Consider the following 57,671-nt stretch of genomic DNA (forward strand, 5'->3'; position numbering starts at 1 on the left):
GATTGAGCACGGCGGCCGACACCCCGGACTCCTCGATCACGCCGTTGCGGTAGAGCACCGCAGGCACCTTGCGCAGGTCGATCTCGGTCGGCCGCACGGCACGACCGCCCATGACCACGCCAGCGTTGGCGGCGTTGTCGGAAATGGTGTCGAACACCTTGCGTGTCGCCTTGGTCTGCGGGTCGATTTGCTGAATTCGCGCATCGATGATTTCCAGCGCCGGGATCACCCATTCAGTGGCGTCGAGCACGTCGAAGATCGTGCAGTTCGGACCTTTGAGCGGCTTGCCAAGGATGAACGCCAGCTCCACTTCCACCCGCGGCACGATGAAGCGCTCGAACGGAATGTCCGTGCCCTCGTCGAAGAACATGTCATCGAGCAAGGCACCAAAGTCCGGCTCGGTGATGTTCGAGGACACTTGCATGGCCCGCGAGGTCAGACCGATCTTGTGCCCGACCAGTTTGCGCCCGTCCTTGATTTTCTGGGCGACCCAGGCGCGCTGGATGGCATACGCGTCTTCGATGGTGATAGCCGGGTGATCGAGGGAAAATTGCCGGACCTGCTCCCTGGAGCGTTCAGCCCGATCCAGTTGTGCGGCGGCGTGAAGGATTTGCTGTTGATCGAGCATGACGAAGATCTCTTATTGTGGATTGACGATGGCCGCATTGGTGCGCAGCACCAGGAAGCCGCCGAGAGCGATTAACAGCGCCAGGACATACAGGGCCAGGCTGGCGCTCTGAGTGGTGTCGCGCATCCAGCCGATCAGGTAAGGCGCGAGGAACGAGGCGATGCTGCCGAACGAGCTGATCAGGGCAATGCCGGCGGCTTGTGTGCAGTTGGAGAGAAAGGCCGGAGGCAGTTGCCAGAACATCGGCAACGCGGCGCTGGCACCCATGCCAGCGACGGTCAAGCCGCCCATCACCAACAGCGGGTTGCCCGGCGCCAGGCCCGCCACTGCGATACCGGCGGCGGCCATCAGTAGCGGCACACACAGGTGCCAGCGGCGTTCGCGGTTACGGTCCGACGAGCGTCCGCAGCCGATCATGAAGAAACACCCGGCCAGATAGGGCACTGCACTGAGCAGGCCTACCTTGCCGTCGCTGCCAATTCCCGCGCCGTGGATCAGTGTTGGCATCCAGAAGGCCAGGGTGTTGACCGCCAGCATCACCGCAAAATAGATCGCCACCAGCAGCCAGACCTGTGGGTCGCGCACAATCCCACCGAAGGAGGTGATGGATTTACGCTGTTCTTCGCTGCTCAGTTGCGCGCGCAGTTGCTGTTTCTGCGCCGGGTTCAGCCACTTCACGACTTCGAAGTTATCCGGCAAACACTTGAGCACCACCAGGCCCAGCAAGACCACCGGCGCCCCTTCGATCAGGAACATCCACTGCCAGCCGCGCAGTCCACCGAAGTCATGGAGGTTTTCCAGAATCGCCCCGGACAGCGGTCCGCCGATGACTCCGGCCATCGGCACGGCAATGGCAAACAGCGCGGTGACTTGAGCCCGGCGCCGGGCCGGGTACCAGCGATTGAGGAACACCAGGATCCCGGGAAAGAAGCCGGCTTCGGCTACGCCCAGCAAAAAGCGCAGGACATAGAAACCGCTGGAGCTTTCGACCCACAACATGCTGGCAGAAAGTACGCCCCAGACCACCATCAGGCTGGCGATCCAACGCCGTGGTCCGACCCGGTCAAGGGCCATGTTGCTCGGTACCCCGAACAGCGCGTAGGCAATGAAGAACAGTCCGGCTCCGAAGCCGTAGACGGTGTCGCTGAAGTGCAGGTCGGTACTCATCTGCATCTTGGCGAAGCCGATGTTGATCCGGTCCAGATGGGCGAACAGGTAACAGATCAACAGCAATGGCATCAGGCGCCAGGTAACGGTGCTGTGGGTTCGATCGTGCTCGGCAAGGGTGATGCTGTCAGCGGTATTGGCTGTGCTCATGATGTTGTACTTTTTGTTTGAGTGGCCGTTGGCGGAAGGAGGGCGTGAATCAGCCCGCCTGGTTCTTCAAGAAGGCATGCACGTTGTTCTGCTTGAAATTCAGTTCGGGGTGCAGCTCGATCATCTCGAACGACAGCGCCAGCAAGCGTTGCGACTGCAGCTCGGCGAAGTGCTCGGTGATTACGTTGAACAGTGTTTGTGCGACTGTCTGCCGGGTCGGCAGATCTCGTCCGTGACCGACCTTGAGGGTCATATGGACGAAAGCGTAATCGTGCTTGCCATCCGCCATGCGCCAGGTGTCCAGGCGCACGCCACGACTGCGGATGCCGCCCAGGGGGAACACGCCGCTGTCTCCCAGGACGGCGTGGACCTTTTCGAATAGCGCGGGCAAGTCCGCCTGCTGTTCGATGTTGTCGGTGTATTCGGCGATGAAATGCGGCATGTGAGTCTCCGGGGCGCGGGCAACCTTCAGGCTGCCCGCGAGCGAGTGTCAGAGGGGGAAAATGGCGTTGATCTGGCCGGTGCCGGAACTGCCGAACGGCGGGGTGATGATCTCGGCTGGCTTGTTGTATTCAGGCCCGCCCAGCAGTCCAAGGAGCATCGCGGTGTCGTGCATCTTGCCTTCGCCGAAGCAATGCTCGGCGTAGTCCGGGAGCATTGCGCAGAACTCCTTGAAGCGACCTTGCTTCCACATCTCGACCACGTGCAGGTCCATCTGCTTGTCGAATTCACGGGTCCAGTTGTGAATGTTGGCTTCGGCTTCGCGGTCGTCGGAGAAACGGTGGGACAGCGAGCCGGAGGCCAGTACCAGCACCTTGCGGTCGCTCTTCTCGATGGCCCGGCGCACGGCGGCGCCGAAGGCGAAGCTGTCTTCCAGGCGATGCCAGGCGCACCAGGCGGCGATGGAGATCACGTCAAACTTCTGCTCGTCCGGGACGCCCATGTGCATGTAGCGCATAGGTACCAGAGTGCCGTATTCCAACTCCAGGCTCGGGATGTTATGGGCCATGGTGCGCACTCCGGCCTGATTGGCCTCGGTGGCGATCAGCTCGCCCAACGCTGGGCAACCCGGGTACTCGTACTCCATGTTCTTGATGAAGTGCGGCAGTTCGTTGCTGGTGTAGATGCCCTTGAAATGCTCGCCGCAGTTGACGTGATAGCCGCTGTTGACCAACCAGTGCACGTCGAACACCACGGCGGTGTCGGCACCGAGCTCGCGGGCGCGACGGCCGATTTCCTTGTGTCCGGCAATTGCCGCCTCGCGACAACCGTGATGCTTGCCGGGCAGTTCCGACAGGTACATCGAGGGTACATGGCAGATTTTCGCGGCCAGGACGACTTCGCCCATGATGATTCTCCTGAAATTGTTGTTATTCGATTCAATCTGGTGGCCAGTGAAGGCTGCGATGAGCCGATGCGCGGCCCATCGCTGCCTTCAGCAGCGACCATCGGCTGTTCAGAGACCCCAACGCGGGATGTGATGACTGCCCATGGAAATGCAGATGTTCTTGATTTCGGCGAACACCTCAAAGCTGTACTGGCCGCCTTCGCGTCCGGTACCGGAACCTTTCACACCACCGAACGGCTGACGCAAGTCCCGCACGTTCTGACTGTTGATGAATACCATGCCGGCTTCGATGCCGTAGGCCAGGCGATGGGCCTTGCCGATGTCCTGGGTCCAGATGTAAGACGCCAGGCCATACTCGGTATCGTTGGCCAGTTGCAGGGCCTCGGCTTCGTCCTTGAACGGAATCAGGCACACCACCGGACCGAAGATCTCTTCCTGGGCGATACGCATCTTGTTGTTCACGTCGGCGAACACCGTCGGCTGAATGAACTGGCCTTTACTCAGGTGCGCCGGCAAGTTGGCCGGACGTTCCAGACCACCGGCGAGGAGGGTGGCGCCTTCCTCGATGCCGATCTTGATGTAGCCAGTGACCTTGTCGTAGTGGGCCTGAGTGATCATCGAGCCGACCTGAGTCTTCGGGTCCTGTGGATCGCCGACGATCAAGCGTTTGGCGCGGGCAGCAAACTCGGCGACGAACTGAGGGTAAACGCTTTCCTGAATGAAGATCCGGCTACCAGCGGTGCAGCGTTCGCCGTTCAGCGAGAAGATGGTGAACAGTGCGGCGTCGAGGGCGCGCTCCAGGTCCGCATCTTCAAAGATCAGCACCGGTGACTTGCCGCCGAGTTCCATGGAGTATTTTTTGAGGCCGGCGGTCTGCATGATTTTCTTGCCGGTGGCGGTACCTCCGGTGAACGAAATTGCGCGCACATCCGGGTGCCGAACCAGTGCGTCACCGGCGGTGGCGCCGTAACCCTGGATGACGTTGAGCACGCCATAGGGAATGCCAGCCTCAACAGCCAGACGACCGAGTTCGTTGGCTGTCAGCGGGGACAGCTCGGACATCTTCAGCACCGCAGTATTGCCCAGTGCCAGGCACGGCGCGGTTTTCCAGGTGGCAGTCATGAACGGCACGTTCCACGGTGACACCAGACCGCAAACACCCACCGGCTGATACAGGGTGTAGTTGAGCATCTGGTCGTCGACGGGGTAAGAGTGACCGTCCATGCGGGTGCAGACTTCGGCGAAGAAATCGAAGTTGTGCGAAGCGCGGGGGATCAACACATTTTTGGTCTGATGGATCGGAAGGCCCGTGTCCAGCGTTTCCAGTTCGGCCAGACGCGGGACATTCTGCTCGATCAGCTCACCGAGCTTGCGCATCAGTCGGGCACGTTCCTTGGCTGGCGTATTAGCCCACTTGGGGAAGGCTTCCTTGGCCGCGGCTACGGCCTGAGCGACTTCTTCGGCGCCGCCGCTGGCGATTTCACCGATGGCTTCGCCGGTGGCCGGGTTGTAGTTGACGAAAACGTCTTTGCTTTCGACCTCACGGCCGTTGATCCAGTGTTTGATCATGCTGCTCAAGCCTCTTTACGGGCGGAGAAAAATTCCGCTTCGCTAACAATTCGATTAACCAGGCGACCCACGCCTTCCACTTCCACAATCACTTCATCGCCGGGAACCACATCGGCCAGACCTTCCGGCGTGCCCGTAGCGATCATGTCGCCGGGCTGCAAGGTCATGAAGCTGGACAGGTATTCGATCAGGTAAGGGATGTCGAAAATCATGTCGGAGGTCGAGCCTTCCTGACGTAACTCACCGTTGATCCAGGTGCGCAGTTTCAGGTTGCTCGGGTCCGGCACGTCGGCGACGTCGACGATCCACGGACCGACCGGCGTCGTGGCATCGCGGTTCTTCACCCGCAGGTTGGGCCGGTAGTAATTTTCCAGGTAGTCACGGATCGCGTAGTCGTTGCACACCGTGTAGCCGGCCAGGTACTGGAGGGCGTCTTCACGCTTGACGTTACGCGCGGGCTTGCCGATGACGGCGACCAGTTCGCACTCGTAGTGCATATAGGCGACGTTGTCCGGGCGCCATGTAGCCTGGTTATGGCCGGTGTAGGTGCCCGGGGACTTGATGAACGCCAGGGGCTCGGTGGGCGGCTTGAAGGCCAACTCGGCGGCGTGGTCGGCGTAGTTCAGGCCCAGGGCGAACATGCTGCCGGTGGCCGGTGGCAGCCATTGCACTTGTTCTTCGGCCAGCAGGCGGCCGTCGGCCAGGCGCACGGCGTTGTGCTCTTCGACATGGACGAGGTGGACTTCACCTTCAAAGCGGATACGGGCGTGTTTCATGGAAGCTCCTGTTACTCGGCCACGATGTGGTTGACGAGGCGGCCCACGCCGCTGATTTCGACTTCGACGGTGTCACCGGGCTGGACATCGACACGGCCTTCAGGGGTGCCTGTGATCAGCACATCGCCTTCGTGGAGGGTCATGAATTCGCTGATTTCGGCGATCAACTGGGGAATGCTGCGGACAAAGTTGGCCGTGGAGTTTTCCTGGCGCAGTTCACCGTTGACGAACAGTTTCAGACTCAACTGATGCGGATCGGCGAGCTGGTCAAGGCCCACCAATTCCGGGCCCAGCGAGCAGAAGCCGTCACGACACTTGGCTTTCACCGCCGGGCGGTAGTAGCTGTCTTCCGGCAGGCTGAACTCGTTGACGATGGTGTAGCCGGCCACATGTTCCAGCGCATTCTCGATGCTGACCCGGCTGGCGCTTTTACCGATCACCACACCCAGTGCAGGCCCCGGTTGCAGGCGTTCACCTTGCGGATGAATCACCGCGCGGTCATGGCCATTGCGGGTGTTGGGCGTCTTGATGAACAGCACCGGTTTAACCGGCGGTTTCTGGTAAGGCGCTTGCCCGAATTCGGCGATACGTTGGTTCAGCAACCCTTGATAGTTCAGCGCAACGCCGAACAGGGTGCCGTTCGCAACATCATGCAGGGCACGGCTCATGCTTTTCTCCTGGCAGTGGCGGAGCAATGACTGCTTCGCGAAATATTCGTTAACCTGTTAACGTTATAATTAATATGTTAACAATCGTCAAGCGTGGCAAAATGCGCTGGCAGTGGTTAGCCGCCGCAAACCGGCGCAGGATGAAAGTCCTTGCACTGCCAACACGCAAACAAGAAAGAGAACCGAGCGATGATCGATCGTCAGCCGATCCCCAATATCAACATCGGTCAGGTCTACGACCAGCGTTACAGCGATGCCGAAGTGCACTACGACAAACTCGGCAATCTGGCTGAGTTCTTCGGCCGCAATATGCCCGTGCACCGACACGACCGGTTCTTCCAGGTGCATTACGTGAAGAGCGGTGCGGTGCGGGTCTATCTGGATGACCAGCAATACCTCGAGTCGGGACCGATGTTTTTCCTCACGCCACCGACGGTGGCCCATTCCTTCGTCACCGAAGCGGACGCCGACGGGCATGTGTTGACGGTGCGCCAGCAACTGGTCTGGCAGTTGATCGATGCCGATCCGAGTCTGGCGCCGGGCTCGCAGTTGCCAGCGGCTTGCGTGGCATTGGCGGGGCTGGCACCACAGTTCCAGCCCGAGGTCAGGAGACTGGAGTTTCTGTTCGAGGAACTGTGCAACGAGATCAACGGCGACAAGCCAGGGCGGGGGGCGGCCTTGGAGAGCCTGACGCGATTGATCGTGATCAGCCTGCTCAGGCTGTGCGCCAATTCCCTGGAAGCCCGCCCGGCACGCCATGAAGACTTGCGGATCTTCCACCGCTTCAACGAATTGATCGAAGACCATTACCTGCAGCACTGGCCGCTGTCGCGCTATGCCGATGGCATTGGTGTTACCGAGGCACGGCTCAACGATGTCTGCCGGCGCATTGCCGACCTGCCGTCCAAACGTTTGATCCTTGAACGGCTGATGCAGGAGGCCAAGCGTCTGTTGTTGTTCACTGGCAGTTCGGCCAATGAAATCTGCTACCAGCTGGGCTTCAAGGACCCGGCCTATTTCAGTCGGTTTTTCCAGCGTTATGCGCTGGTGACTCCTGGGGAGTACCGCCTGCGGCAGTCGGGTTTGCGCTGAGGTAGCCATGTTTGCTTCTCGATAGGCGTCGAGTGTCTGTCGAGCAATCATGGTCGCAGCCGGTGCCCTGAAAAATGGCTTTTACAGGGAACCGATTGCACTTTTCATGGGCGGCTCACCACAAGGCCAGGCTGTAGCCGATGATGATCCGGTTTTCGTCTATATCGCTGGTCAGGCCGTTGCTTGAGCGAAGAGTGGCGTTGCGTAGCCGCACATTGACGTTCTTCAGCGGACCACTCTGCACCGTGTAAACCAGGTCGGTGTCACGCTCCCATTCCCGACCGTTACGCACGGTGGAGGTTTGCACATGAGAGCCGTCGACATAGCGAGTCATGAAGGTCAGCCCAGGCAGGCCCAGGGCCGCGAAGTTGTAGTCGTAACGCGCCTGCCAGGCGTCGGTCTCGGCCTTGGTGAAGACGTTGATGGTCACCAGGTTTACTGAATATGGGTCCAGGCCCGGAAAGGCGAAGTCGCCGTCTCCGGAGAGATTCTGGTACCCCAGGCCGAATTTATGGGCACCCATCGACAGGCTTACCATGCCGTTGAAAAAACGGTTGTCGATCTTGCCGCCATCGACCCTGGATGGACTGCGCAATTCATGGTTGCCTTGTTCGCGAGTATCGAAATAGCGCAAATCGCTGCGCAGATTCACACCTTCTGCCAAGGGCAATTCATGCACCAGACCGATGAAGTGCTGGCTGTAGATGTCCTGCATCCGGGCGTAATAATAGGTCGCTGCCAGGTGTGGATTGATCGCGTAGGTGCCACCGGCCAGATCGAGATGGCTGCTTTACACACCGGCGTAACTCATCTCGTCATTGCTGGAGGAGTCTCGTAGGTTCTGCTTTTCCAGGCGGCCCAGATTCAGGGTCAGGCCGTCGACTTCCTGGGAGGTGACCAGCTCACCGCTGTAGGTTGAGGGCAGCAGTCGGGTGTCGTTATAGGCGGCCACGGGCAGTTGCGGCTGTAGGGTGCCGAGTTTGAGCACGGTCTTCGATGTTCGCAGCTTGGCGGTCAGGCCCAATTCGCTGTAGCTGTCCTCTGGTTGCTGGCTGGCGCCAAAGGGCAGCAAGCCGGTGCCTCGACGATCGCGACTGGAGTCAAGTTTCACCCCGAGTTCGCCCAAGGCATCGACCCCGAAACCGACCATGCCGTCGGTGTAGCCCGACTCCAGGCGTAATACAAAACCCTGGGCCCACTCTTCGGCCTTGTTCTGTGGTGCATTGCTCTGACGAAAGTCTCGGTTCATGTAGAAATTGCGCAGGTCCAAACTGGCTTTACTGTCCTGGACAAAAGCAGCGTGAGCGCTAAACGGGCTAAACGCGGCGCACAGGGCAACGCTTGCCGCCGTGCGAAGGAGGCACGAATGCATGAGGGGGGTCCTTTTGTTGTTTTTGTAGGTATCACCCCCTATTCGGTAAGGGGTGTCATATAGTTAACATCTTATCTATTATTTTCGTAGCGTTTTTTTCAGTTTTTTCATAAGAAATAGGGGTGGTGGCGATTATTTTTTATCTGAGATCATTGATTTGTTTATAAGTTAATGATGTGCTGCAGAGGGGATGTTGCATGCACTCTGTGCCGACTCTAAGCTTTGACGCTTCGACCTCTTTTTCCGCGTGAACCATGCCGACCCCCAGACCGTCCCTTACGCTCACCTTGTTGCAGGCCCGCGAAGCAGCCATGGCATTTTTCCGGCCGTTGCTCAACGAACATGATCTGACTGAACAGCAATGGCGGGTGATCCGTATCTTGCGTCAGCACGGCGAACTGGAAAGCCATCAACTGGCCAATCTGGCATGCATCCTCAAACCGAGCATGACCGGCGTGCTGTCCCGGCTGGAGCGCGACGGTATCGTCCGGCGCAGGAAGTCGTCCGAAGATCAGCGCCGGGTATTCATCGCCCTGACCGAGCAGGGGCAGCAGTGTTTCGTCGACATGAGTGCGGGGATGGAAAGCAACTACTTGAAGATTCAGGAGCAGTTCGGCGCGGAGTCGCTTGAGCAGTTGCTGGAACTGCTCAATAAATTGAAGAACATCAAGCCCTGATTGACGCAATGTCCTGTATTTGACATCCCCTCCGAGCAAGTCAAAAAAGTCCATTGCCACCATCCGATCACCAGGAAATTGAGCGCACGCTAAGATTGCCTGCAAACGTTTCGATACCAATGAGGCAACCTCACGGGGCTCCGTAGTGAACATCGACACCCGCATCAAATTCCGTCACCTCGTGTGCTTTCTCGAAATGGCTCGTCAGGGCAGTCTGGCGCGGGCGGCGGATGTGTTGGCGGTGAGTCAGCCAGCGATGTCGAAGACGCTCAAGGAGCTGGAGGAACTGCTGGCGGCAAGTCTGTTTATACGCAGTAAAAGTGGTGTGAACCTGACCGAAGCCGGGGTTGCCTTTTTGCGTTATGCCGGGCCCTCGGTGCAGGCGCTGCGTGATGGGGTGAATACCTTGCGCGGTGGCGAATATGCGGCAGGCACGGTTCGACTCGGCGTGTTGTCGACAGTGGAAAGTTTGCTGGTGCCTGAGGTTGTACGGCGCTTGCACGAGCGCCATTCGGCGCTGGTGGTGAGTGTGGTGACCGGGCCAAGCGCCTATTTGTTGTCGCAGTTGCGGGTGGGCGATGTGGACCTAGTGGTCGGCCGTATGACCGATAGCCCGGAGATTCAGGGGCTGACCTTCGAGCATCTGTACAGTGAGTCCATGACACTGGTGGTGCGTCCCGATCATCCCTTGCTGGCCGAGCCACTGGAGCGTAGCGCCCTGGAAGATTTCCCGCTGGTGCTGCCGCTGGCAGGAACGACGATTCGCAAATATGCCGATAGCCTGTTCGTGCAATGCGGCATCAGCCAGTCGCGGCAGCGTCTGGAAACCTTGTCCGTGACCCTGAGCCGTCGTTATGTGTTGTCCAGCGAGGCGATCTGGATCGCGCCTCTGGATGCCGTGCGCCTGGATCTGGCAAGCGGCGAACTGCTTGAGATCAACCTGGGGCAGCGCGAGCCGGGTGGTTCGGTGGGGATTTCCAGTAACGCCAGCTTGCCGTTGTCACTGGCGGCCCAGTGGTGCGTCGAGGTGCTGCGCGAGGTAGGGCAGGCGTATCGCGAAGGGTCTTATCCATAACCATTTGGTTATGTGTTGAGGGTGGCTTTTCAATATTCCCCAGCCTTCTGTTGTTTGAAACTGCGCAGGTAGTGCTCCATAAATCAAACAACAGGAGATCGACATGTCTGATGCAGACAGCAGTCGTTTCGTTATTCGTGACCGTAATTGGCACCCCAAAGCCCTGACCCCTGATTACAAAACCTCTGTCGCCCGTTCTCCACGCCAAGCCTTGGTGAGCATCCCCCAGTCGGCCAGCGAAACCAGCGGCCCGGATTTCTCTCACCTGAAGATGGGGCGGTTCGATAACGACCTGCTACTCAACTTCAATAATGGTGGGCTGCCGGTGGGCGAGAGGATCATCGTTTCCGGCCGGGTCTGTGATCAATATGGCAAGCCCATCCCGCATACCCTGGTGGAGATGTGGCAGGCCAACGCCGGTGGTCGCTACCGGCACAAAAATGATCGCTACCTGGCACCACTGGACCCGAATTTCGGCGGTGTCGGCCGGGCTCTGACCGACCGTGACGGCTGCTACAGCTTTCGCACCGTGAAACCCGGTCCGTATCCTTGGCGCAACGGTCCGAATGACTGGCGCCCGGCGCACATCCATTTCTCCATCAGCGGGCCATCGATCGCCACGCGCCTGATCACCCAGCTGTATTTCGAAGGCGATCCACTGATCCCGATGTGCCCGATCGTTAAGTCGATCGCCAATCCAGAGGCGGTACAGAGCCTGATCGCCCGGCTCGACATGGGGAATGCCAACCCGATGGATTGCCTGGCCTATCGCTTCGACATCGTGCTGCGCGGCCAGCGCAAGACCCACTTCGAAAACTGCTGAGGAGTCCGTCCATGCCTATCGAACTGCTACCCGAAACCCCTTCGCAAACGGCCGGCCCTTATGTGCATATCGGTCTGGCCCTGGCGGCTGCCGGCAACCCGACACGGTCGGAAGAAATCTGGAATCAGATGGCCAAGCCGGGTGCCGAGGGCGAACAGATTCTGCTGATCGGTCATGTCTATGACGGCAACGGTCACCTGGTGCGAGACTCGTTTCTGGAGTTTTGGCAGGCCAATCATGAAGGGGTTTACGACCCGGTCTTCGACTCGGAAAAAACCTTCAACAGTTTCGGCCGAACCGCCACCACCTTCGATGCAGGGGAGTGGACACTCAACACCATCAAGCCTGGCGTGGTGAACAATGCCGCCGGGGTGCCGATGGCGCCGCACATCAATGTGTCGCTGTTTGCCCGCGGGATCAATATTCACCTGCAAACCCGGCTGTACTTTGCCGATGAGCCACAAGCCAACGCGACGTGCCCGGTGCTTAATCTGATCGAGCAACCGCAGCGTCGCGAAACGCTGATAGCGCAGCGTTGCGAGGTGGATGGCAAGGCGGCTTATCGTTTCGACATACGTATTCAGGGGGAGGGTGAAACGGTGTTCTTCGATTTTTAAAACCCGCTTCGCGCCGAGCCAGCGAGTTCAACGGGCCAAGCGTGCAGACAACAAAAAGCCGCTGCCACCCTCACAGGGCGGCAGCGGCTTTTTGTTGTTACAGGTTACTTGCTATCAGGCAGCGCGTAAGCGATCACATAATCGCCGCGATCGGGCGACTGACGCGCACCACCCGCGGTGATGACAATGTACTGCTTGCCTGTTTTCGGCGACACATACGTCATCGGGCCACCCTGGCTGCCCACGGGTAGCCGGGCTTTCCAGGCCTCTTCTCCGTTGGCGGAATTGAAGGCGCGCAGGTAGTAGTCCTGTGTACCGGCAATGAACACCAGGCCGCCCTGGGTGGAGAGCGTACCACCCAGCGTCGGCATGCCGATCGGCAACGGCAGATGCATCTTGATACCCAATGGGCCAGTGTCCTGGACGGTGCCGACCGGCACTTGCCACGCGACTTTCTGGGTTTTCATGTCGATCGCGGTCAGTGTGCCAAAAGGCGGTGCCTGGCAAGGGATGCCGGCAACCGACAGGAAGCGGTTCTTGTTCACTGCATACGGGGTGCCTTTGAGCGGTACTGCGCCCATGCCGGTGTTCAGTGCTTCACCACCGGAAGAGGTCTTGGCATCTTTCTGCGCCGCAATCATCTGGATCCACAGGCCCAGACGCATGTCGTTGACGAAGATAAAACCGTGTACCGGGTCAGTCGAGATACCACCCCAGTTCATCCCTCCCAGCGAGCCCGGGAAGCTCAGCGAGATATCGGTGCCTGGTGCGGTGTACAGCCCGTCGTAACGCATTTTCTTGAACGAGATACGGCAGAGCAGTTGATCGAACGGCGTTGCCCCCCACATGTCCGACTCGGTCAGCGTTTGCGCGCCGATCGCTGGCATGCCCACCGATTTCGGCTGAGTCAGCGAGTAAGGCTCGTTCGGGATGTTCGAGGTTTTGACCGGAACCTCTTCAACCTTGGTCAGCGGCTTGCCGGTGGCGCGGTCAAGCACGAAGATCTGGCCGGCTTTGGTGCCGATCACTACGGCGGGCACCTTGCTGCCGTCGGCTTTGGTGAAGTCGATCAGGCTTGGCTGCATGGGCAGGTCGAAGTCCCACAGGTCGTTGTGGACGGTTTGGTAGACCCACTTTTCTTCGCCGGTTGTTGCGTTCAGTGCAAGAACGGAAGCGCCGTACTTGTGGTTCAGTGCCGTACGTTCCACACCGTAGATATCGGTGGACGAACTGCCCATCGGCAAGAACACGGTGTTCATCGCCGGGTCGTAGGACATCGGTGCCCAGCTGTTGGGCGTGCTGCGCACGTAGGTGCTGCCGGCCGCCGGAGCCTGCTTGTCTTCGGGGTTGCCCGGGTCGAATGCCCAGCGCATCTCGCCGGTGACGACGTCGAAACCACGGATCACGCCACCTGGCATGTCGGTCTGGACGTTGTCGGCGACACGGCCGCCGACGACCACGGTGGTCCCGGCCATCAGCGGTGCCGATGACAGCTGGTAATAGGAATCAGGGACGTCACCAAGACCTGCTTTCAGATCAACCTGGCCGTTGTTACCGAAGCCCTGGCAGAACTCCCCTGTATCGGCGTCCACTGCAATCAGGCGCGCATCGATGGTGTTGGTCAGCAGACGGCGCTGGCAGTTGGCGCCGGCCGGTATCGACACGGGTTTGACAGGTGTGCTGCCGTCAGCAGGCTGGGCGAGCGCAGCGGTAGCGTCGAAGTAGGCGATACCGCGGCAACGTTGCCAAACACGGGTCTTGGCGTTGATCTCGTTCTTCCACAGCTGTTTACCGGTATCGGCATCCAGTGCGATGAGGTTGTTGTGCGGGGTGCAGATGAACACCTTGTCGCCAACCTGCAACGGTGTCATCTGATCTTCGGCGCCATTGCCGTCGCTGATCGCGATGTCCCCGGTATTGTAGGTCCATGCCGGCACCAGCTTCGAGACGTTGCTACGGTTGATCTGGTCCAGAGCGGCGAAGCGGCCGCCACCTTCGTCGTTACCGTAGTGTTCCCAGTTTTTCTGGGCCTTGGCAGGTTCGACCTTGGTCAGCCCTGGGCCGTCACCGGTCGGCGAAACAGGGGCATGGGGAACGAACATACCGGCACCACCTGCAACGATGGCGACTGCCAGCACACCGCTCAGAGCGTAGCCACTGCGACCGCTGGCCAGGCTATTGGCCTTGCGCAGATGGGGGTAGACCAATGCCACCAACAGGCTCAGCACGCCCAGGGCGAACAAGCGAGAGATCAGTGGCCAGAAGTTCAGTCCGACATCCGCCAGCGCCCAAATCACGGTCAGCACCATCACCGCCGCGAACAGCCAGGCACCCTGCAGACGCTGCTTGAAGAGCAGTACGGCAGAGACGATCAAACCGAAACCGGCGAGCAGGAAGTACCAGCTGCCACCCAGCGTGGCGAGGTAGCCACCACCGGTTGCGAAGAATAATCCAAATACCAGCACACCGAAGGCGACGACCCAGATGGGCCAGCGGCTGACGGATGCCGAAGGTCGAGACTTAGTCATGTTGCATGATCCTACTGACGCATGAACGTTTGTGGGGAGGGTTAAGAGCAGTGAAGGCAAGTCTGAAAATAGTTGTTAACTATTTGGTTAATTGCGCAAAGATATCAAAAAAAGCGAGTCCTGCGACAAATTGTCATTTGCCGGAAAGGAGAAACACTGTTGCGAAGATGGTAACAATCGAGAGAAATGCCCCTGAACACACGGGGCGAGCTGGCGAAGATTGCCTTCAGCCGGATGTCATTGGCCTACCGCAACGAGCGATAGGCAATGGGGTCGACGTACGCCGATTGCAGGTCCCGCTCCGGGATTTCCCAGATGATTTGCTTTGGCGGCGTTTCTTTGGAAGCCGGGTTGTTGAGGTAGCTGTTTGCAGCGCCAGAGAACGCTCCACCGTCTTTGGCGAAGTTACCCACGGGGGCGCCCAGTGCCTGCTGCAGAAACCCTGCGAAGTTGGAGTTGCGTGAGAATGAAGTGCCGATGAGCGCGGTGTTGGGGAGGTCGGCATCGCCAAAAAGGTCTGCCTCAGTGTCAGGGTTGGCGGCCGACGTAACGGGAAGTTCGTGGGTGCTGGTTTGGGCGACCATGTCAGGTGCGGGTTGCCATTTGAGCGGCAGCCAGTCGATGCCCGCCAGATGGACCAGATCGCCAGGTCGAACCGCGAGCGGGGCATGACGTTCATTGAACGACCTGCTTGGCGTGGCGCTGATGCCCAGGGTCTTCAGGCGCTGTGTGATGGCATCGGCCGCCGTTTTCGCGCCGGATTCGCTCCAGTGCGTATCGGTGCGCAACCAGGCACTGGCCCCCAGTGGCGTCAGCGCCGCGGTGAGGTCCAAATTCGACACGCCGCCCGCATCCAGCTTTGAGGTCCAGGCCTGGATGCGTCCTTCGAGAGCGGCTGGGCGGTGCAGTGTGCAACGCTGCTCGGAAGCGATGCGGCTCTTGTCTGGAACGATGACCACCAGCAGGCTGATACCACGCTGGGAGAGCTGCTGCTTTAGATCAATCACGGCCTGGGCTTTGGCATCGGCATTGCGCTGCGCTTGATGATTAACCTTGAGCTCATCGGCCAAAAACAACCAGCCAGGACAACCTGAGCGAACCCTCGGCCCGGTGTCACTGAGGAGCAGCCAACTGACTCCGCGCTCCAGCTTGGCGAAGGTCGTGGGGAGGTGAGCGTTCGACAGTTCCTTGGCGAGTCGATGAGTGATATCGCCGTCAAGAATCTGCGAGGTCTGCACTTCACCGGGTAACAGTGAGATCTGCCCTGAAACGATCAGACGGCCAGAAGACAGCAGTCCGACGAACAGGAATATCAGCAGCGCCACGCCTGCCAACCGACTGCTGCGAATCGCCAAATCATCTGGCTGAGTAGGGAGCGGGGGACGCTTTAGGGTTGTCATCAGAATTGGAAGTACAGGAAGGGTACGGTTTCGCGACTGGCGATCAGTGCGAACGACAGCATGAAACCGGCGATGGGCCAAAGGGCGGTGGTGTGGAGCAATAGGCCGCCCATTCGTTTCTCACAGTAAGGGTGCAACAACGGTGCAACGACACCGAACACCCCCAGCAAACCCGCAAGGCCGTGTACCGGGCGTAGGGTCGCGGACAGTTCGTCACCGAGGGCAATGCCCTGCAAGCCGAACTGTCCGGCATACAGGCTCAGCGCGCTATGAAAGTCGGGGGCGCGGAACAGTGTCCAGGCCAGGCAGACGAACAGCAGGGTCAGCCCATGGGAAAACACTGGCTGTAACGGGGGCAGGGTAGAGCTGTTCCAGACACGATTCACACACAACGCAATGCCATGGGCGCTGCCCCACAGCAGATAATTCCAGCTATCGCCACCGTGCCAGAGGCCGGCGATGGCCATGATCAGGAACAGGTTGCGATAGGTTTTCCAGGTGCCGTTGCGATTACCACCCAGCGAAATATACAGATAGTCACGCAGCCAGCTGGACAGCGACAAATGCCAGCGGCGCCAGAAGTCCTGGATGCTGTTGGCCAGATAGGGACGGTTGAAGTTCTCGGGAAAGTGGAAGCCCAGCATCAATCCAAGACCAATGGCCATGGCGCTGTAGCCGGCGAAGTCGAAGAACAGTTGCAAGGAGTAGGCAAGGCAGCCGATCCAGGCGTCAGAGAAACTTGGGTTCTGCACATTGAACGCCACATCGACCACCGGCGACAGGGTGTCGGCCACCAGGACCTTCATGCTCATCCCGACCATGAACCGGCGTGCGCCCAGCGAGAAATTCTGCCAGTTGAAGTGACGCTGATTCAGCTCACGCCGAACCCAGTCATAGCGAATGATGGGACCGGCGACCGAATGGCCGAACATCGAAATATAGGTGGCGTAATTAATGAAGCTGCGTTCGGCCGGCACGGTGCGGCGGTGTACATCCACCAGATAGGAAATCGCCTGCAAGACGATAAACGATAGCCCGGCCGGCATGATGACTCGCTGCCAGTCCAGCGGCATGGCGCCAGACCAGGCAAGGGCATCGATCAACGTACCGGCGACGATGTTGGCGTACTTGTACCAGCACAGCACCGCTGTGTTGAGCACGATCAGTGTCACGAGTAGCCGCACGCGACCCTTGTCTTTTTCCCGCAAGGCGTCAATCAGCAAGCCGCCGGCCCACGCCGTGATCGTCAGCACCACATGCACTGCGAGGAACCGAGGGCTCAACCAGCCATAGAACAGCCAGCTGCCGATCAGTAACGTGACGTTGCGCCAGGCGGCTGGGCACACTGCATAGCTGCACAAGAACAGCGGCAGGAACAACGTCAGAAACTCGAGAGAGGCAAAAACCATGGTGGTGGCGCGATCCGATCAGTGGGCCAGGACGTCAGTCGCGAGCAACAGGTGCGGGCCATTTGCACCAGGCAGCAGCACAACGCTGTAGCGCTCGCCGGCCTTGAGCTGGCCGAGGTCGAGTGGCGCACCGACATTGGTTTGGGCGCAGACCAATTGAACCGACAGGCTGACCGGGTTGATCGCTCGGCGTTGCACGCTGCCGTCGGCCACCTCCTTGAACAGGTCGGTGTTTTTCCCCGCAGCACGCAAACCGGCCTGGGTGCACGCTGGATCGGCACTGATAAACGCCAGCGAGGCTCTCAGGCTATTGAAATCGTCGGGTTGCTCACGGATGACGACCTGACGGATACCTTGAGCGCTATCTGGCAAAGCGATCACACTGGCGAATTCGCCTGCTGCTACCTGGATGTCCAGCGGCTGGCTTTTGCCGTTGCGTTCCAGGGTGCCCTTGATCGGCTGGTTGGCGGGCACGGGCAGGTAGTCGGACACGGCATTCGAACCCTCGAGCCTGAGGCTGGCCCGCGAGCCTTCGGCCAGCAGCTGCAAGGGGCGGTCGGCGGCGTTGATAAAGCGCAAGAAGGCCGAGTCCTGATCCGGGCCCGTCGGGTACAGGGCAATGTCGGCGGCCTGGGCGTGCAGGCTCAGCATCAAGGGCGCGAACAGCGCCCAGCCACATGCGGATCGAGTCATTTGCCGGCTCCTGTGCTGCTGACGGTGTCGGCGGGCAACTTGGCCAACGCACCACCAATCGCAGTGCCCCAGGCTTGATAACCGGCAACGGTAAAGTGCTGCCCATCGGTGGTGATCCACTGCCCGGGTTTGGAGAACGTCAGCGAATCGATGTAGGTGCAAGGCGCCACGTTCGCGGCTAAAAACTGCGACATCAACTGGGTGCGGGCATCATTCTTCTGGTACATGCCACCGGCTTTGCCCCAGGCCGGGCCCACCCAGGCGCAACGGGTCCCGGTGGCCGCGATGGCCTTGGCCAGGCCGGTGACGCTTTGCCATGCCCAGGCCTTCGGAAACACGGGCTTGTCGTAGGACGCCATGGTGTCGCCGATGACCAGTACCACCAGGTCGGGCTTGTCGGCGGCGATCAGGTCCTGGATCGGTGTGGTGGTGGCGTCACGACCCTTGATCACCATCTTGTCGTTGCCTTTGCGCTCGGCACCGCAGTCGACCTTTTTACTGATCAGCCAGTCGCCGGCGCTGGCGCCACAGGCACCGATGGAGTGAACCAGGGCGCCTTGACGAGTCAGGTTGTCGTGCAGCGGCTCCAGCAAATGGTCCGCGAGGCTCATATGGCTCTCCCCAAGAACAAGGAGCGTCAGGCCGGCAAGGGCAGAAGTGGGCATCGAAAACTCCAGAATGATCAGTTGGAATAAGGCGAGGTGTACGGGCTGACCGGCAGGCTCATGGGGCCGCTGATGTCCTCGAACAGGTAACGCAAAGACAGGGCGCCGCTGAATTGTTGGTAGTCGTGGGCGTTGTCCAGGCCCAGATTGGCGCCCAGCAGGAAGTTCGAAGCGACCTTGTATTCAGCCGCTGCGGCGACGCTGTAGCCGATCCCGGTTTTGTTTTGCCCGGCGTAACGCAGGCCCGAGGCCGCCTGCAGGGCTTTGTCGGTCGGGAAATAGTCGACACTGTCTTGCTCGAAATGCTGCACGCCGACCGAGCCCTTGACTTGATACGTCAAGCGCCCGGTGCGTTGTGCCCAGGTCACCGGTACGCCCAGGGCGAAGAACGTCTGCGGACTGAAATAGCCGCCGTGGCCATAGGTGAAATAGTCCTGATTGTTCGCGTAGCTGATGCCGGTCATGCTCAGGCCGACGGTCAGCTTGCTGTCCGTTGCATTTTGCAGGTACCAGTAGATGCCGCTGCCCAGTTCACTGCGGCTGTTGGATTCGACATGGTTGCCCAATAGCTGGTGCCAGGAGGCGTAGCCATAGGCGCCGACTTCACTGTCGTCATAGCTCAACTGGCCGCGCCCGCCGTTGGCGGTCACACCGCCCCAGGACTGCCCGCTGCGTTTGTCCGTGGTGCCGGCAAACGAGGTGACGCTGTCAGTCACCGGACGCCGGGAAACGCTCACCCCGTAGCGGACATTAGAGGAGTCGCTTATGGGGCGATCAACGCTGATGCCGCCCGTGGCGGTGGAGTATTTGAAGCCGAGCGGGGTGGTGCCGAGATCGGCCTTGAGCCCATCCGCGGGCCGTTGGATAGCGATGGAAAGACCGACACCCTCGGTTTTTTGCGAGCCGGCGCCTTCGCTCTGCGCACCGCTACCGAAGCGCTGCAGTGCTTCGCCGCTGGCACTGCCGGCGTTCAGCGAGACCGGTGTCACGCGCAGGGCGACGCGGCTTTCATCCAGCGGGATATTGATTTCCAGCGGCGTTTCAATATCGGTCAGTTTGCTCAACCCCGACTCACTGTTGTTGCTGCGAATGCTCACGCCCTGGGTGACGTAGGCACTGCGCTCCTGAAGGATTTTATTCAGCGCCAGTTGTGCGGGGCTGATGTCTTCACTCACCAGTGCAGCGCGCGGTAGCTGCGACTCGAATGGATTGCTCGCCTGCTGGGGCCTTGGCAGGACGTCGATGCCAAAAGGGGTGTTAGACCTCACGCTGCCCGGCATTTCCTGAGCCGGTGGCGGGATCGCTGCCAGCAAGGTGTCGCGACTGACCTCGCTGCGTGGCCCCGACACCCCCGCAAAAGGGTTGGGTGCCACCGTCGACCCGGCCAGTTGGCCGCTCTGGCTTCTGCGTTTCTCGCTCTGCTCGATGGCCACTGCCTTGCGCAGCAGATCGGTCGCCGTGCCGGTCTTGCCCATGTTCTGGTAAAGGCGGGCGGCCTCGGTCAGCGTTTGAGGGTTGCCGGATTCGGTCTTGAGCAGCTGTTGCAGTGCCTGTTCGGCAAAACCTGTGTCATGTGCCAGCACCGCCGCGTCGGCGGCACCCAACAGCAGTTGTGGGTCGTTTGGCTGACGTTGTAACAGCGGCTTGTAGAGTTCGAGGGCTTTTGCCGTGTCGCCGTTGGCCGAATACATTCGCGCCAGCGCCGCGACGGCGGCGCTGTCACCGGGACGCTGCGCCAGTGCGGGCGCCAGCGTGTCATACGCGCTGGCCAGATTGCCTTGTTCACGCAGATGGTCAGCCTGGCGGATGCGATAGAGATGGAGCAGGTCGTCGAAACGCTTGCGAGTCGGTGCGTTCAAGGGCTTGTTCTGAAGGTCGCGCAGAATCTCGTTGACCTGCGCGTCTTCCCCGGACTCAAGCAGGACCGAGGCGTATTGCAGGATGAAGTCCGCCGAGGGCGCAGCGGTGTGTTGCAACTGGCCGCGCATGAGGGCCAGCGCTCGGGTCGGCTCGCCGATCTCGACATAGGCCGAGGCCAGGCTCGCCGTGCGATCTGGACTGTTGTTGGCCATCGGCTGAGTACGATCGAGCAAGGTCAGGGCTTCCTGGCGCTGTCCGCGCTTGCCCAACCCGATCGCCTGGCTGAGTTGCAGGTTGAGGCTGACATCAGCGGCCAGTGCTTCCATGTCCGGGGTGCGCTGGTCGGGGCGCAAGCGTCCCAAGGTTGCCTGGGCGGCTTTCCACTCACCCATCTGGACCGACAGCAAGGCGCTGACGTAAAGCGCATCGGCATTGTCGGGGTGGGCCTGGAGCATGGTGTTGATCAGGTCCCGAGCCTTTTGCGGTTCGCCCATCGCTAGGTTCAGGCGGGCCAGGGCGAAACGTGTCCAGACGTTGTCCGGTTCGTAGCGCAGCGCGTCTTGCAAGGCGTTGCGCGCTGCGGGCAGGTCGTTGCGTTGTTCGGCGAGGGCGGCCAGTTGTGTCGCGCGCAAGGCTTGCAGGCGTGCGGACTGGCCGGTCTTTGCCTGTCCGGTGGCTGGCAGGCTGTTGATCAGTTGCAGGGCTTCATCGTTCTTGCCGCTCTTGAGCAGCACATTGACCAACCCTTCCTGTGCTCGAGGGTCGTCGCGGCGCAGATTCAAAATTTGCCGATAGTTGCGCTGAGCCTCATCGAACTGGCCCGCGCTGGCCTGAATATCCGCCAGGGCGAGGAGAGCATCCGCCCCGTTTGGATTCTGCCGCAGCGCCTGGTTCACCAAGGCCTGTGCCTGGGCTGTCTGGCCTTTGGCCTGGGCATCGCGGGCCTGCTGCAACGCAGACCAGTAGCGCACTTCGTTCAGCGCCACTTGCCAGCGGCTGCCGTTGTGTTGTCGCGTGGCCTGCCCCAGGAGCTTTTCCGCTTCGGCCAGTCGCTGTTGCTGCTGGCGAATAACCCCAAGGCCGCCCAGCGCGTCAGCGTCATCGGGCTGGGTTTTCAAGCGTGCTTGAAACGCCTGTTCGGCGGTGGCCTGGTCGCCTGCTTTGAGCGCCTTCAGGCCGCGCGCGACTTCGGCGGGCGGTTGCCATTCCTTGCTGGCCGTCGTTGCCGGCTGTTGCTTGCCCTTGTTCATCTGCGCGCGGATTTCCACGTCATCCGGATGCGTCTTGAGGTACGCCTCGAACAACGGTACTTGTGCCGGATTGGGCGGACCGATCCAGGTCAGTGCCAGGCGCCAGCTTTCGTCGGCATCACCGGCAATGTCGGTACGCTGGGTCAGCGCGGCCAGTGCACGAATGCCCTCGGCACGGCTGTCTTCACGACGGACCAGATGCTTGGCGTAAAACAGCGCGACGATCGAGTCGTTGGGCATCTCACGTTGCAGGCGCTGGAATCCGCTGCGTGCTTCAGCCCAGTCAGCCTGATTGAAGGCAAGGTTGTTGTAATACTCGCGGCCGATCGTACCTTGAGGTGGGCGGCCATCGAATAGCGAGCGAAACACGGCGGTCGCCTTGTCACGCTCACCGGCATCGACGAGGCGCCGAGCCTCCTCCAGGCGCTGCTGGTTCTGCGGTTGGGCCACGCCGATGTCCTGCGCCAATTGCAGAGCCTGCCGAGGCGTTGGCTGGATGGCCTGCAAGCGGGCGAGGTATTGCTGCGCCTGTTGTGGCTTGCCCTGTTGCACGCCGATCAAGCCGAGGCCATAGAGTGCGTCAACCTGGACCGGGTCCAGCAGCAGGACTTTCTGCCAGACTTCCGTAGCGCGTTGAGGGTTGTTGTGCGACTGCCAGTAATGCCCTTGCTCGACGAGTAACGTCTGTGGCGTCGGACTTTGAGCGTGTGCAGCAGCCGTCCATGCGCTCATGACGGCGATGGCTAGCGTGCGGTGGTGCGCGTGCATGCGGTCTCCCAGGAGAGTTTCAGCGTTCCGTCTTCCCGGAATCGGTAATGTTTATCTGCCCAGCCGAGCGCGAACAGGCTAAGCATGAAGTTGTAGTAACGCGGCGGACTGGCGTCGGCATCAGGCCTGGCCAGCGCCTCTTGCAAGGCGAGCTCCACGCGCTGGCGTTGTTGATCGGCCAACCGGGGATGCCCCTTGGCCTCAAGGTAGGGAATCAGTGCAGCCCAGAATCCAAACGGGCTCTGACCCTGGACACTGCCGTGGAGAATCCGGACTGTTTCCGGGGGGGAACCCGTCGCGACAGTGCTGCGAGCCATGCCGTCCAGCCGTTTGAGCAGGAGCGCTGCCAGCGGTTCGGAGGCGTCGCTCATGCCCAGCCAGAGGTACGCGCGAATGGCATCGTAGCTACCCGTGTCGCCGTTGATCGGGTCGCTGACGAAGACACCCGATTGCGCTGAAGTGCCTTGATAACCGACCCAGTCAGCGACAAAACCGTGGTGGCTTGATTGGGCAATCATCGTCGCGGTGTTGTTGGCAATCGCTTGCCAGGGGCCGTTGGGAGCTTCCTTGGCCAGCCGCCGTAACAGTGGCAGTGGCAGGTAGCTGGGGTTCAGGCGCCAGAGAGCATCCGGCAGGACGAAGCCCTGTGGTCCAGGCAATACCATCGGACCCAGCCCGGGCAGCGTGACGACCAATTGCACTTCAATCGTCGCCATCAGGTGCAGGGCATCCTGGCGATAGTCCGGCCGATGCCACAGGCGTGCGGCTTCGAGCAGGGCGTAGGCGATCCACAGGTCGGCGTCGGCAGCCGAGTTGGCGTCTTGCAGGCGCCACTGACCGTCCGTGCCTTGCCCCCATAACCAGCCTGGCAGGCGAGTGGCGGTGGCGGAGCCTGCGAGGTTGGCGGATGTCCAGCGCCAGAGTTTGTCAAAGCGTGCCTGATCGTTGCCGATCAGTGCGAAGAGCATGCCGTAGGATTGCCCTTCAGAAGTGCTGTGATTGTTCTCCAGGCTCGATTCCAGAACCCGGCCGTCGGCCTGGACGAAGCGCGTTGCGTAGGTTTGCCACAGTGGCCAGGCCGGCAACTCACAGGGAGTTGTGGCGGCTATCGCAGGCACCGGCAGGGCGAGCGCAAGCACAACGCTCAACCTGCGCACGTTACCGCGCAGGCACTGGCGAAGTGAAACCGCCCGGCTGCTCATGGACGACACAGGCATGCGCAGCTCATTGGCCAAGACGACGTTTGGCCCGTAAGCGCAGGGCCAGGTAAGTCATCGAAGCAAGCAGCAGGACCCCGAGGAGCGTGAACAGCATGAGCGCCATTATGTTTTGCGAGAGGTACCACTGCAGATAGCGCAATGGCCCCAGGCTCCCGACGTAGTAGTCCTGTTCGGCGACCAGCGATTTGACATGCTTGCCCTTGACCACCACCAGACTGCCTTGCAACTCGTGGGCGTTTTCTTCGCTGCTGAGCAGGGCGTTGGTCACGTCGGCCAGGCCGTTGGGCCTTGCGCTGGCGATAAACACCACACTGCGCCCACTCTTGAGCGGCGATTCGAATCCAGTCAGATAAGCACTGCCGTCGTCAGCGCTGAACCTGAAGCTGCTGCGCGCTTCACGCAGATTGGTTTTCGTATCCGGGCTGATCCAGTTGCGCAGACGCAAGGGCAGGTCAGACAGTTCAAAGTACTGCGCAGCAGCTTCGTCCTTGGCCGGCAGCAGGCTTTGCCATTGCTCCAGCAGCGGCTGATTGTTGCCCGAGGCGAGCACCAGCAGATCCCGGTCGCTTTGCTCGGCCACCTGGTCGGCGTGGACCACCTTTACGCCGGTGGCCGGATAACCGGTGGAGTCGCCGAAGCGGCCCAGCACGGTCAGATAGGCGCTCAGATCGGCCGGGCCTGGTTCGTTGGGCAGGATCACCGATGTTTCAGAAAGGTCGGCCATGCGGGTGAACGGGAAGCCGCTGTCCTTGAATACCCCGAGGTTGGGCATGGCCATGAAGTGTTCGTATTGGCTGAGGTCCAGGGTCGAGTCAGGGTCGATCACACCGCGCATGTTGTCGATGATGATGTCGCGGCAGTCGCCCTGTTTGATGTAGTCATACATAAAGCGAAATTGCAGGCGTGATTGCAGCGCTACGGAATTGAGCGGCAACAGCATGCGCGACGTGCGGGCCAGGCTGTCGTCGGTTTTGAGCATCGCCAGCAGGCTGTCGCTGCTGCCGAGTTTCTCGATCGAAGGCAGATCGATCGACTTGATGAAGGTATCGTTGAAGTTGACCAGCAACGAGGAATTGGTCGAGACCGGTTGCGGCGTATAGCGGTATTTCAGGTCAAGTTGTGCGCCGGGCTCACGCCAGTTGAACAGGTCGGGTGGCAAGCGCAGCGCAACCGTCATTTGTCCCGGGTTGTAACCTGACACATTGAGTTCTGCGGGCTTCGCCAGTTCACCCAGGCGAACCGGGCGGTCGGAGGGCAGCCAGTTAGGCGCGTCGTACGGTCGGCGTGGCTTGAGCGAGTCGATCCGGTCGATCACCACGCTCTGCCCGGAAAAAGCCGAGCCACCGAGGGCCAGCGCGTTCGCGGCGACTTTGAGATCGGCGCCATCGCGCCCGGAGACGATCAACAGTTTGCCCTGAGCATCATTCGGGTTGCTCACGAGTGTCAATGTCGGCCCCGTGGCCGCTTTGATCGGCAAGCCACTCAAGGCCGTCGATTCGCCACTGCTGACAAACACCACGGCGTTGCCTTTGGCCGGCAGGCTGGTGAGGCTGGCGGGGAAGGTTGCGCCGCGGTAGCTGGCCAGGGCGCCAAACCAGGACGACAGGATACCGGCGGCCTCAAGCTCAGGGCCGCCCGGGCGCGCAGTGAACACGAAGGGCAGCTTCAGGGGCGAAGCGTCTCGACGATCGAACAAGGGCAGAGGCAGAGCGGACAGGTCGTTGGGCTGTTTAATCGAGGACACCTGGAGGCTCAGCTGGCTATCGTTGCCGATCTTGGCCCACAGGCTGGAGTGCAGAGGGTCTTCACATTGCATCGTGTAGTGACCGATGAACTGCAGGCTGAGCCGGTTGAATTCGGTGATGGTCTGCGGCGGAATCTGCACGGTCCGGGTCTGCAATTTACCGGCCTCTTCCTTCGGGAGGGGCAGGCTGGCGGCCACTTGATCGTTGATCAGCACGTTGATTTGCGAAAGGTCGGCCAGCAGCGCCGGTGAATAGCTGTACTGCAGCGTGACCTGCGCAGCCGTGACGACTTCATCCGCGCGCACATTGAAGTTCACACTGTCGGTAGCCTCCACGCCTTTAAGGTTCATCGAATAGCTTTTGCCCAGCTCCTTGAGGGTGCGGGTATAGCTGTTGCTCGGGGCATCGGTCCCGGGCAGCGATGCGACTGGCATCACCGCCGGCTCTGTGGCGCTGATGGGGGTGGTAGCACTCAACGCCCAGTCGCTCCAGCCCACTAGTGAGCAGGCGAGCAGCATGAGTGAGCGACGAGGAGGAAAGGTCCGGCGAGTGGAAGGCTTCAAGATCGTTGCGTGTCCGCGGTGGGGTCGATGGGTGATGGAGTGGCCGGGCGTTTGCGCAGCAGCGCCTGGCTGTCCTTTAGGGTGGCAACGAACAAGCGCAGGATGGCGCGCAAGCCAATGCTGCTGACCTCGCGCAACGCTGACATTGGCGCGTCGAGGCGCCCGTTGCCCCACGTGTTGGCCCAGGTGTCGGCCCGTGAAAAGGTCAGTCGCACCAGCTCACTTTGCTGGCGCAGGGTCAAACCCTCGAATTTCACGCCTGCCACGTTGTCGTTGCTGAAGATCGTTGTTGCGGGAAAGAGGCTTGAGGGAGGGGTGCGCAGAATGCACAGCCGCAGCTTCTCTTTGGCGCTGAGCTGAACCTGCGGTGGCAGTACCAGACCCACGCCGTTTTGTGAGAAATCCCGGGTTATGCAATCGAACGATGTGCCGTCTTCGCGATAGACGCGCACGGGCAGATCCGCGGGCACCCTGGGCTCGTTGCGCACTTGAGAGGACTCAGTGGCCACCGCCACGGCGGTGCTGACGATGATGATGTTGTACACGGTCCAGACCAGGTTGATCAGCAGGGTAGTGACCTCGGCCGAATCACTCCCGACCAGTTTCACCACGCCGATCGCCAGACCGATCATGTTCAAGGTCAGCAGGACGATGTAAGGCCGCGCGAGCTTCCAGTTGAAATAGTCCTTTTCGACGGTGCCGCCCTTGTCGGTTACGTTGAATTTGCCCAGCGAAGGGCTGATCAGGGCCAGCAGTACCGGTCGCATGATGTGCCAGGCCAACACCGACTCATACACTTCGTTCCAGAAGGAATGGCGGAAGCGCCCCTGGATGCTGGAGTTGGTCAGGCTGGAGTGGAAAATATGCGGCAGCACATAGACCGTGACCATCAACGCCGAGGCATGGAAAATCTGCGCGTCGAAAAACAGGTAGGCCAATGGTGCGGTCAAGAACACCAGGCGGGGCAGGCTGTAGAAAAAGTGCATCATGGCGTTGAGGTAGCAGATGCGCTGCCCCAGGTTCAGCCCTTTGCCAAACAAGGGATTGTCGGTCCGAAAAATCTGCACCATGCCCCGTGCCCAGCGTATGCGCTGGCTGATGTGTCGGGAAAGGCTTTCGGTGGCCAGTCCCGCCGCTTGTGGAATGGCGAGGTAAGCGGTGTTGAAACCACGTCGATTGAGCTTGAGTGCCGTGTGCGCATCTTCGGTCACGGTCTCGGTGGCGATGCCGCCGACTTCCAGCAAGTGAGTCCGCCGGATGACCGCGCAGGAGCCACAGAAGAATGCCGCGTTCCACAAGTCGTTGCCGTCCTGCACCAGGCCGTAGAACAGCTCACCTTCATTGGGTACCGAGCGAAAGGTATCGAGGTTTTTTTCGAACGGATCGGGTGAGTAGAAAAAATGCGGCGTTTGCAGCAACGCCAGGTTCGGGTCCTTTAAAAACCAGCCCATGGTGATTTGCAGGAAGGAGCGGGTGGGCACGTGGTCGGCGTCGAATATGGCAATGAACTCGCCATCGGTGACTTTGAGTGCCTCGTTGAGGTTGCCGGCCTTGGCATGTCGATTGTTGTCGCGGGTGATGTAGTTGACACCAATCTGCTGACAGAAAGCCTTGAATTCCTCCCGGCGTCCGTCATCGAGCACGTGCACCCGCAGTTTGCCCTCGGGCCAGTCAATGGCCTGAGCCGCGAGCACCACCAGTTTGACGATACCCAATGCTTCGTTATAGGTGGGAATGAACACATCCACCGTCGGCCATTCAGCGGGTGGCTGTTGCAGAAACTGCGGTTTACGTTGCAACGGCCAGGCGGTCTGTATATAGCCGAAGACCAGGACGAGCAAGGCATACAGTTCTGCCAGCACCAACCCGTAGCCAAATACGGCATCCTGCCAGTTGTCGAAGTCCAGGGTGTCGGACAGGCGCCAGTACATGTAACGCAACGAAGCGATCAGCGAGAGGGTAATCAGGGTCAGAATCGCCAGACGCCCGGTTTGCTTGCGGATGATCAGGCTGGCGGCAAAACAGACGGAGGCAAACACGGCTTGGGAATACAGATTCTGCGGTGCAGTGAGGATACCCAGCACCAACAATGCTGCAATCAGCCCGCCTGAAATTTTCAGGCCCAGGCGCCAACGCAGGGGCCATTGACTTAAGCGATCCTGGAAAGAATCCAGTAGCTTCTGCAACCACCAGGTCTTTGCAGGTAGCTGATTCAGCTGGACGGTCATAGCGTGCCCTGCTGGCTGGAAGCATCCGCGAAAAGCAGGGCATGGACCGCGCCTGATAGCGACAGAATGTCCTGACAGCCAATGCTCTCAGGTGCGTACTGCAACAGGTCCCGACCATAGGCCAGCGACTCGTTGAACTGGTGATCGAGGCGAATCGTCCCGATCAGGTTAGCGCCGAGCCGTCGCTGAAACAGCACGCCCATGTCCCTGCTGAACGCACGGGAGTCATCCCGTTGGTTGAGCACATACCGCTGCCGCTGTGCGCGTCGCGGGCTGGTTTCCAGCCACTGGGTCATGGTGTCCAGTGCCAGGTAGGAGGCCGCGTCGGCCACCGTCATCACTAGCACCAGATCGGCGGCGTCGAGTGCCTGTTGCGAATAGACGGTCGCGCCCGAAGGCGTATCCAGGATCACGATATCGTTTTCGCTGAGGTTCATTGACGCCAGGTGCTGATTCAACCAGTCAGCATCTTCAAGCAGCATCTGCCTGAGCAATCGGCGTTCGTTCAGCTCGCCAGTGCCGAAGGGCAGGCACTCACTGTCACTAAAGCCCGGCAGGCGATGAACGCCCCAGTCGGCGTCCTGCTCTTTGAGCTGGATCAGCCCGGGAGCCGGCCTGGTGATACCCAAGTGGCTGGACAGCGCGTTCTGAGGGTCCAGATCAATCGCGATGACTCGCCCTCCAGGGTGCCGAAGGGTTTTCGCGAGGCCAGCGGCGACGGTACTTTTACCCACCCCACCATTCGCTGAAACGATGGCAATGACCTTCGCCTTCGTCCGCTTGTGAATCGTTTCTGGCAGACCGTCTCGGCGAACCTGGTTGAGTTCTCGCAACAGGTCGCTCAATCGCTGACGGTCACCCGTAGCAGAACTCGCAAGTGGTTCGGTCAGGGGAGGGGGCTTGGGCGATGGTGGCGAGGGGGGAATATTTTTCACCGGTTCGACCGGCGGTTCTGGCTCAGCCACCGCAGGTATGACCGGGTCGTCTTTGAAATCTTTATAGTTTGGTTGTATTTCCTGGTAAGTCTCTGCGTTTGCGCCAAAACGTGTAAAGAGTTTCGTAATGTCGTCTACATATTTCATGCGTTGTACCAGGAATGAAATAACTTAGAAACTCAGCATTCCATTAACTTAACAAAGTTGATGCGTCGTCTAGGCGTTGGCAGAGTGCCATTAATTTAGGGTTTCCATGTAGGTGTGTCAATAATTGTTATAAAAAGTCAGCGAGTTATGTTGGTGTTTGTCCAAGTATTATTTGTGTGTTGTGATATTTGTAGAAAGTGTGAATGTTAAAGTGCGCTAAAATAATAACTGTCCAATGAGGTGTGGTGCGGTAGCAGATAATAAGTGCATTTATCGGGAGAAATAATTTCAGAGTATTTCTGCTTCAGGAATAAAAGAAATCTCTTCGGTTTCAATGGGGGTGGAGTAGTGTGAGTCTCGTTTCCGCTAAAGTTATTGTTCTATTGGCTTTCGTTGAAGTTCGTGAAGATTGAAAAAAAGAAACTTCGGTCTCTTTTTATGGTTACCAAGTTCCACCACTTCTGACGCAAATGTATCTCTGTGTATCCAGGCCGCATGCCGATACAGACTGTTGCTTTTATGGGCGGTTGGTGACACATCCGGGATACCCGTTCGGCGTCAAATGAACTCCATCGAGACATCGTTCAATAGTTCAACCACCCAAGGAGTTTCCAATGAAAAAAGTAATGGCCGCTCTGGCCTGCACCGTTAGCCTGATCATCGGCGCCAACGCGTCGGCGCAAACTGAAAAGCCTACTGTTGTTCTGGTGCACGGCGCCTTTGCCGATGCTTCGAGTTGGAATGGCGTGGTGAAGATCCTCGAAAAAGATGGATACCCTGTTGTGGCCGCCGCCAATCCATTGCGCAGTGTGAAGAGCGATGGCGCTGCTGTTTCTGCGTTGCTCGATGGCATCAAGTCGCCTGTTGTGCTGGTCGGCCACTCCTACGGTGGCAACGTCATCAGCGAAGCGGCCAACGACCATGCCAATGTAAAGGCACTTGTTTACGTCGCCGCCTTCGCGCCCGAGGCGGGCGAAACGGTCGCCGGGCTAGCCGGAAAATTCCCGGGGAGTACCCTCGGCCCAACCCTCGCAGCGCCTGTCGCACTGGCTGATGGCGGCAAGGATTTGTACATCCAGCAGGACAAGTTTCACGATCAGTTCGCCGCTGACGTCCCCACCGCGCAGGCGGCATTGATGGCGGCGACTCAGCGCCCGGTCACCGAAGCGGCGCTGAACGAACAGTCAGGTACGCCCGCCTGGAAGCACATTCCGTCCTGGTACATCTATGGCGACAAGGACAAGAACATTCCACCGCAGGCCATGGAATTCATGGCCAAGCGAGCCGAGGCCAAGGTGGTGAAAGTCGTTAAAGGGGCTTCCCATGTCGTGATGGTTTCAAACCCGGAGCCGGTAGCCCGGCTGATTGAAAAAGCGGCTGCGGCGATGTGATTCCTGCGCTTGTGAAGTATAGGTAGGCAGAGGGTCAAGTATCGAATCAAGGCATCAAGTGAGGAACTCATTTGTGCCTTGATCGATTTTTGAACGGGTGGTCGTCAGTAAGTTGATCAGCCGGTGAGCCTCTGCGCCGAAGCATTTCACCGGCTTGCCGTAGCGACGCCTCGCAAGGCGCCGATCTGTTTAACCCCTTAGAACCAATAATGCAGGCCGAGCATTAATGACTGGGCGCTGTAGTCAGTACGCACATCGCCTTGGGGCAGGCCCTGAATGTCACCGAAGTGCGCATCGCGAGTCTTGAGGTATCGATAATCCAGGGACATGGACCATTGTTCGGTGAGTTCGTAACCTACCCCGGCGCCGAGTTGATAGGCCGATACAGTGTCGCGATGAGTGCCGCCGAACTGGACGCCGCCGGCTTCCAGGCCACTGACCGACAGCGTGGTGTAACCCAGGCCGCCGCCGATGTAAGGGGTGAACCGACTGAAGGGTGCTGGCAGGTTCAAGACGTCATACCAGAGGTTGGCCATGACGCTGGTGGCTTCCTCTTCGCCTTTACCGTCGATGCTCCCGCCGCCTTCATAGACCCGGTTATTGAATTGGGTCAGGGTGTTTTTGCGGTAGCTGAGTTCCACTTCAGGTCTGAGCCCGATGGGGAATCGCCAGCCCAGTGCCAGTCCGGTGGCGTAGCCGGAGTGTAACGGTTGGTTGAATTCCATTTCGACAAAGTCGAGGTTGTTCTGGTTAAGGTCCTGCGGAGCCACCCAGTTCAGACCACCCATGACACTGACATAGGGGCCGAGCGTGTCGGCGGAACTGGACTCAGGGGCAATAAGGCCCATGCCAATGACGCCCATCACGAGATACTGAGGTTTTTTAAATAGGTTCATGCTCGGTCCGAAGTGTGCCGTTATCGATAAGTAAGCGGGGGGTGTTAGGGAGCGAGCGTTCAACACGCTCCCTCCCGGGATATTTCATACACGGTGCAAATGCTTTCCAGGTTTTTCGAGCCCTGGGGTACTGATGGCGTTCGCTCGTTGTTCAGCCAGCGTGCACAGGTTGCGCAGTGCCGTGGTCATTGCCGCGGTCAGCATTTTGCGTAGCAGCCCGCGGTATAAAAAACTCAAGGGGCCAGAGATCTTCGCGCTATGGATGACCTGGGTTTCATTCGGGGAAAGTCTGCGCATCTGGTGATCGAACTCAAGGTCGATCCAAAGCAGTCTTGCCGTGTTCCGATAGCTTTCATGCAGCTTCACTGCTTCCAGTTTCAGCGGCATATTCAGGCCATTTTTGAGGACGCATTTGCCTCGTGTTCCAGGTTGAAACGGGCCATTGAGCTCACACTGGCGAACGTCGGTATCCCATAGCGGCGCTTCTGAAAAATTGCTCCAGATATTCCAGATTTCAGCACGCGGCGATTTGACTATGACTTGCACTTTGACATCGTTCACGGCGACACCTTGATTGTTGGGGGCACGGTCATGCGGGAGAGTGGGATCAATTGAGTGCCTCAGGCCGCGGGTGCGGATTGACTCAGCACTTGAGCTGTAATGCTGGCTTGACCGATTTTTTCGCCCCGGTTGAACAGGTCGATATAGATGCGGTTGGTTTTGAACGGCTGCTGTGCGTCAAAACCGGCTTGCGGTGCCAATGACAGCGGACTGTTCCTGGGGATTGGCCGATCCAGGGTGAAACTCAAGGCCAGCAGGTTCATCGGGGTGTTGAGTGGAATCCGCAGATGGCTGTGGGCAATCTGCATGTAGCACTGGCGGGCAACTTCGAGGAAATACACCATCGAATGGTGCTCGGGGTCGCCCTCCTGGAAGAAGTGCTCATCCGGCAGTTTGAGCGTGTCCACGCTCAAGCCCTGAGCGATGCCGCTCATGTCACTGACGATGACGTTTTCTTCCCTGGCCTTGTGCAGCAAGGCCTTGTCGCGGCAGCGAGTGGCCGTGAACTCGCCGGCGGGCGATTTCTCGAACGCCGAGCTGTAGGCCATCCCAAGGACGCAGGTGCACATCAGCTTTCCGGCTTGCATCACCTTGGCATTGAACACATGCGGGTCTTTACCCTGTTCCAGATGCAGATCGATCACACCCTGCTTTTGTACGTATTGCTGGAACTTGATATTCAGGGTTTTGACATAGGCGACCCGTCCACTCAGTGGCGGCATGGCAAGTTCAATCAATTGCAACACGCCCTCAAGCAATAAAATGCCGGGGATGTGATCAAGAGGGTGATCGAAGAAATAAGGGTGCGCTTCATTCACCACGAGCTGGGCACGCAGTGACTGGGGGCCGCGCTGGACGTTGGTGATTACGACGTTTTCCGGGCAACGTTGCCAGTGCGCCGGGCGCTGGGCTTCAGTGCCACGGTGCAGGGCGAAAAGACTCTCCATGGCGCGAACCCGGACACGCAACCCTGAGAGCAGGGTGTTGGTCAGCATGTCGCTGAGTTGCAACACATCGACGCCGTCGTTTTGTGGTTCGCGGACAAGGCTGACAGGACGGGCAGGCGGGATCACCGGCTGCAGTTCATGGTGGGCCGAGTGAGCAAAACGCAGGGTAAAGGGATGCTTGATGGCAGGAGCGGGTTCGGCCGCCGTGCTCCATTCCCGAAGCTTTTCAGTAAACAACCACATCACTGCCTTGCCGGCTTCGCGAACCTCGATCACCGTGTGAGCCGATGCACTCAACATCACCGCCAACAGGGTTTCGATGCCACTGGCTTCAGCCAGGAAACCGGTAATCTCTTGCAGAGATCCACTGGCATGAGTCGCGTCAGGTTGCAGCTCGCAGACTTCAATGTTCTGGTATTGACTCCGCTCTTTGCCCAGCAGTTGGCAAGCCTCTTCCAGCGAGTTCGCGGCATGGGCGAGAACCGCCGCGCGGATCACCAGTACAGGTTTGTCGCTGGCGTCTGGTTGATACGGACGCAGCGCAATCAGCCCCAGTCCTTCGCCTTGCACCGTCGCTGAATGTCGGGCGCGCTCGATCTCGATTTCACCGCTGATAAAGCGCCCTGCACCGAGCAACAGCGTGGTTATGCCGTTCTTGAACCATTGCTGCGATGCCAGCAAGGTTTGCCAGAACAGACCCGGGGTGCCGACCAGTGTTTGATGGAAACCCTTGAAGTCAAAAATTTGCGTCGGGTAGCCGGACAACATGTTCGGCAACATGGTTGCCACGTCCGCTACCTCCACGCCCGGTGGCGTGCCTTGAGCTTGGGAGTAGAAGCTGTGAGCGCTGCTGTACGCATTGCTGAAGCGTTCCCCGCCCATGTTGCAGCACATGACCATCGCCGTGCCGGGTGAGCCGGCCACACCCGGCAGGCGTCGCAGCAAATGATTGACGCGATCGGTGATCAACAGCTTGAACGGATCGACATGGGCCAGAGGTTTGGGACCCATGCCGAAACCGTCGATATCAATGACGCGATCCTGCGCCAGGAATTGGCCCAGTAACGGCTGACCTGGGGCAGGGGAGTAATCAACGAAACGCCCATAAGGGAAACTGACTGATGGCGCTGCCGGCCGATCGAGCTGTTGCTTGAATGACTGCAACGAGCCGTGACTGCCGATCGCTGCTTCAGCCTCGACAATCGCAAGGTCCAGCATTAACACGCCGGGGTTGGCGTGAGGGGCGACAGGGCGGTTGTCGGGAATATATTCATCCACTACCAGATGCGCATTGGCGCCGCCAAAACCGAAGCTGGATATGCCTATGCGGATCGCCGACTGCCGGTCCGCGAGGGGCTGTATCTGCTTTGTGGCCAGTCGCAGGCTGGTCTCGTCGACTTTTGCGCTGGTACGGTAGTCGGGCTGAGGTGGAATCCCTTTGTGGCGCAAGATCATCAGCGCCTTGGCGAGCGAAGCGCCTCCAGCAGCGGCCAGTGGGTGGCCAATGACAGACTTGATTGAACCGATGGTGATTTTTTTGCCGTCTGTGCAGTGGGGGGCGAAGAAGCTGTTCAGCGAGTCCAGCTCTGTCGCATCACCCAGCGGAGTACCGGTGCCATGGGTTTCGATGTAGTCCACGTCATTGGGATCAAGACCGATATAGGCACGCTGGTAAGCCGTGTACTGGGCCTGTTTGCCAGGTGCAAACACTGAACCTTCGGCGCCATCGGCGGACATTCCCAATGCCCGTAAAACACCCAGGGGACGGCGCTGCGCAATCAGGGCCTGCGATACAGGTTCGACCAAAAAGGCGACTGCACATTCGCCCGGCACAATGCCGTCAGCGTCCTGGCCGAACGCCTGCATTTGGGCCCGGGCGGAAAAGGCGGTCAACTGCGAGAAGCCCAGAAACAGCGCCGGTGGCAGCACGGTGTTCAGTGCCATGACAATCGCGTTATCCGCCTGTCCGCTATTGACCAGGGCCTGAGCCATGTCGATTGCATAGGGGAACGAACTACAGGCGGTGTCGACCGATAACGCCGGGCCACCGAAGGCAAAAGCCGCCGCCAGTTCAGCCACTTGTTCACCCGGCGTGTAGCCCTGTGGTGCTTCGGTTTTTCCGGACATGCCGGTGACGAAATAACTCTCGTCACTCCAGGATGTTGCGACCACCAATGCGGTGCGTTCTTTGATCAGAGTCGAGCCTTGTCCGGCAAGCTGGGCGAGGAGTGTCTGCAGTACTTTCTTACCGATGGCGACTTGCCGTCCTTCATGCCGTGAAGGGGTTGATGCGTCATCGGTCAGGCAAAAAGCGCTGTCCAGGTAAACGCGATCCTTTTCACCTGCCTTTGCTGAATAGATTGACGCCTTATCCAGTTCCCAGCGTGTCAGCATCGAATTGATAGGTGCTATCTGTCCTTGCGTCAGCAAATGCCAAAGCGCATCCGTTGACGGTGCCCCGGGAAACTCGCCGGCCATCGCGCTGAAGCAAAAGTCGCCCTCTGTTGTTACCGCGCCATTCATACCCTGTCTCCTGATTGCCAAAATGCTGGGTGATCTGTCCGATCACCCGGATTCCATGCCATTTTTTACAGCGGCTCAGTGCTTCAGCTCAGTCGTGCCAGAAGCGACAAGGCGTCCTGCGGCGTACGACGCGACATCAGTGCTTCACCGGCAAACTCGCTGGCAGAGCACTGTTGCGCCATTGATTGGCAGAGTGCTTCTCGGGCAAAACCGTTGAGCCCTAACTGTGCAAAGGGCGTCTCAATGTCGATCGACTGTGGCGCGTCCGGGATCAGGGGTGACAGGGAGTTGAAAAGCAGGTTGCTTGCCTGCCCTTGGTCGTCCGTTGTGGCAGGTGCTTGCACTTCGGTAGCGGGTGTTGATGTCGACTCGGGGGCGGCCAGGGCGGCTTTAATCAGGGCGATTGTTGCCTGCGGATACTTGGCGTTGGCCAGCTCAGTGCTGTTGGCCTTGAGTTGCGGCCACAATGCGACGACCGACTCCAGGAAGTCCAGCTGCACGAGGGAGTCCAGGCCCAGGCTTTCATAGCTTTGTTTTTGGTCGATCTGGTCAACCGTAAAACCGGTGATATTCGCCAGTTGTTCCAGTACCCATGCTTCGACATCCACGGCAGGTGCCTGCGGATCGGCTTCAAGCCGCGCCAGCAAAGCGGTAGGAGTGGGGGCATCAAAGAGCTGCGAGGTGAGCTCTTTCTTTTCCGGGAAGTGCTGGGCCAGGGATTCGAAAATATCGACCATGCCGAGAGAGTCGATACCCAGGCTTTCGAAACTTTGATCGAAGTCGATTTGTTCTTTTTTGAATCCTGTGACTGTACTTATTTCGGCGCGCAGCCATTGCCCGTAGTTGAGTGCGGGTGTTTGTTCCGCAACAGGTGTCGATTCCAGTATTACCGGGTTCGAGTGTACGGGCTCCAGCACCGCAAGGTTTTTATTGACGGGGGCTTCAATCCCATTGGCATAAACACCCTCGAGGACTTGTTGGTGAGCATTGAAGTAATGCGCAGTGACGGATTCGGCCTGCTCCAGCAAACGCATCAATATTGATTCTTTTGCAATATTGGACTCGCACAGTGAATCAATGATTTTTTCTGAAAGAGAAAAATAGCTGTTGGCTATTTTTCCATTGGACACGATGAATTCCTGCACAACATCGTTGAGTTGGAAGCGCATGAGGTTCTCCTAACCAAAGTCGGTATATGTTTTCTACAAACAAGAAATAAAAAGTCTTGGCCCAGGGGTGGGCCTTGTGTGAATCAATGAACCAGGTTGGCAGTAGCCATATAGCGACTTAAAGTTGGAGTTCCACTGCGTCGATCTCGGAAGATGTTGTTTTTCTGGCTCCTTTGAGCAGCCCGGATCTTACGTTCAGATAAGTGAAGAGCGTTATTGCATCGGCTCCCTGGAAAGCGATGTAGCCGTCAGGACGAATCAACATCAACGTGCCCGCTTTGGCATGGTAACGCTTGTGCAGCCGCCAATCGGGGTCCAGCAACGTCGAGTGCCAGGAAGGCAGTTCGGCGCTGCTCAGGGCATCAATAACGCAATAAGCCTTGATGCCCGGGTAGTCCTTCTCCACCGACTCGGCCAGCGAGTAATAGCCCGGCAACAACGGGGAAAACTGATCGGCTGCGCTGAAAATCAACAGCGTGAACGTTCCGTGGAACAAGTCGATCAAGCGCTTTGGCGGCATACCTTGCAGTTGCCACAACTCGACATCGGGTGCCAGTTGCCCGGCGCGAGGCACCGACGTCTGGAATTCAGGTTTCTTGCCTTTTTTATCCCAATTCATGCGCTGCTTTTTCGTCAGCGATTCCTGGATGTAATCACTCTTGCCGTAGTGGTACTGATGACCGGAAATCATCGACGGCAGTTTGCGCTGAACCTTGCGCCTGTTGCTTATCAGTGGCAGAACATTGTCGCGCAGCCAAACGAGGGCGCGATGCTTGACGGTAATCAGTCCGGTCAGTCGATGTGCCGTGTTCTCGACTTCCAGGGCCACCGGGTAACGCTCTTCGTTGTAGCTTTCCAGCAACGATGGATCAGCCAGGCCCTGATCGACATAGGCCATTTTCCACGCCAGGTTATAGGCCTCGGAAACCCCCAGGTTCATCCATTGGCCACCGATCGGGCTGCCGATATGAGCCGAGTCGCCTACCAGAAACACAGAGCCTTGCTGCAACGACTGCACGCGGCGATGTTGGAAAGAGGCGATGGTGGTCGATGAAATATTGGACAACGTCATCTTTTGCCCGCGTCCTTCGCACAACCGCTGAAAGTTCTCCAGGCTCAAGGAAGGGCGCTCACCTTCTGGTGGCAGGTTGTAGGGCATCTCGATGAAAAGTCGATAACGGGATTGAGCGCTGATCGGCGCGACCGCGACATAACCGTCCTGTGCACCCAGGAAGAAAGCGCCTTCGTCCTTGCTTCCAGACCACTCGATATCGGCATCGGCGAGCATGAAGAAGCGGTCGTAGGACGATCCTTCGAAGGTCATATCAAGACGTTTTCTGATGTTGCTGCGAGCACCGTCGCACGCGACCACCCAGCGGCTGGAAAAGGACTCGGCGCTGCCGTCCGCATGCTGAAGCGTCATCTGCACCGAGCCCGGCTGGTTTTCTATATCGACCAGCTCGGTATTCCATTCAACATCTGCTCCCAACTTGTTCAGTCGCTCAAGCAGAATCTTCTCTGTCTGCGGTTGTGGCAGGCTGAGGAGCAGGGGGTAGGTGGCGTCCAGGTAGGAGAAGTTGTAGTTCAGCACCCGTTTGGCGTTCGATTGCACCGAAAACTGGTTGATAGTGAATCCGTCGCTGATGGCCTGATCGGCAACTCCCAGATCTCGGAAAATTTCCAGGGTTCTGGAATGGATGGCCATCGCTTTGGTTGCGGTCGAGGGACCGGCATTCTTTTCAATGATGCGAAAAGAGACGCCCCACTTCTTCAGCATGATTGCCAGGGACAGGCCAATCGGGCCGGCGCCTACGATCATGACTGTCGGGGTATGACCGGGTTGGCTGAAGTGCTTGGGGGCCAAAGTGCTCAGAGTGTTCATCGGTTAGTACCAGTTTCTGTAGAAGGGAGAGTTGGCAATGCCGAGCAGGGCATCGTCACCGGATGAATCCCCGTAGGCATAAATGTAAAAGTCATCAAGGTTGCTCAGGCAGCCCTTGAGCCGTGTGACTTTCTCTCTCTCAACACAGTTGGTACCTGATATTCCTCCGGTCAGTTTGTTCTTCGCCGTCGCCAGGCGAGTGCCGCAGACATAGTCAAAACCCGCTGCCTGACCCCAGGGAATCAGGTAGTTTTCCGGCGAGTTGCTGACCAGCGCAGTGACATGCCCCATGGACTGATGCCATTGCAGCCGGCGCAGGGCCTCGGGCCTGAGCCAGAGCGGTAGCAGCTCGCTGATGAAATACTTGGCATGCTCGCGCTCTTGCTCAACGGACAGACCGCCCAGATAACAGGCAATGAATGCCAGTCGGGCTTGCATCAATGGCGTGATGCCAACGATTACACTGAGCATTTTGGGTAGCAGGGGAATGATCCTGAGCCAGAACGATCGGGTTCCCACGATATAACGCATGTAGCGCCAGAACGTATGTCTGTCGGTCAATGTGCCGTCAAAGTCAAACACGGCCAGTACCGGTTGTGTGCCATTAGCTTGCATGAATCTCTTCCTTGAGAGAGATGATCTCGATGGTTTTGGGCAACTTGAAGCCCGAGAGGTAGCGCGAGAGCAGGGTAGAGACAGCGCTCTGGGTCAGGTCGCCGCTCCCTTCAACGCACAGGTGCAGTACGTTGACCTCCTTGTTGTCCGGGACGATGTAAGCTTTCGCGCGCACCACATCCGGGTGCTTCAGGGCAATGGATTCGATTTCAGTCAGGTCGACCATTTGCGCTTTGATCTTCGAGATTCGCAGGCGTTGGCAATAGAAGAACACATGCCCGTCGTCGTCCCGCCAGACCAGATCACCCGTGTGTAGCCAACCATCACGGAAGAACCGGGCATTGGCGTCCTCTGCATCGTTATAGCCGTCAATCACCATCGAACCGCGAATCAGCAGTTCGCCAATGCGTCCAGGTGCGACATCCCGCCCTTCGGCATCGACGACCCGTAGTTCTACGCCTCTGATCGGTTGTCCCATGGCGCCGCGATGGACCTTGCCAATCGAGCTCTGGACAATCACCGGCATGCTCTCGGTCAATCCATAGCCTTGCAGCACCGGATTGCACCCCAGCAGCCTTCCCAGCTTCTCGGCTTCGTCTGCGGGTAAATGACTGCCACCCGAATAAATCATCAGGTGAGGGTGCAACGGCAACAACGCGCCCTTGCGTTTGGCCAGTCGTGTATTGAAGTAGCGAATGACGTCGGGCACCAGGCAGGCAAAGGTGACCTTATGCTGGGACAAGACTTCTGCCAGATCCCTGTTGAGCAGGGTGTTAGTCATTAACAGTGTGGCGCCCACGCTCAAGGGGAAAACCATCATCACCGACAGGCCGAAGATGGCATACAGCGGCAGCGTCACCAGATGAACGGAGCCGACACCTTGAAGATGAAACTGCTCATGCAGGCCATCACTCGATTGCGTCAAATCAAGGTAGCGGTGAGAAACGGCCAGCGGTTTACCGATGCCCCGGTAGGTGAACTGTACCGAGACAATCGGATTGCCTTCGGGCAGTAACAAGGGCTCGGTCTGTCGGGGAAGCCGAGAGTCCGCTGTTGCGTTGTCGGGCAGGGGCGATGACGGCTCGCTTGCGGCGTTCAACACCAAGGAGTGCTTAACGCCGTAGTCAGGCTGAAATGTCTCGCTATGCTGCTCGAACAGCGTTTCGGTGGTCACTACCAGCGTCGGTCTGGCGATGCTGATGACGCTGTTCATTTCGAATGGCGTCAGTTTGTAGTTGAGAATGACCGGAACCGCACCGCGACCGATGATCGCCAAATAGTAAGCGATGAACTCCACCCCATTGGGTAGAACGAGCGCTACTTTGTCGCCAGGCAATACATTTAATGCTGAGAGTGCGCCATTGCACTCTTCAGCCTTTATACGCAACTCACGGTAAGTGACGGTATCTTCTTCCGCGTCCAGGTTCCTGATAGCAATGTGCTCGGGGAACGACTCTGAAAAACCGACGAACCGATGCAGAAAACCTTCTTTAGATGAAAGGCTTTTCATTTACCAACCTCTCTCAATCCTTGAATTTATGGTCAGACAAAAAAGTACTACAGAGGCAGGCTATATATAAATTGTTTCAATTAAGCATCAATGTAGTTATTTTTCCGATACCAATCCAGGGTATCGGTCAATGTTTCCGTCACGGGGCGGAACTTGCACTGCAATTCTTTCAGGCTTTTGTTGTGGCTGAAATGGGTGCGCCCTTGCTCTTGTTCCATGAGTTTGACAGTGGAAGTGCTGATGAGCACCGGCTTTTTCGTGATTCGGTAATAACCTTCATAGATCAAGGCAATTATACGCAGCATGAACAGTGGCACTTTGCGCTCCGGCGCTTTTACGCCGCTGACACTGGAGAGCGCCTGGAAAATGCTTTTCATGTCCATGTGATTGCCGGCTGCCAGGTAGCGTTCTCCGGATCGGCCGCGTGTGATCGCCGCGAGTTGATGCTCTGCTACATCCCTGGCATCGACAACGGAAAAACTTCCAGGCAGTACGCCGGGCAATTTCTGTCCGACAAAGTCGAGCAGGAACTGTCCTGATGAGGTCGGGCCGATGTCCCCAGGGCCAAACATCCAGCCAGGCAATACCATGGCGACGAACATGTCCGGATGCCGCGCCAGGAATTCCTGAACTTTCTGTTCAGACAATATTTTACTCAGGTAGTAATCGTCAGCCTCCGATTCACTGCGAGACATTGTTTCATCGATCACCTGATCTTTATCGCCCTTCAAGACGGCAATGGAGGAGGTATGGACTGCACGACGAATGCCTGCGGCATAAGCGGCCTGCAACAGGCGCTCGGTACCGGTCACGTTAGTGTCATACAGTTTCTGCCAGTGCTTTCCACCTTTGTAACTATCGCGGAAATAGGCGGCCGTATGAAACAAGGCATCACAGCCTTGCAAGGCATGACTGAAGGCGTCGACATTGAGCATGTCGCCTTCGATAAATTCGACAGGCAGATTGCCGAACTGCTTCTTGGCTTTTTCGACGGAGCGGACCAGTGCTTTTACTTTGATGTTTCGCTTTAAAAGCGCATGAACCACATTATTGCCGAGCAGGCCTGTAGCGCCTGTAACAAAGGCATATTCCATTAAAATCCAGCTCCTGTGGGGTGGTAACCTGCTACTGCATTGAGATTGATGTCACCGCGCTCGATGCTTTGACCAGGCAGGGGGCGTCAACGGCGGCAAGTAAAAACCATTCGGTATCTGGAAATCAAGCGGTATTTAACAGTCGCCACAAGGTCGACGTCCTTGAACCCGACCTGAAACACGAAAATCCTGTGGTTTAGAGCGTTGTCGACAGCAGGCATTCACCGGGATCGGGCGGATTGAGGTCATCGCTAGACATTTTTGCCGTCCGTCGCCTGCCTTCTGGGGGGAGTCAAAAGACACCCTCGCTGACTCGATTCATCAGGGCGCGCGCGTCAGGCTGGATACCAAGGCGCCTGAACGTGCGGGGCCCAATACATGGCATTTACATGGCACTCCTTAAAAGTTTAAATGCAAAGTGATTAAGAGGGCTTAGTATAAGATATGATAGTTAAAACAGGTTTGCGCAGTGAGTGGCAGATCCGTTGCATCCAGTTACAAATAGATTTGTTTGGCCAAAGGAGCCGAAGGCGTGATTAAAAAGAGATTAGGTCGAGAAGAAAGTCAGCAAATAACAAGGGATAAGTTATTCGATACCGCCACTGACCTTATGGTGAGAAAAGGTTTTCACGCCACCAGTGTCAACGCTATTTCCGAGGAAGCCGGTTTTTCGAAGGGGGCCTTCTTTTCAAACTTTACAAGTAAGTCGGACTTGCTTCTGCAGTTAACTCAGAGATTCAAGGGAGTTGAGATTGATCGATTGAGTGTCACCCTGACTTCAGGGTATTCATCGGAAGAGCTGACCCATGGATTGAATGCCTATATTGACACGCTTAAAAATAATACCAGTTGCGCGATTCTTGATGCTGAGTTGCAACTGATCGCCTTGCGTGATGAAGAGTTCTCAACGCATTACTACGATCTGCATCAGGAAAATAGTGAAGCCTTGGGTAAGTTGATTACCATCATATTTAATCATGCAGGCAAGAAGCCTCCTTTGGCGAATGCCGCTCTTGCAAGGACCTTCACCGCTTTGTCGGAAGGTTTGATACTGCAAGGGCATAAAGATCCAGCCTCTGAAATAAAACTGGTGTTGAACTCGCTTATCCAGACAGCAGAGCCCTTATAGAACGCTGCCATTCTTGTGATACATACGATATTCGCATGTCCGGGGCTCAGACCTCGGGCAGGATGCGAGCAGCCATGCCCATCTTTAGCGCACACAATAAGGTCTGCGCAGTAGCGCTCAGTGATTCTGGAACGTTTTCAATCCTCGTTGTACGGCGGGCCTGGCTTCGATCGCGTCGAACCAGCGTGATAAGCGTGAAAGCACTGCCCAATCCAGCCGATCACGAAATGATGCCGCAATGGTGAAAGCGGAGATGTCCGCCATGGAGAACTGATCTCCGGCCATAAAGTCGTCGGTAAGAAACCGTTCTGCGTAGACGAGTTGTTCAATGACGCGTTGATCGATAACTGTGGCCGCATCATTAAATCCTGCCTGGCGCAGGGAAAATGCAACATGACTGGGCCCGATGACGTCCGTTACGAAAAAGAAATAACGATCAAACACCCGGTCGCGTTTTGGTCCACGATGCGCAGGTGCAAGCCGACCCGGAGCTTTTGCATCAGCGAACTGAATGATTGCGTTCGATTGGTTAATGACCAGCGGGAGTGTCGATGAATGGTCGACCAGGGTTGGGACTTTTCCTGCCGGATTAAGCGCCAGGTACGACAAGTCGCGTTGCTCATTCGCCTGCAAGTTCAGTCTTCGTGCGGTGTAGGGGATACCTGCTTCCTCCAAGGCTATTGCAGCCCTCAGACTGTTGCCGGTAGGCGCGCCATACAGCTCTATTTTCGGGCTCATCAGACACTCCCTGAAAATGAATGGATGATTATTGGATGCTAAGTGAAAAGCGGCATACGCGCCTGTCTACAAGGAGTACGCACAACGTTTCGCGTCAGTTAACCAGTCCGCTTAGGTATGCCCATTCGACGAGCATGGCCAAGTAGAATGTGTACGCCGCTCAGCACTAATGTGACTTGTGATGGTCAATACACCCCGCGCGACCGTCAGCGGTCGTACTGCCCGGCGCCGACCGGATCCGCATCGGCAATTTGATCAAGGACAGTGAAAGCATGCTCACCGCAATATAATCCGCAACCGCCTGCACCTGGTTCCGTGAATCGGGACTCGCCGTACGTTTACCCCTCAATCCAATTCGAAGATTTAAAGCATGCACCTACGCAAAATTGCAGTTGGGCTGTCGGCCCTTGTTTTGCTCTCGACCGGGGCACAAGCCCGCAGTCTGCTGGATTTCATCAAGCCGCCCACCCAGCATCAGCAACAAACCTCCCACTCGGGCTCGATCAGCCAGAGCGCGGCGCTGGAACTCTATTCAAACAAACAGAAACAGGCATCGTTTGACGGCTGCGCGGATCTGTTCCCGGCCGCGAAACCGATCAACATGGCCACTGTGCCTGCCACAATGAAACCCTTGGCCCTGTGTTCCGATAACTTCGCGGTGCTGTACTCGCAAACCAGCAAGACACCGCTGGTAGTGGTCGAACGCCTTAATGCCGCCCAGCTGCAGGATGCCAAAGGGGAGGAGCGCACCAACCAGTTCTACCCGGACCCACGCATTCCCAAGAGTGGGCGGGCAGAGTTGAGCGACTACCGTAGCCAACATCCGGCCGTGGACCGTGGCCATCAATCCCCGGCGGCCGATGCACCGAACCCCAATGCAATGGCCCAATCCTTTGCGCTGTCGAACATGGTGCCGCAAGACCCAACCAACAACCGGAAGATCTGGAGTAAGGTCGAGTCCGATGTCAGAAAGTTTGCCAAACGAGCCGATGGCAATGTCTTTGTCTTTACCGGCCCGCTCTTTGATTCAGGCCACGGCACCGTCGGCGACAACAAGGTCTGGGTGCCGACCCGCCTGTTCAAACTGGTTTACGACGCATCGTCCAAGCGTGCCTGGGCTTACGTACTGCCCAACGCTGAAACCCGCATCGAGAAACCGATGGACTATGACGCTTTCGTGAAGAGTACCGGGCTCAACTTGCTGGGAAATCTACCGGTCACAGGTTCCGTGGGGCGCTCTTGATGGCTTGATTGATTAATCCGTAGCAGCTGTCGAGCCGGGGCGAGGCTGCGTTCGGCTGCGCAGCAGTCGTAAAACCAGAACTTACGGTGCATCAGGCAGACCGCGTCAGCCGGATTCACGACTGCTTCGCAGCCGAACGCAGCCTCGCAGGCTCGGCAGCTGCTACAGAGAGTGTGCCGCGGCTAGCGCGCCGCCCAGGCGTTGAAGTGTTCTTCCAACTCCTCGCCGTGGTCCACCCAGAACTCCGCATCTACCGACTGAGCCTTGGCCAAGTTGGCTTCGGCCGTCGGCAATTGCTGGCGTACTGGCTCCGGCAGCAGTGCCAGGGCCTGGCGGTGGACGGGGCCGTAAGGGATGTTTTCCGAGAAAACCTTCTGGGCTTGCGGTTGACTGGCAAACGCGATGAAACGCTCGGCCAGCGCCTTGTTCGGCGACCCTTTGACCACGGCCCAGTATTCCGGGTCGTACAGGCTCTGGGGCCAGACGATGCTCAGGTTCATACCTTCTTTTTGCGCGGAGGCGATACGACCGTTGTAGGCGGCACTCATCACCACGTCACCGGCGATCAACCATTGCGCCGGTTGGGCTCCAGCCTCCCACCACTGGATGCTTGACTTGATTTTGTCGAGCTTGGCAAAGGCACGGTTCACGCCCTCGGGGGTGCCCAGCACTTTGTAGAGCTCGTCTGGCTTGACACCATCGGCCAGCAGAGCGATTTCCAGGGTGTACTTGGCGCCTTTGCGCAGGCCGCGCTTGCCCGGAAAGTCGGTGACGTTCCAGAAATCCGCCCAGGAAGTCGGGGTCTTGGCCAGCTTGTCCTTGTTGAAGGCCATGACCATCGACCAGACGTAGGTGGCCACACCACACTCGGTCAAGGTCCCCGGTACGAACTGGGCCTGGTCGCCAAAACTGGCCTTGTCCAGTCGCTCGAACAAGCCGGCATCACAGCCACGCAACAGTTCCGGACTCTCCACCTCGACCACATCCCAGGTGGCATGGCCCACATCGACCATGGCCTTGATCTTCGACAGTTCGCCATTGTATTCGCCGGCGACGATGCGTCCTGCACCGCTTGCATTGAAGGGTTGGAAATAGGCCTTGTCCTGGGCCTGCTTGGTGGCGCCACCGAACGAAATGACAGTCAGGGCCTGGGGCTCGGCGAGCACGCCGGTGCACAACAGGGCCAGGGAAAAAGGAACACAGGTACGTAAGGATAAAGACATGGAACGCTCCCACAGCTGGTTTTTAGAATGGTGTAAAGCCGGGCAGTGCTGGCCAGAGGCCGATAAGGTTCCACCGTGCCGGGCTCTTGGGGCTGGCATCGTTATGAAAAAAGCTTTCATCCGGGAAAGCCGGACCAGAGGTGCTCAGTGCGGTTTGATAGTGCGGCATCAATCGGAAGAGGAAAATTATTAAAAATATGCTTGGGAGCTATAAAAAAGCTCTTCAGCAGTGGGCACTGCTGATCCGGGTTGTATTCAGATGAGGTGGATCAACCGGTCACAGGGTCTTCTACCGACCTGTTACCAATGAAGGCTCGAACTGGGCGAGGCCGCCCAGGGCGTCATGTCTCATCTGGCGGTTTGATTCGTACTGATTTCGAATGGTCCTTCAGCGCATTTCAATCTGCGCCTGCAACTGGCCGCCGACGATGGATATTTCTTTGAACTGTTCACCGTCGCGCAGCACGAACAACGCGTCCATCCCGCGCTCTTGTGCCAGGCGTGGGCCTTCGGTTTCGCCCAGCACCATCAGCGCCGTGGCCCAGGCGTCGGCGAGCATGCATGAGGCCGCCACCACTGTGACGGCCGCGAGCGCGTTGCACAGCGGTGCGCCGGTGGCCGGGTTCATGGTGTGGGCGTAGGACTGCCCCCTCACATCGACCCAGTGTCGGTAGTCTCCAGACGTGGCGATGGCAGCGTCGCAGAGTTCCATCACACCCATGACTTCGCGCACACCCCGGCAGGGTTTTTCAATGGCTACGACCCAGGGGTGGGCATCAGGTTTGACGCCGCGGGCGCGCATCTCGCCATCGATGCCGACCAGATAACGAGTGATGCCAAAACCCTCCAGACAGCGGGCCAGCTCATCGACAGCAAAACCCTTGGCGATACCGTTCAGATCGAGGTTCAGCGACGCACGTTTGCGCACCTGATTACGTTGCGGGTCAACGCTCAGCGCCGCACTGGCGGACAGGCGAGCTTGCGGCGGCAGCGTGTCGAGCATCTGCTCCGTGACGGTCTGTTCGCCGGGGCCGAACCCCCAGGCATTCACCAGATCGCCGACCGCGATGTCGAAGGCGCCGCCGGATTGCTGACTGACACGCAGCGCGGCAGACAGCACCATGGCCAGTTCCTTGGGTACCGGCACCCACTCCTGTTCGGGGGCGACGTTGAGGCGGTTGAGATCGGAGTCGGGTTTCCAGGTGGACATTTGCTGGTCTACCCGGGCCACGGCGCGTGCCAGGCTATGGTCGATGTTGTCGGTATTGATCCCGGCTTGCGCATAGAACAGGGCGGTGTAACGGGTGCCCATGGTCTCGCCATTCAGGCTGTAGCGTTGCAAGTCAGTAGACATCTTCACGGTAGCGTCCTTGTGCCTTGAGGGTCAGCACACTCAGGTTGATCGGCGCCAGCACTTCATCCAGGGCCTGCATCACGCCCTTGGCCATCTCGCGACCGCCACACACCAACACTTGGGCGCCTTTCTCAATCAACCGGCGCAAGACCAGCGCATCGCTGATCAACCGGTCTTGCACGTAACTGCCGCCCATGACCTGGGAGAAGGCGGCACGCAATGCCGTGAGGCGCTGGTCCGCCAGGTAACGTTTGAGCTCCGATTCATAGAGAAAATCCGAAGCCGGATTACGCCCGCCCCAATACAAGTGCATGGGGTGTCGGGCCTTGTTGTTGCGAATAAAACCGGTCAAGGGGCCTATACCGGTACCGGCGCCGATCAGGATCACCGGGTGCGCGCCCGACGCCGGACGAAATTGTGGGTTGGGCTGGATAAAAGCTTCGATCGACGCACCGATGTCCAGGTTGTGAAGGAATTGCGAGCACACGCCACCTTCGTGTTTACGTACGCAGATTTCCAGCACACCGTCCTGCGAACTGCTGGCCAGCGAGTAAAACCGCGGGATCGCGCTACCAGGGGGCAGAATCCCTGCCAGGTCTCCGGCCAGAAACTCCGGCAGCTCGCTGGCTGCCTTGAAGCGTAGTACGTGGGTCGGCGCATTCACCTGTTCGCCGTAGGCGATGCGCTCCATCAGAATCAGTTGATGGGTACGTGGCTGCTCCGGAGTGTGGACCAGCGTCAGGTCCTGCCCCAGTACTTTGCCCAGTGCGCGGCCCCAGCGAGCAAATTCCTGGGCGGACTGGCGGTTGACGGTTTCCAGCTCCAGCAGCGGTGAGCCACCGGCCTGTAACATCGCGTCCTGCACCTGATGGGCGTACTGACAGAACTGCGCAAACTGGCGGTCGCCCAAGCCCAGCACGGCAAATGGAAGGCCGGGTTTGAGGCCGACCCTGGTCAACCGTGCCAGGAACTGCGAAGCCGAGGCCGGGGCGTCGCCGTCGCCGTGGGTCGCGGTGAGGATGAACACCCGTTGGGCATTGCCGTATTCGCTGGTGTATTGATTCATCGCCGCGCTATGTACTCGGTGTCCGGCCTGGTGCAAAGCGTCATGCAAGGTGTTGGCAAAGCCCCAGGTGCTATTGTTTTCACTGCCGACCAGAATCACGCTGTCGGCAGATTGCGCGGTGCAGTTTTCACGGATGTTCGGAGCGGCCTTGCGGCGGCGCCACCACAGCAGGATACCGGTCACGCTCATCAACGGCACGCAGAGGGCACAGAGCCCCAGCGGCAGACCGAGCCACCAGAGGCCTTCACCGGTGTGCAATTGATAAATCAATTCGTAGACGTTGCGCATCGAATCGTGGGCTTGATAGGACAGCAAAGTGCCGCTGGCCTGGTCCACGTAACCGTCGCCCTGGGCCGTGCGCAGGGAAAACATGTCTTGCGGGTTATTGGGGTTCGGGTAGACCAGCTCGCGCAGGTCATTCAGGTCAGTGGCCTGCAAGGCTTTCAGGTTCGCCACCGGCAAGGCCGGGCCGGCGCTGACGTGGGCGGGGAAGGTGGGCTCATTCTGACTGCCATCAGCGATAAAGCCGAAAGTCGTGGCGCACATATAGAGCCCGCTCAGTGCCGACAACAGCAGCCCAAGCAATGCCAGGCGTCCGACTTCAGCATGCCAGCGCTGGCTGAAGGAACCTCGCAGTGGCCGCAACAGGTTGCGCCAGCCGCCCAGCCGCCGGGCCAGCAACAGCGCACCAGACACCGACAGCATCAGCATCAACAGTGCGCCGACTCCAGACACCCCGTGGCCAGGTGTGCCAAGGAACAGCGAGCGGTGCAGGTCTTTCATCCAGCGCGAGAAGGCGGATGGCTCGTAAGGTGCGAGGCCTTGACCGGTCAGTGGATCGACCTTTTCGGCCCCGGCCTGACCGTCCTGGTTGTAGTAGACGATGACCGTCCCGGACGCTGTGCGCTGGATCTGCTCCACGCCCTGGAAATGGCTGGCTACGCGCCCGGCCAGTTGACTGACGTTGACTTGCCCGGCAGCGGTGGACGTGCTGTGCAGGCGTTCCAGGGCGGGGTCGACAGACAGCATCGCGCCGCTGATGGCCAACAGCATGACCAGCAGGGCGGCGATCAGGCCGGGCAGGGAATGGAACTGGCGAAGCATGTTCAGCCTCCAGAATGGCCAGTGCTACAGATCGTAAGTAAAGGACTCGACGTAGGTGCTGCCGGTCGCCGGCTTGCCTGCGCCCTTGGACGTCAGGGGCACGCTGACATCGGCGCGGGCATCACGTTTGTCCTCGACGGCGCTGTCGATGCGGATTTGATAGCCGGCATCGATCAGGGTGTCTGCCAGTTCGACACTGACTTTGAGGGTGCGCCCACTGCCGACGCTGGCGCCGCTGACTCCGTCAAACTCGCTCGGGTTCATCCCGCTTCCACGGGCCCAGTCGGCCAGATGTCTGTAATACTTGGCCTTCTTGCCGGCCACCCAGAGGGTTTTCTGGTATTGGCCAGTGGCGTCGGTGACGTAGATCGCCAGATACGCATCATTGCCGCTGTAGTCCTTGAGCTGAGTGGTCAAGGTCACTTCACGGGCCTGGACCAGTCCTGGCAGGGCAACGGCGCCGGCGAGGCAGGATGCAGCGATAATTTTTTTCATGGGAGTGTCCTTTTGATCGTTGGGTCCAGATCCTGGACTTGCTTGCTGACAGCAACCTGAAGCGCAGTAAAAATCATCGACAGAGGAACTCACCTGAGTCTTCAGATTTACGTCAGGTAAGACGATTAAGGTGCTGCACGATAACCATCAAGGAGGTGCCAGATGCGGGTTTTATTGGTCGAGGACGCACCGGGGTTGGGGGAGGCGGTGCGCGAACAGATCGCCGATGACGGCCACGCCGTCGATTGGGTGCAGCGCCTGGAGCATGCGCGCAACAGTGTGCGCACTACCCCTTACGACCTGATCCTGCTTGACCTGATGTTGCCGGACGGTCGCGGGCTGGATTTTTTGCGTCAGCAGCGTTCCGCAGGGGATGCAACGCCGGTGATCATCCTGACTGCCCAGGATCAGATATCCGATCGTATCGCCGGCCTCAATGCCGGGGCCGATGATTATCTGGTCAAACCGTTCGACCTGTTTGAACTTTCGGCCCGTGTGGCTGCTGTGGCTCGCCGTTATAGTGGCAACCCCAACCCGCAGATCAAACTCGGCGAATTGCAGATCGATATGAGTGCCCGTACGGTGCAGCGGGCCGGTGCGACTGTGGACCTCACGGCGCGGGAGTGGGCGCTGTTCGAGGCATTTGTCCAGCGCCCCAGCGCACTGCTGTCCAAGGCGCAGCTCGAAGAACGGTTGTACGCTTTCGGTGCCGAAATCGAGAGCAACACAATCGAGGTCTATATCAGCCGGTTGCGTAAGAAACTCGGGCGCGACCTGATTGAAACCGTGCGCGGCATGGGCTACCGGTTGACGTCCGCATGAAGTCGTCCAGCCTGCAAAAACGTCTCGGCGTGGGCTTGACCCTGGGCATGACCTTGCTTTGGCTGGGGGCGACCGTCGGCGCCTGGCTGGTGGTGCAACATGAGTTGAATGAGGCATTCGACAGCGCGCTGGAAGAGACGGCGCAACGCATGCTGCCCCTGGTCGTACTGGAAATCAGCAATCGGGAAAAGCCCGATGAGACACACCACGTGGCCCCCCTCACAATGCACAAGGAATACCTGACCTATCTGGTGCGCGATGCGAGGGGCAAGATCCTGATGCAATCCCACGACGCCAACCCGAATATCTTCAACAAACAACCGACCGAAGGTTTCTCCACCACTGAAAAATACCGTCTGTATGGCGCCAGTGCGTTGCGGGAAACGCTGTTCATTGAAATCGCCGAGCCCCTTGGCCATCGCCGTGAGGCTGCGCGGGAAGCCTTGTTTGCCTTGCTGATGCCGCTATTGGCGCTGATTCCCATCAGCCTGTTGGGCACCTGGTTATTCGTGCGCATCAGCCTGCGCAGCGTATTGGCCTATCGTCGAGCGGTGGAGGCCCGTGGGGTGGGTGATCTGTCGCCGATCAAAACGTCGCGCCTGCCGGCCGAAATCGATCCGCTGGCTGACGCGGTCAACCATCTGCTGGAGCGTTTGCGCAAGGCCCTGGAGGCCGAGCGTAGTTTTACCGCCAATAGCGCTCATGAACTGCGCACGCCACTGGCCGCTACCCTGGCGCAGGTCCAGCGGCTGCGTCACGAAGCGCCCGAAGGCCCGTTGCGAGTGCGCGCGGCAAAGATCGAAAACTCGTTGCGCGAGTTGGCGCGGCTCTCGGAAAAGCTCATGCAACTGGCCAAGGCCGAAGGCGGTGGGCTGCTGTCCGAAACGCCCCAGGATCTCGTTCCGTTGCTGGTCCATGTGGTTGATGAGTGGAACCATAGCAGCGCTCGCCACATCGAGCTGCAGCTGCCAACCCAGGCCTGCGTGTACTCGGTCATTGATCCAGACGCTTTCGGTATTCTGTTGCGCAACCTGATCGAGAATGCGCTGAAGTACGGTGCGATGGATCAACCGATCGAAGTCAGTCTGACCGACCAGGCGTTGCTACGGGTGGTCAACGGTGGCCCGGTGGTGCCGGAGCCCGTGTTGCAGCACCTGACCGAGCGTTTTGTGCGCGGTCACAGTGAAGCCAGCGGGTCAGGGTTGGGGTTGGCGATTGCCAAAACCATTGTGCAGGGGGTCAACGCGCGAATGATGCTGGTGTCGCCGGCAACAGGTCGACAGGATGGATTCGAAGTCTGCGTCTGGTTACCGCTCGTGTCCGCTGTCGAAGGCTGAGGGCATGCTTGGCATGTGCTAACTGTTCGCCACTATTTTCTCTGGCTGCCCATGAACGAGGAGAGTCCGGGCAGAATTACAGCACCGATCTCAGACCAGGTTGACATGCGTAAAAGCGTTATCGCTCAGCCACCAACAACAACGACTGCGGCACCGGACTTTGCGGGTGCTGCGGCTCCTGCAGGGCGGCCAGCCGAAAACCGGCCATGTCCAGGGCGTTGAGCCAACTGGACAAGGTGCGCGAGTACCACGGCATGGGTTGCCACTGCCCCTTGAACCCGGCGAAGGTCTCTTCCCGCCAACCGTCCTGATAGTTGCCCGCCGCCGCAGTCCACGGATGCAGCGTCTGGATCACCAGCGCGCCGCCGGGGGCGAGCAGGGCGTTCATGGCGGCGAGCAAGGGGATGATGTCCTGGTGCAGCAGGGCGAAGTTGGCGCAGATCAGGTCGTAGTCACTGCCGATGTCCACCTTGGCCTCTACCAACTCGTCATAGCTCGCCAAATGCACCCGCGAAGAGCCCGCCGCCCGTGCTGCTTCGACCAGTGTCGCATCGCCATCCACACCGACCGCCTCGATGGCCCGCTCAGCCAGCGCACGCAACAGCCAGCCCTCGCCGCAGCCCAGGTCGAGCACGCGCTCGGGTTGGCGGCCCAGTATCGCCAGCAGGATTGCCTGGTCGGTGACCTTGAGGCGGCTTTCGATGGTGCCGGTGCGGATAGCCTCGATCCAGGGCTTGGCGTTGTGGTGCCAGCTCTGGAGGAGGGTGGATTCGGGGGCGGGCATTTTGATGTCCAGAGTAATGGGGTGGATGGAAGGATAGGACAAGTGCGGGGCCTTGTTGGGGAAAGAGCTGAACCGGGGCAATTGCAGGGATAAAACTCGTGTGCCTTTGACGGTCTGTCGATTGCTACACACAGTCGTTCGGCATGATCTAAGCTCCTCAAGGTATGACTTTCCGAGCAGGGGTTTCCATGCGAAACACACCTGAAAACAGTCTGAAAATAGCGTTGAAAGCCTGTAGAGACAGCTTTGTTTCTGTTGGCTTTTTCAGCTTTTTCATCAACGCGCTGATGCTCGTTCCTACCTTCTATATGCTTCAGGTGTATGGACGAGTGGTCACCAGCGGAAGTCTGACGACCCTGGCGATGCTGACGCTGATCATGACCGGGTTGGTGGTCACACTCGGTTCCCTGGAATGGGTGCGTTCACGCATCATGGTTCGGGTCAGTACCCGGCTGGATGTGTTGCTGAGTCGCCAGGTCTATAAGGCCAGTTTCAAACGGGCGCTGGAAAGTGGCGGCATGGATGCCTCGGCCCAGTCACTCAACGACTTGACGGGCTTGAGACAGTTTCTCTCCGGTAATGGATTGTTCGCCTTTTTTGATGCGCCCTGGTTGCCTATCTATGTCGCTGTGATGTTCATGTTCCATCCCTGGTATGGCTGGGTAGCGGTGGGCAGTGCGTTGTTGTTGTTATTTCTCGCATTTCTCAATGAGAGGTTGACGGGGCCGGCACTTGCCCAGGCCAACAAGGAACATATCAGCGCGACGCTCCACACCACGAAAAATCTGCGCAACGCTGAAGTCATCGAGTCCATGGGCATGCTTGAAACCCTGATGGACCGGTGGGGGCGTCGCCAAAGACATGTCCTGATGCTGCAGTCCGGGGCGAGTGATAGAGGTGGCATCATCAGCACGCTTTCCAGGTCCTTCCGGATCCTGGTGCAATCGCTGATCCTGGGGCTGGGGGCGTACCTGACCGTGGATCACCAGGTGGGGCCAGGCATGGTGTTTGCCGGGTCCGTGCTGCTAGGGCGCGCATTGGCTCCCATCGATCTGATCATTGGCAGCTGGAAGGGCTTTATTGCGGCCCGCTCGCAGTACCGCCGTCTCAACGACATCCTCGATAAACAGCTGGCTCAGCCCGAGCGTATGTCATTGCCTGCGCCTCAGGGGCATGTGCAGGTGGAGAATCTGATCGTTGCGGCACCTGGCTCGAAAACCCCGATCATCAAAAATATGAGTTTCAGCGTACCTGCCGGCAGCATTATCGGAATCATCGGTCCAAGTGCGGCGGGCAAGTCCACCCTGGCCAGGGCACTGATGGGAGTATGGGCGCCGCAGCATGGGGTGGTCCGGCTTGATGGCGCAGACATCAGCGCGTGGGACAAACATGAACTTGGGCCGTACATAGGCTACTTGCCCCAGGACATTGAATTATTCGAAGGCAGCGTCAGCGAGAACATTGCCCGCTTCGCCGAGGTCGACTCCGAGAAAGTCGTTCTGGCGGCCAAGTCCGCCGGGGTTCACGAAATGATTCTGCTGTTGCCCGATGGCTATGACACCGTCATTGGCAGCGATGGCGTCATGCTGTCGGGAGGGCAGCGCCAACGCATCGGCCTGGCCCGTGCCCTGTATGGCAACCCGCGGCTGATTATCCTCGACGAGCCCAATTCCAATCTCGACGAAGTCGGTGATCGTGCCCTGGCGGTGGCCATCCAGCAGCTCAAGCTGACAGGTGCAACCGTTTTTGTGATTACCCACCGAACCAACATTGTGTCCCAACTTGACCGGCTGATGGTGATGAGTGATGGCGCCATCAGTCTCTATGGACCACGCGAACAAGTGCTGGCCGAACTCGCGCAGCGGGCACAAAAGCACGCCACGCAAGCAGGCGCAAGCGTGGCTTCGGTGGCTACTCGCAAGGGTGATGCCGATGAACAGTACGATGCTCAGTCGTCAAACAGATAACTTCGCCGACCTGGCGGTCTCTGATCGAAAGATCCGTCGCCTGGGTTTTGGCATTTTATTGATGACCTTCGGGGTGTTCGGCACCTGGGCGGCGGTCGCACCGATCGATGGCGCGGCTTACGCGCCTGGTGTGGTCACCGTGCAGGCTTATCGGAAAACGGTACAACACCTCGAAGGTGGCATCGTCAAAGAGGTGTTGGCCCATGACGGTGACATCGTCAAGCAGGATGACCCGCTGATTATTCTCGATGATGCCCAGCTGCGATCCGAATACGAGATGACCCGAAGCCAGCTCATTGCCGCCAGAGCCATGGAGGCAAGACTCAAGGCTGAGCGGGACAATCTGCCAGTCATTGGCTTTGACGTCATGACCGATGCCGACAGTCTGCGAGGTGCCGAGGCGCGCCAGGGCGAGACCCAGGTATTCAACGCACGACGGGGGTCACGGTTGGGCCAGATATCGGTGCTGCAAGAGCGCATTGGTCAGTTGAATCAACAGATCAAGGGGCTGGAGGCGATGATCGGGGTCAAGAGCCAACTGAATAAATCCTACAGCGGTGAAATCGTTGAATTGACAGACATGTTGTCACAAGGGTTCGTCGACAAACAACGCCTGCTTGAGCAGCAGCGCAAGCTTGAAATGGTCAAGTCCGAATTGGCCGACCATCGTTCGACCATCACCAGGACGCGCCTGCAGATCAATGAAACACAGCTGCAGATTCTACAAGTCGATAAAGACTTCAATGCCGATGTCGCCAAACAATTGGCCGATGTCCAGACCAAAATCTACGACCTGCAAGAGAAGGCTTCCGCCCTGGAAGACCGGCTCAGCCATATCATCATCCGCGCACCCGAATCGGGCATGGTGATCGGCATGACGGTGCACACGATTGGCGGCGTCGTGCGCTCGGCGACGCCTTTGCTGGACATCGTTCCCTCGGTTTCTGAACTGGTCATAGAGGCCCAGGTGGCGCCGGTCGATATCGATCGCATCGCCATCGGCAAGCGTGCCGATATCCGTTTCGGCGCGTTCAACAGTGCGACCACGCCGGTGATCCAGGGCGAGGTCATCAGTGTCTCGGCGGACCGGCTGGTCAACGAAAAGACCGGGACTCCCTATTACCTGGCGCGGGTCCGGGTCACCGAAGCCGGCGTGCGCGCCTTGGGTGATCGCAAATTACTGCCAGGGATGCCTGCGGACGTGTTGATCATCACGGGGCAACGCACGCTGTTGCAATACCTTCTGCAGCCGGCCCGCAATGTCATCTCTCAAGCGTTGATCGAGGAGTGATCATGCGAGCGTCGACAGTTCTGCTGGGCGGGGCGTTCATGTTTGCCGCGGGTGCCGTTCTGGCGCAAACCACTGAAGCAAAGCCGACCGGGGTCAGTGCCTCGACTTACTCCACTGATCTCATGCAGTTGTACCGCGAGGCCCGGCTGGAAGACCCGCGAGTGTTGGCCTCGTATGCGCGAGCGAAGGCGGGCGAGGAACATCAGCGCGAGGCCCTGGGCTCGCTGTTACCACAGGTATCGCTCAACGCCGGGCAGAACCGGATTCATCAGGAGAGCGACCTGGTGCAGCGCAGTTACGACAGCGAAATCTACAGCCTGGTGCTGCGTCAGTACCTCTACAACAAGGCCGCGTGGGAGAACTACCAAAGATTCAAAAGCCTGGCCAAGCAAACCGAATCAGAAGCGCAGGAGGCCCAGGCCGAGGCTACAGTGGATCTCGCCCAGCGTTACTTCGCCGCATTGGCGGCCGAGGATGAACTGGAGTTGGTAAAGGCGGAGCGTCAAACCACGCAAAAGAGCCTGGACAGGGTCAATGCGTTGTACGAAAAGCAGCTGGCAATGATTACCGATCAGCTCGACCTCAAGGCCCGGGTCGATTTGCTGGCGGCGCAGGAACTGGATGCCCAGAACCAGGCCAGTATCACTCGCGAGGCATTGGCGGAGATCGTCGGCCGGCCAGTCAAGGAGAAGCTCAACCGGATTCGCGATGACGTGCAACTACAGGTGTCGACGCAGAGTCTTGAAACGTGGGTTCGCGAGGGTATAGCGCAAAACCCGGCGCTCAAGGCCAACGAAAGTGGTGTCGAGGCCGCAGGCGCTGCGTTGCGCGGCGGCAAGGGCGGACACTATCCGACCGTGAGCCTGTCTCTGAGCGCGCAACAGACCAACGAGGGCTACAACAACTCCCTGGCGCCGCGTACCGACAGTTATGTCGCCGGTATTGGCGTGCAAGTGCCGATATACAGCGGTGGTTCAACCTCGGCGCGGGTGCGGGGGCTCTACCAGGATCAGATTGTGGCGGAGCAGCAACTGGAAGCAGTCCAGCGCCAGGTGGTCAAGGAGATCACCACCGCTTACCTGACGGCCAACTCGAGCGCAGAAAAGATCAGTGCGAGCCGGCATGCCCTGGCCTCGGCACAGCTGTCCAGAGTGGCG

At 58.7% G+C, this 57,671-nt stretch carries 44 protein-coding genes and 1 pseudogene (2 of these 45 cut by a window edge); 13 read left to right on the plus strand and 32 right to left on the minus strand.

Annotated features, from left to right (window positions below; genetic code table 11):
- From hpaH to F475_RS24855, 7 genes are all read right to left on the minus strand, one after another.
- Window positions 1–628 carry the 5' portion of a 2-oxo-hept-4-ene-1,7-dioate hydratase gene (hpaH, locus tag F475_RS24825; RefSeq protein ID WP_111454934.1) on the minus strand. Its footprint begins 176 nt before the window's first position, so the window shows 628 of its 804 coding nt (coding positions 1–628); the start codon lies at window positions 626–628; its stop codon lies beyond the left edge, outside the window.
- A gap of 12 nt (window positions 629–640) precedes the next feature.
- The gene (locus tag F475_RS24830) at window positions 641–1,945 is read right to left on the minus strand and encodes an MFS transporter (protein ID WP_018927919.1); all 1,305 of its coding nucleotides are present in this window, start codon (window positions 1,943–1,945) and stop codon (window positions 641–643) included.
- Between the two features lie 49 nt (window positions 1,946–1,994).
- Window positions 1,995–2,387, minus strand: coding sequence for a 5-carboxymethyl-2-hydroxymuconate Delta-isomerase (locus F475_RS24835; protein WP_111454935.1), 393 nt, complete (start codon window positions 2,385–2,387; stop codon window positions 1,995–1,997).
- A gap of 48 nt (window positions 2,388–2,435) precedes the next feature.
- Window positions 2,436–3,293, minus strand: coding sequence for a 3,4-dihydroxyphenylacetate 2,3-dioxygenase (hpaD, locus tag F475_RS24840; RefSeq protein ID WP_111454936.1), 858 nt, complete (start codon window positions 3,291–3,293; stop codon window positions 2,436–2,438).
- Window positions 3,294–3,401: 108 nt separating this feature from the next.
- On the minus strand, window positions 3,402–4,862 hold the full coding sequence (gene hpaE / locus F475_RS24845) for a 5-carboxymethyl-2-hydroxymuconate semialdehyde dehydrogenase (RefSeq protein WP_111454937.1): 1,461 nt from the start codon (window positions 4,860–4,862) through the stop codon (window positions 3,402–3,404).
- Between the two features lie 5 nt (window positions 4,863–4,867).
- Window positions 4,868–5,638, minus strand: a complete 771-nt coding sequence (locus tag F475_RS24850; protein ID WP_018927923.1) for a fumarylacetoacetate hydrolase family protein — start codon at window positions 5,636–5,638, stop codon at window positions 4,868–4,870.
- Window positions 5,639–5,649: 11 nt separating this feature from the next.
- A complete protein-coding gene (locus F475_RS24855) occupies window positions 5,650–6,306 on the minus strand; it encodes a fumarylacetoacetate hydrolase family protein (RefSeq protein WP_111454938.1) in 657 nt (218 codons plus the stop codon).
- A gap of 189 nt (window positions 6,307–6,495) precedes the next feature.
- On the opposite strand from F475_RS24855, the gene hpaA reads away from it, so the two are divergent.
- Window positions 6,496–7,398: a 4-hydroxyphenylacetate catabolism regulatory protein HpaA gene (hpaA, locus tag F475_RS24860; RefSeq protein ID WP_018927925.1), complete on the plus strand. Its 903-nt coding sequence runs from the start codon at window positions 6,496–6,498 to the stop codon at window positions 7,396–7,398.
- A gap of 115 nt (window positions 7,399–7,513) precedes the next feature.
- Here hpaA and F475_RS24865 read toward each other — a convergent pair.
- A pseudogene (locus tag F475_RS24865) lies at window positions 7,514–8,770 on the minus strand (OprD family porin).
- Window positions 8,771–9,024: 254 nt separating this feature from the next.
- Here F475_RS24865 and hpaR point away from each other — a divergent pair.
- The 4 genes from hpaR to pcaG all read left to right on the plus strand — a co-directional run bounded on the left by hpaR (window position 9,025) and on the right by pcaG (window position 11,962).
- Window positions 9,025–9,447, plus strand: a complete 423-nt coding sequence (gene hpaR, locus F475_RS24870; RefSeq protein ID WP_026286558.1) for a homoprotocatechuate degradation operon regulator HpaR — start codon at window positions 9,025–9,027, stop codon at window positions 9,445–9,447.
- A 145-nt stretch (window positions 9,448–9,592) separates the two neighbouring features.
- Window positions 9,593–10,522 (plus strand): pca operon transcription factor PcaQ, encoded by a 930-nt coding sequence (gene pcaQ, locus F475_RS24875; RefSeq protein WP_018927929.1) that lies wholly within the window; start codon window positions 9,593–9,595, stop codon window positions 10,520–10,522.
- A gap of 103 nt (window positions 10,523–10,625) precedes the next feature.
- Window positions 10,626–11,345, plus strand: coding sequence for a protocatechuate 3,4-dioxygenase subunit beta (pcaH, locus tag F475_RS24880; protein ID WP_111454939.1), 720 nt, complete (start codon window positions 10,626–10,628; stop codon window positions 11,343–11,345).
- An 11-nt stretch (window positions 11,346–11,356) separates the two neighbouring features.
- Window positions 11,357–11,962, plus strand: coding sequence for a protocatechuate 3,4-dioxygenase subunit alpha (gene pcaG / locus F475_RS24885; protein WP_019578629.1), 606 nt, complete (start codon window positions 11,357–11,359; stop codon window positions 11,960–11,962).
- Window positions 11,963–12,066: 104 nt separating this feature from the next.
- Here the strand turns inward: pcaG and F475_RS24890 are convergent, their stop codons facing one another.
- The 10 genes from F475_RS24890 to bcsQ form a co-directional block, all read right to left on the minus strand.
- Window positions 12,067–14,490: a glucose/quinate/shikimate family membrane-bound PQQ-dependent dehydrogenase gene (locus F475_RS24890; protein ID WP_096480348.1), complete on the minus strand. Its 2,424-nt coding sequence runs from the start codon at window positions 14,488–14,490 to the stop codon at window positions 12,067–12,069.
- Between the two features lie 245 nt (window positions 14,491–14,735).
- Window positions 14,736–15,890: a cell division protein FtsQ gene (locus F475_RS24895; RefSeq protein WP_177431131.1), complete on the minus strand. Its 1,155-nt coding sequence runs from the start codon at window positions 15,888–15,890 to the stop codon at window positions 14,736–14,738.
- On the minus strand, window positions 15,890–17,299 hold the full coding sequence (locus F475_RS24900) for an MBOAT family protein (protein WP_111454940.1): 1,410 nt from the start codon (window positions 17,297–17,299) through the stop codon (window positions 15,890–15,892). The genes F475_RS24895 and F475_RS24900 overlap by 1 nt, the downstream gene beginning before the upstream one ends.
- Before the next feature lie 18 nt (window positions 17,300–17,317).
- On the minus strand, window positions 17,318–17,992 hold the full coding sequence (locus F475_RS24905) for an alginate O-acetyltransferase AlgF (protein WP_064617413.1): 675 nt from the start codon (window positions 17,990–17,992) through the stop codon (window positions 17,318–17,320).
- Window positions 17,989–18,657: an SGNH/GDSL hydrolase family protein gene (locus tag F475_RS24910; protein ID WP_026286561.1), complete on the minus strand. Its 669-nt coding sequence runs from the start codon at window positions 18,655–18,657 to the stop codon at window positions 17,989–17,991. Before F475_RS24910 ends, F475_RS24905 begins: the two co-directional genes overlap by 4 nt.
- Window positions 18,658–18,674: 17 nt before the next feature.
- A complete protein-coding gene (locus F475_RS24915) occupies window positions 18,675–22,535 on the minus strand; it encodes a cellulose biosynthesis protein BcsC (RefSeq protein WP_111454941.1) in 3,861 nt (1,286 codons plus the stop codon).
- Entirely contained in the window at window positions 22,511–23,752 is a 1,242-nt protein-coding gene (gene bcsZ, locus F475_RS24920; protein ID WP_111454942.1) for a cellulose synthase complex periplasmic endoglucanase BcsZ, read from the minus strand. Before bcsZ ends, F475_RS24915 begins: the two co-directional genes overlap by 25 nt.
- 7 nt (window positions 23,753–23,759) lie before the next feature.
- A complete protein-coding gene (bcsB, locus tag F475_RS24925; RefSeq protein WP_256597242.1) occupies window positions 23,760–26,063 on the minus strand; it encodes a cellulose biosynthesis cyclic di-GMP-binding regulatory protein BcsB in 2,304 nt (767 codons plus the stop codon).
- Window positions 26,060–28,291, minus strand: coding sequence for a UDP-forming cellulose synthase catalytic subunit (gene bcsA, locus F475_RS24930; RefSeq protein WP_111454944.1), 2,232 nt, complete (start codon window positions 28,289–28,291; stop codon window positions 26,060–26,062). The genes bcsB and bcsA overlap by 4 nt, the downstream gene beginning before the upstream one ends.
- Window positions 28,288–29,373, minus strand: a complete 1,086-nt coding sequence (gene bcsQ / locus F475_RS24935) for a cellulose biosynthesis protein BcsQ (RefSeq protein WP_111454945.1) — start codon at window positions 29,371–29,373, stop codon at window positions 28,288–28,290. Before bcsQ ends, bcsA begins: the two co-directional genes overlap by 4 nt.
- Window positions 29,374–29,987: 614 nt before the next feature.
- On the opposite strand from bcsQ, the gene F475_RS24940 reads away from it, so the two are divergent.
- Window positions 29,988–30,764 carry an alpha/beta fold hydrolase gene (locus tag F475_RS24940; protein ID WP_018927942.1) on the plus strand — a complete coding sequence of 259 codons (777 nt, stop codon included), beginning with the start codon at window positions 29,988–29,990 and terminating at the stop codon, window positions 30,762–30,764.
- Window positions 30,765–30,961: 197 nt separating this feature from the next.
- On the opposite strand, the gene F475_RS24945 is transcribed toward F475_RS24940, so the two are convergent.
- From F475_RS24945 to F475_RS24980, 8 genes are all read right to left on the minus strand, one after another.
- On the minus strand, window positions 30,962–31,660 hold the full coding sequence (locus F475_RS24945; RefSeq protein WP_111454946.1) for an outer membrane protein: 699 nt from the start codon (window positions 31,658–31,660) through the stop codon (window positions 30,962–30,964).
- An 84-nt stretch (window positions 31,661–31,744) separates the two neighbouring features.
- Window positions 31,745–32,221 carry a polyketide cyclase gene (locus F475_RS24950; RefSeq protein ID WP_019578642.1) on the minus strand — a complete coding sequence of 159 codons (477 nt, stop codon included), beginning with the start codon at window positions 32,219–32,221 and terminating at the stop codon, window positions 31,745–31,747.
- 59 nt (window positions 32,222–32,280) lie between these two features.
- A complete protein-coding gene (locus F475_RS24955) occupies window positions 32,281–35,691 on the minus strand; it encodes a beta-ketoacyl synthase N-terminal-like domain-containing protein (RefSeq protein WP_111454947.1) in 3,411 nt (1,136 codons plus the stop codon).
- Window positions 35,692–35,774: 83 nt separating this feature from the next.
- The gene (locus F475_RS24960) at window positions 35,775–36,860 is read right to left on the minus strand and encodes an acyl carrier protein (RefSeq protein ID WP_018927946.1); all 1,086 of its coding nucleotides are present in this window, start codon (window positions 36,858–36,860) and stop codon (window positions 35,775–35,777) included.
- 118 nt (window positions 36,861–36,978) lie between these two features.
- Entirely contained in the window at window positions 36,979–38,742 is a 1,764-nt protein-coding gene (locus F475_RS24965) for an FAD-dependent monooxygenase (protein WP_111454948.1), read from the minus strand.
- Between the two features lie 3 nt (window positions 38,743–38,745).
- Window positions 38,746–39,357, minus strand: coding sequence for an HAD-IB family hydrolase (locus F475_RS24970; protein ID WP_018927948.1), 612 nt, complete (start codon window positions 39,355–39,357; stop codon window positions 38,746–38,748).
- Complete coding sequence (locus F475_RS24975) at window positions 39,347–40,867, minus strand: class I adenylate-forming enzyme family protein (RefSeq protein WP_064617441.1); 1,521 nt, start codon at window positions 40,865–40,867, stop codon at window positions 39,347–39,349. Before F475_RS24975 ends, F475_RS24970 begins: the two co-directional genes overlap by 11 nt.
- Before the next feature lie 80 nt (window positions 40,868–40,947).
- Window positions 40,948–41,961, minus strand: a complete 1,014-nt coding sequence (locus F475_RS24980) for an SDR family oxidoreductase (protein ID WP_111454949.1) — start codon at window positions 41,959–41,961, stop codon at window positions 40,948–40,950.
- Window positions 41,962–42,493: 532 nt separating this feature from the next.
- Here F475_RS24980 and F475_RS24985 point away from each other — a divergent pair.
- The gene (locus F475_RS24985) at window positions 42,494–43,090 is read left to right on the plus strand and encodes a TetR/AcrR family transcriptional regulator (RefSeq protein ID WP_018927951.1); all 597 of its coding nucleotides are present in this window, start codon (window positions 42,494–42,496) and stop codon (window positions 43,088–43,090) included.
- Between the two features lie 117 nt (window positions 43,091–43,207).
- Here F475_RS24985 and F475_RS24990 read toward each other — a convergent pair whose 3' ends face one another.
- A complete protein-coding gene (locus F475_RS24990; RefSeq protein WP_111454951.1) occupies window positions 43,208–43,828 on the minus strand; it encodes a glutathione S-transferase family protein in 621 nt (206 codons plus the stop codon).
- Between the two features lie 370 nt (window positions 43,829–44,198).
- Between F475_RS24990 and F475_RS24995 the strand changes: the two genes are divergently transcribed.
- Complete coding sequence (locus tag F475_RS24995; protein ID WP_018927953.1) at window positions 44,199–45,071, plus strand: DNA/RNA non-specific endonuclease; 873 nt, start codon at window positions 44,199–44,201, stop codon at window positions 45,069–45,071.
- A gap of 182 nt (window positions 45,072–45,253) precedes the next feature.
- On the opposite strand, the gene F475_RS25005 is transcribed toward F475_RS24995, so the two are convergent.
- The 4 genes from F475_RS25005 to F475_RS25025 form a co-directional block, all read right to left on the minus strand.
- Window positions 45,254–46,294, minus strand: a complete 1,041-nt coding sequence (locus tag F475_RS25005; protein ID WP_111454953.1) for an ABC transporter substrate-binding protein — start codon at window positions 46,292–46,294, stop codon at window positions 45,254–45,256.
- 388 nt (window positions 46,295–46,682) lie between these two features.
- Complete coding sequence (locus tag F475_RS25015; protein ID WP_111454955.1) at window positions 46,683–47,648, minus strand: FAD:protein FMN transferase; 966 nt, start codon at window positions 47,646–47,648, stop codon at window positions 46,683–46,685.
- On the minus strand, window positions 47,638–49,818 hold the full coding sequence (locus tag F475_RS25020; protein ID WP_111454956.1) for a PepSY domain-containing protein: 2,181 nt from the start codon (window positions 49,816–49,818) through the stop codon (window positions 47,638–47,640). Before F475_RS25020 ends, F475_RS25015 begins: the two co-directional genes overlap by 11 nt.
- A gap of 24 nt (window positions 49,819–49,842) precedes the next feature.
- Window positions 49,843–50,313 carry a DUF2271 domain-containing protein gene (locus F475_RS25025; RefSeq protein WP_018927958.1) on the minus strand — a complete coding sequence of 157 codons (471 nt, stop codon included), beginning with the start codon at window positions 50,311–50,313 and terminating at the stop codon, window positions 49,843–49,845.
- A 162-nt stretch (window positions 50,314–50,475) separates the two neighbouring features.
- Here F475_RS25025 and F475_RS25030 point away from each other — a divergent pair, with 162 nt between their 5' ends.
- Both F475_RS25030 and F475_RS25035 read left to right on the plus strand, forming a co-directional pair.
- Window positions 50,476–51,135: a response regulator transcription factor gene (locus F475_RS25030; RefSeq protein ID WP_111454957.1), complete on the plus strand. Its 660-nt coding sequence runs from the start codon at window positions 50,476–50,478 to the stop codon at window positions 51,133–51,135.
- Window positions 51,132–52,472: an ATP-binding protein gene (locus F475_RS25035; protein ID WP_111454959.1), complete on the plus strand. Its 1,341-nt coding sequence runs from the start codon at window positions 51,132–51,134 to the stop codon at window positions 52,470–52,472. The genes F475_RS25030 and F475_RS25035 overlap by 4 nt, the downstream gene beginning before the upstream one ends.
- A gap of 118 nt (window positions 52,473–52,590) precedes the next feature.
- Here the strand turns inward: F475_RS25035 and F475_RS25040 are convergent, their stop codons facing one another.
- Window positions 52,591–53,256, minus strand: a complete 666-nt coding sequence (locus F475_RS25040; protein ID WP_111454961.1) for a bifunctional 2-polyprenyl-6-hydroxyphenol methylase/3-demethylubiquinol 3-O-methyltransferase UbiG — start codon at window positions 53,254–53,256, stop codon at window positions 52,591–52,593.
- Between the two features lie 188 nt (window positions 53,257–53,444).
- On the opposite strand from F475_RS25040, the gene F475_RS25045 reads away from it, so the two are divergent.
- The 3 genes in view from F475_RS25045 to F475_RS25055 are tightly spaced (at most 2 nt apart) and all read left to right on the plus strand, a layout consistent with a single transcriptional unit that may run on beyond the window.
- Complete coding sequence (locus F475_RS25045; RefSeq protein WP_111454962.1) at window positions 53,445–55,223, plus strand: type I secretion system permease/ATPase; 1,779 nt, start codon at window positions 53,445–53,447, stop codon at window positions 55,221–55,223.
- A complete protein-coding gene (locus F475_RS25050) occupies window positions 55,201–56,514 on the plus strand; it encodes an HlyD family type I secretion periplasmic adaptor subunit (protein WP_018927963.1) in 1,314 nt (437 codons plus the stop codon). The genes F475_RS25045 and F475_RS25050 overlap by 23 nt, the downstream gene beginning before the upstream one ends.
- Window positions 56,515–56,516: 2 nt before the next feature.
- A protein-coding gene (locus tag F475_RS25055; protein ID WP_018927964.1) for a TolC family outer membrane protein crosses the window boundary here: on the plus strand, window positions 56,517–57,671 show its 5' portion. It continues 225 nt past the right edge of the window; only the first 1,155 of its 1,380 coding nucleotides appear in the window; it begins with the start codon at window positions 56,517–56,519; the stop codon falls past the right edge of the window.

Origin of the sequence: Pseudomonas sp. URMO17WK12:I6 (assembly GCF_003253625.1) — a bacterium.
Lineage (GTDB): Bacteria > Pseudomonadota > Gammaproteobacteria > Pseudomonadales > Pseudomonadaceae > Aquipseudomonas.

Coding starts and splice junctions, on each gene's coding strand:
- F475_RS24830 (WP_018927919.1), bottom strand. CDS start 1,945: ATGAGCACAGCCAATACCGCTGACAGCATCACCCTTGCCGAGCACGAT.
- F475_RS24835 (WP_111454935.1), bottom strand. CDS start 2,387: ATGCCGCATTTCATCGCCGAATACACCGACAACATCGAACAGCAGGCG.
- hpaD (WP_111454936.1), bottom strand. CDS start 3,293: ATGGGCGAAGTCGTCCTGGCCGCGAAAATCTGCCATGTACCCTCGATG.
- hpaE (WP_111454937.1), bottom strand. CDS start 4,862: ATGATCAAACACTGGATCAACGGCCGTGAGGTCGAAAGCAAAGACGTT.
- F475_RS24850 (WP_018927923.1), bottom strand. CDS start 5,638: ATGAAACACGCCCGTATCCGCTTTGAAGGTGAAGTCCACCTCGTCCAT.
- F475_RS24855 (WP_111454938.1), bottom strand. CDS start 6,306: ATGAGCCGTGCCCTGCATGATGTTGCGAACGGCACCCTGTTCGGCGTT.
- hpaA (WP_018927925.1), top strand. CDS start 6,496: ATGATCGATCGTCAGCCGATCCCCAATATCAACATCGGTCAGGTCTAC.
- hpaR (WP_026286558.1), top strand. CDS start 9,025: ATGCCGACCCCCAGACCGTCCCTTACGCTCACCTTGTTGCAGGCCCGC.
- pcaH (WP_111454939.1), top strand. CDS start 10,626: ATGTCTGATGCAGACAGCAGTCGTTTCGTTATTCGTGACCGTAATTGG.
- pcaG (WP_019578629.1), top strand. CDS start 11,357: ATGCCTATCGAACTGCTACCCGAAACCCCTTCGCAAACGGCCGGCCCT.
- F475_RS24890 (WP_096480348.1), bottom strand. CDS start 14,490: ATGACTAAGTCTCGACCTTCGGCATCCGTCAGCCGCTGGCCCATCTGG.
- F475_RS24895 (WP_177431131.1), bottom strand. CDS start 15,890: ATGACAACCCTAAAGCGTCCCCCGCTCCCTACTCAGCCAGATGATTTG.
- F475_RS24900 (WP_111454940.1), bottom strand. CDS start 17,299: ATGGTTTTTGCCTCTCTCGAGTTTCTGACGTTGTTCCTGCCGCTGTTC.
- F475_RS24905 (WP_064617413.1), bottom strand. CDS start 17,992: ATGACTCGATCCGCATGTGGCTGGGCGCTGTTCGCGCCCTTGATGCTG.
- F475_RS24910 (WP_026286561.1), bottom strand. CDS start 18,657: ATGCCCACTTCTGCCCTTGCCGGCCTGACGCTCCTTGTTCTTGGGGAG.
- F475_RS24915 (WP_111454941.1), bottom strand. CDS start 22,535: ATGCACGCGCACCACCGCACGCTAGCCATCGCCGTCATGAGCGCATGG.
- bcsZ (WP_111454942.1), bottom strand. CDS start 23,752: ATGCCTGTGTCGTCCATGAGCAGCCGGGCGGTTTCACTTCGCCAGTGC.
- bcsA (WP_111454944.1), bottom strand. CDS start 28,291: ATGACCGTCCAGCTGAATCAGCTACCTGCAAAGACCTGGTGGTTGCAG.
- bcsQ (WP_111454945.1), bottom strand. CDS start 29,373: ATGAAATATGTAGACGACATTACGAAACTCTTTACACGTTTTGGCGCA.
- F475_RS24940 (WP_018927942.1), top strand. CDS start 29,988: ATGAAAAAAGTAATGGCCGCTCTGGCCTGCACCGTTAGCCTGATCATC.
- F475_RS24945 (WP_111454946.1), bottom strand. CDS start 31,660: ATGAACCTATTTAAAAAACCTCAGTATCTCGTGATGGGCGTCATTGGC.
- F475_RS24955 (WP_111454947.1), bottom strand. CDS start 35,691: ATGAATGGCGCGGTAACAACAGAGGGCGACTTTTGCTTCAGCGCGATG.
- F475_RS24960 (WP_018927946.1), bottom strand. CDS start 36,860: ATGCGCTTCCAACTCAACGATGTTGTGCAGGAATTCATCGTGTCCAAT.
- F475_RS24965 (WP_111454948.1), bottom strand. CDS start 38,742: ATGAACACTCTGAGCACTTTGGCCCCCAAGCACTTCAGCCAACCCGGT.
- F475_RS24970 (WP_018927948.1), bottom strand. CDS start 39,357: ATGCAAGCTAATGGCACACAACCGGTACTGGCCGTGTTTGACTTTGAC.
- F475_RS24975 (WP_064617441.1), bottom strand. CDS start 40,867: ATGAAAAGCCTTTCATCTAAAGAAGGTTTTCTGCATCGGTTCGTCGGT.
- F475_RS24980 (WP_111454949.1), bottom strand. CDS start 41,961: ATGGAATATGCCTTTGTTACAGGCGCTACAGGCCTGCTCGGCAATAAT.
- F475_RS24990 (WP_111454951.1), bottom strand. CDS start 43,828: ATGAGCCCGAAAATAGAGCTGTATGGCGCGCCTACCGGCAACAGTCTG.
- F475_RS24995 (WP_018927953.1), top strand. CDS start 44,199: ATGCACCTACGCAAAATTGCAGTTGGGCTGTCGGCCCTTGTTTTGCTC.
- F475_RS25005 (WP_111454953.1), bottom strand. CDS start 46,294: ATGTCTTTATCCTTACGTACCTGTGTTCCTTTTTCCCTGGCCCTGTTG.
- F475_RS25015 (WP_111454955.1), bottom strand. CDS start 47,648: ATGTCTACTGACTTGCAACGCTACAGCCTGAATGGCGAGACCATGGGC.
- F475_RS25020 (WP_111454956.1), bottom strand. CDS start 49,818: ATGCTTCGCCAGTTCCATTCCCTGCCCGGCCTGATCGCCGCCCTGCTG.
- F475_RS25025 (WP_018927958.1), bottom strand. CDS start 50,313: ATGAAAAAAATTATCGCTGCATCCTGCCTCGCCGGCGCCGTTGCCCTG.
- F475_RS25030 (WP_111454957.1), top strand. CDS start 50,476: ATGCGGGTTTTATTGGTCGAGGACGCACCGGGGTTGGGGGAGGCGGTG.
- F475_RS25035 (WP_111454959.1), top strand. CDS start 51,132: ATGAAGTCGTCCAGCCTGCAAAAACGTCTCGGCGTGGGCTTGACCCTG.
- F475_RS25040 (WP_111454961.1), bottom strand. CDS start 53,256: ATGCCCGCCCCCGAATCCACCCTCCTCCAGAGCTGGCACCACAACGCC.
- F475_RS25045 (WP_111454962.1), top strand. CDS start 53,445: ATGCGAAACACACCTGAAAACAGTCTGAAAATAGCGTTGAAAGCCTGT.
- F475_RS25050 (WP_018927963.1), top strand. CDS start 55,201: ATGCTCAGTCGTCAAACAGATAACTTCGCCGACCTGGCGGTCTCTGAT.